The organism is Pseudomonas folii, assembly GCF_014357575.1.
Lineage (GTDB): Bacteria > Pseudomonadota > Gammaproteobacteria > Pseudomonadales > Pseudomonadaceae > Aquipseudomonas > Aquipseudomonas folii.
The window spans coordinates 1-50,837 of sequence record NZ_JACONW010000025.1; the positions used below are offsets into that span (position 1 = coordinate 1).

The following is a 50,837-nucleotide window of genomic DNA, read 5'->3' on the forward strand; positions in this document are numbered from 1 at the left end:
GTGTGCCCAGACGGTAATTTCTCAACAGGTCTACCGTTATCGCGAGCAAGCTCACTCCTACAGCGTCTGTGTTTGACCCGAGGCAACGTGTTTTATCAAACTCTTAACTTTTAGGCGCATGCCGGTACCATAAGGAGACTTTCCCCGAGGACCGGTTAAATGAAACGCCTTGAAGATCTGATCGAACACGATGAACCTGCCCTGCCCTTGTTAAAGGAGTTGCTGAGCACTGCGCAACGCAGCTGCCAGTTGCTTCCTCCTTCACAGGACAACGCCAGAGTATTGATGGGGCTCCAGATCACTACGCGATCAACTTTAGGCGCGGTTGCGTACGAAACCGGAGGCATCCTCATTGATGGAGGCTGGCTACGCTTTCTGGGATCCGGACACGAGCAACTGTCCAGAAACATCCTTGACTGGACCCATCTGCACGACGGTGGCGGTCACCTGTTGGTGGCGGACGACGCAGCAGGCGGTTTCTTTTCAATCAATGGCGGACGTTTCGGAGAAGACGTTGGCTCAATGTATTACTGGGCACCGGACACTCTGGAATGGGAGCCATTGGAAATTGGCTATACAGACTTTCTGGAGTGGGCACTCAGCGACCAAATGCTCATGTTCTATAAAGACCTCAAATGGCCGACATGGCAAGAGGATCTGGAGAAGATGAACGCAGATCAATGCATGACGTTTTATCCGTTCTTGTGGACGCAAGAGGGATCGCTGGAGACAAGCAGCCGCAGAATTGTGGACGTCGCAGAACACTATGAGTTGAACATCGGTTTTGCCAGCAAGTTGGAGAATCCACCGGGCTAGCATACCTCAACCATGGATTTGACACGCAGCCCCTGGCGGGGCGCACGCAGGTTATGACCGCCGCTTAAGTGGGTTGTAATAATGATCGTCCCAGTTTTCAAGGGAAGGCTTGCGGGTCGTGCACGGTTCATATCGGGTGTAGTATGAAAAACCTTCCTCAATAACACGGGGAGCCGCCGTAATGGTCTCTCCATCCTTGACTAGCCAGGTGGACAGCTCGCGCCTGAAATACCGGCGCATGGCGTTGGGGGCAGTGTTGTCGCATGACTCCGCCACCTCGATATACAGCTTGCCCCCATACTCAAGGGTGAAGTCGAGTGATCCGCTGGCGGGAAATTCACCTTTGTAAATAGGGACTCTGATCTGGCCTCCCCCGCAACCCCCTCCTCCATAGCCGGCTACCCCTATGCTGCCCATGCAGAAAAATCTGTCGGCGCCGAGTACGATCTGGTGAATTTTTACTGACGTGTTGGCAAGCGGTTCTCCGTTGTCACCGACCACGCGCAAGGTGAGGTGCATAGGCTCGGGCATTCGAACCCCGTTCGCGACCGGGCTACATCCGGTCAAAGACAGTGTCAACAGGGCCATCGTGGCCAAGAGGGGCAGTGCTTTCATGTGTGGTGTGGTCTTCTATGAAGGATTCCATCCCGGACGTCCGTGCTGTTTCCTTAAACGCACCCGGGTTTAGCCGTGCGGCATTGTTACATGCTTCGCGTGAGTCGACGTTGCAATTGAGGACACTTCAAACCTGTGCGCCGCTTAAGCTGAGAACCACCATTTCCGACCCCATCTGCCTGGCGTATTGTTCCAGGGTATGGCGGGCGATGCTAACCACTTGCTCAGTCAGTTCCATACCAACCCCGGCGCGCCAACAGGCGATGATGTCCAGCGCTTGAGGCCGCGTCACGTTTTCAAGGATGAACAACTTGCCCTCGGCCAACTCTTTGCTGACCAATGCCGTCGGCAACGCACCAATACCAAAGCCGTCACCCACCAAAAGAGTCATGGCGGCGACCGAGTTCACGCAGCTGATTCGCGGGCTGTCGACGCCGCCTGCGTGCAGCAGGTTGAGAATGTCCTGATGCGGACGGGAGTTACGGGAGAAGGTGATGATGCGTTCGGCAGCCAGTTCGTCGATAGACGTGTAGCTGCGCTGGTAGATGGACCCGGCCTGCACGATCCACTCGACCGGCAGTAAGGCCAGATGCTGGTTGCGGACCGCATCACTGCGAACCATGTCGGTCTGCACGATCAGATCCAGATAGCCTTTCTGCAGCTGGTCGCACAAGTTAAGTGATGTATCGACGGTGAGCTCGATTTCAACCGCCGGGTAACACTCCATCAACGTCGATATGAACGGGCTCAACCACGTGTGGATGACCGTATCCATGACGCCGAGCCGCATACAACCCTTGAGATCGCTGGTGGCACTGATCGATTGCTGAAGCGCATGCATCGTGTCGATCATCTGTTCTGCATAGTCGAGCACCCGCTCCCCTTCAGGCGTCAGCGATACGCGTTTGGAGTCACGCAAGAACAGCTTTGCACCGAGCTCCGCTTCCAGAGCAGCAATGCGGTTGGAGATGGAGGCCTGGGTGGTGAACATCTTTTCTGCGGTCAGGCGGAAGCTTTTCAGCCTCGCCACCCAAACGAAGGTTTCGAGAAACTTCAGGTTCATGCGTAACAGCCCGTACCAATAATGGATCTACCCGCACAAAGGGCGTCAGTCAGCAGGATCCACACGCAAGTTGTACGCCAGAATATTCAAAGGCAAAGGTTGCCGAGCGCTCTTAAAGAGTACGCATGATGGCTCGACGGAAGTCATCGATGTGGTGATGGATAGCCTTGATGGCGGCCGCGCTGTCGCGGTTTTCCATGGCAGTGAGTAGCTGCAAATGCTCGTCGTAGATGCGTTCACTGTGGTGCATTTCGGACAATGTAAGGAACCAGAAACGCGCCTGTTTTTCATGCAGCGTGCGGAGTAACTCAGCCAATACCCGGTTGCGTGCAGCGGCGGAAATCGCCAGGTGGAATTGCAGGTCAACTTCCATGAGACCCTTCACGTCCCGACGCTCCAGCAGCGGTTGGGTGCGTCCGATGATTTCGCGCATGTGGATGAAGTCGTCTTCCTGCGCGCGCTCGACGGCCAGCTTCACGCACAGCTCTTCGTTGGTTCTACGCACTTCGATCATGTCGAGAATGTCGTTCAACGATATGGGCGTCACCATCACGCCCTTGCGCGGCAGGATCGTCACCATGCCTTCCATTTCCAGACGGTGCAGCGCCTGATGCACCGGCGTACGGCCCAAGCCAAGCATCTGAGTCAGTTGCGCCTCATTGATCGCTTCGCCTGGACGCAGTTGGCAGGAAATGATGCGTTGCTTGATCTGTACGTACGCCAGTTCGCGCAGGCTTGCACCACTCTTGGCGGCGGGTTTGCCAACAAGATCGGCGGTGGGCAGGTCAGTTGAATCGAGCAATCCGGAAATCCTCATGGGGCGCTGCTGATATATCACTGTATTTCATATCGTCTGGATTGTCGCTTTTCACGCCACCCCAAACCGGTAACAAAAACGCGCCATTAGTACGCACGGCACGCCCAAAAGCGGTGCGATTTGGTAACACAGTGCTTTTTCGATCTTCATAAACTACTTGTTATGTATCTATTAAACACCTGATTAGTATCAATTTAATGCTTAGACAATACTGACTGGCATATCAATTGCCTATTGATAATCATGTGATATATCAGTGTAACTTCACTAACGACTAACACTCTTCCTATCTGAAACGAGGGCCACACATTGACTCAGCTAACTCTCCAGGTCGCCAACCATGGCGCCGTTGTTGTAGAAATCGATCACTTGATCATCGCTGGCTGGGCTGGCCGTAACAGTGCAGCCGTTGAGCATCACATTGCTGAACTGGAAGCTCTCGGCGTTCGTCGTCCAACTCAGATTCCGTGTTTCTATCGAGTGGCCGCCAGCCTGCTGAACCCCGCCGAATCCATTCAGGTGCCGGGCAAGGATTCTTCCGGGGAAACCGAGTTTGTGTTGATTCCGAGCAGTGTTGGCTTGCTGGTCGGCCTGGGTTCTGATCACACGGACCGCAAGGTTGAAGCCTTCGACGTCACCGTTTCCAAGCAAATGTGCGACAAACCGATCGCCGCCACAGCCTGGCGTTTCGATGAAGTCAAGAGCCACTGGGATCAGTTGATCATGCGCACCTGGCGCACCCGCGACGGTGTTCGCAGCCTTTATCAGGAAGGTCCGGTCACCAGCCTGCTGGCACCCGACACGCTCCTGGCCAAGCTCAACGACAATGCCAGCCTCGCGCAAGGCACCGCGATGTTCTGCGGCACCCAGCCGGTGATCGGTGAACTGGGCTACGGCGAAGCCTTCGAGATGGAGTTGTTTGACCCGGTGCTCGATCGCAGCCTGCGCCACGCCTACAGCGTGGAACCGTTGCCAGTCGCGGAGTAATGCAGATGAAGCCAATCAAAGAGCTTGCCGAGGATCTCGCCAGCGGCGCTACCACCAGCGAGGCCTTGGTAACCGAAGCGCTGGAGCGCATCAATGCGCACCGCGCCCAAGGGGGCAAAGCCTACATATCGGTAGATGCAGAAAGTGCTTTGCAAGCTGCACGTGCCAGCGATCTGGCCCGTGCCGCAGGCTATGTGCCCTCCCCGCTGGCGGGACTGCCGGTTTCCATCAAGGACTTGTTCGACGTAACCGGACAGGTCACGGCTGCAGGCTCCAAAGTGTTGGCCGGTAATGCACCCGCCGAGACTGATGCGCTCGTCGTTGCGCGCCTGAAAGCCGCGGGCGCGATTCTGCTGGGCCGTACCAACATGAGTGAATTTGCGTTCTCCGGCCTTGGCTTGAACCCACACTTTGGTTCTCCGACCAGTCCTGCTGCGACCGGACGCATCGCGGGCGGGTCCAGTTCTGGCGCAGCGGTCAGCGTTGCCGAAGGCATGGCGGTTGCCGGTTTGGGTACGGACACCGGTGGTTCGCTGCGCATTCCGGCAGCGTTCTGCGCGTTGGTTGGCTTCAAACCCACAGCCAACCGAGTGTCGGCTCAGGGCGCATTCCCTCTGGCCACAAGCCTGGACTCCATCGGAGCGCTGACCGCCACGGTCGACGACAGCATCGTGCTGGACAGTATTCTGTCAGGCGAGACCCTGGATACCCGGCCTGCTTCGCTCAAAGGCCTGCGTCTGGCAGTTACCCGTGACTTCGTCATGGACGGTGTCGATGCCACTGTCGCCGCCGCCTTCGAACGCAGCTTGCAACGCCTGACTGATGCGGGAGCATCCATTCGCTGGTTCGACTTCCCCGAGTTGCACGACCTGCCAAAGATCAATGCTGCGGGAGGCCTGACGGCTGCCGAAGCCTGGTATTTGCATCAGGGCTGGCTCAGTGGTGAGCAAGCGGCTGACTACGATCCACGCGTGGCGCAGCGTATACGCCGGGGTGAAGCGTTGAGTGCGGCTGATTACCTGCATCTGCTCGCCCAGCGTCAGACCATGATTGACCTCGCCACCCAACGAATGGGCGATGCCGATGCCTGGTTGATGCCAAGCGTTGCCGTGGTACCGCCAGAGCTGGCACCGCTGGAGCAGGACGACGCGCATTTCTTCGCCACCAACGGCCTGGTGTTGCGTAACACCAGCGTGATCAATTTCCTCGACGGCTGCGCAATCAGCCTGCCTTGCCACCTGCCAGGGGAACTGCCGGTGGGCTTGTCCATTGCCGGTCTGAAGGGTCAGGACGCCCGGGTGCTGCAAATCGCCCGCAGTGTCGAACCCCTGCTGCGCACCCCGTAAACCTGAGCGTGATTGTCGTTGCGCTCGCGGCCGTTGCCGCGCGCGCACCGGTATTGCAGCCATCGATAGGCTGCCATCTCTTGATCGATGGAGATGCAACATGAACCACAATCCCGCCCTGAATGGCAGCGCTGCTGACGTCGCGTCCGATCACGCCGCAACCTATCGCAAGATTGCCTGGCGCCTGCTGCCGTTTCTGGTGTTCCTGTTTGTGCTAGCCTGGATCGATCGGGTCAACGTCGGCTTTGCCAAACTGGCGATGCTCGACGATCTGGGCTTCAGCGAAGCGGTCTACGGACTCGGCGCCGGTATATTTTTCATCGGTTACTTCCTGTTCGAAGTACCCAGTAACCTCTTGCTGGAGAAGATCGGCGCACGCCGCACGCTGGCCCGGATCACGATCCTTTGGGGGCTGACATCGATGGCGATGGCCTACGTCTCCAGCCCGATGTCGTTCTACATTTTGCGGTTTCTGCTCGGGGTGTTCGAAGCCGGGTTCTTTCCTGGCGTCGTGCTGTACCTCACCTACTGGTTTCCGGCCGCCCAGCGCGCACGCATCAACGGCATGTTCATGACCTCGTTTGCCATTGCCGGTGTAGTCGGCGGCCCGATTGCCGGCTTCATCATGAGCCGCATGGTAGGTGTCGGGAGTCTGGCGAACTGGCAATGGCTGTTCATTCTCGAGGGCATTCCTTCAGTGCTGGCAGGTTTTGCTGTGCTTCGCTATCTGCCGGAGAAACCCGTCAATGCCAAATGGCTGAGCTCTGCAGAACAGCAGATGGTCAGCGCGGTGATTGCTCGCGAAGACGCGGAGCCGGAAAAACACAGCGACCTCAAGGCGCTGGTCCGTAACCCCAAGGTCTGGCTGTGTACGCTGGTGTATTTCTGCATTGTCTCGGGGAACGCCACCATCGCGTTCTGGACGCCTTCGGTGATCAAGTCGCTGGGTGTCAACGACACCATGAGCATCGGTTTGCTGGCAGCAATCCCTTTTATCGTGGGTACCCTGGCCATGCTGTGGAATGGTCACCATTCGGATAAAACCGCCGAACGTCGCATCCACTGCGCCACGGCAGCCTTGCTCGCAGGATTGGGCCTCATCGCAACCGGCCTGTGCCTGGGTAACGCAACCATGGCCTTGATCGCGCTGACCATTGCAGCAGCCGGGATTCTCGCGGCGTTTCCGGTTTTCTGGTCAATCCCCGGCGCGTTCCTCGCGGGGACTGCGGCAGCGGGCGGCATTGCACTGATCAACTGCATCGGCAACCTGGCTGGCTTCATCGCGCCTTACATGATTGGCTGGCTGCGCACCTTGACTGGCAGCCTTGCGGCGGGCCTGTACTTCGTTGCTGCGTTGGAGATTCTGGCTGCAGTGCTGGTGTTCTGCCTGTTCAAGGATGTGAAAGTCAGCCGTACGAAGTGAGCTGTGGGAGAGTCTCTGTTTGCATGCAATCTCGCAGGACCGGCTCCCACAGGGTTGAGTTGATCTGTTCCGCGCCACTGCCCACAAAAAAGCCCCCGGACCATTTGGCCGGGGGCTTTCTTTATACCTTGTCTCGCTACAACCTATTTCTCCAACGGCTTACCTGCCGTCTCCCTGGCGCAGATCAGCGCGATCAGCGTGATGCTCAACGCTGCGCACACGTAAAGCGAAACTGCCAACGTCGAGCCATAGGATTTATACAAAGAGGCGATAATCAGCGGAGCGAAGCCACCACCGATAATTCCCGCCAGCGTATAAGCCAGCGACGAACCGGCATACCGGACGCGAGTCGGAAACTGCTCGGTAACGAAGGCAGCTTGCGGTCCGTACATCGCCGCGTGAATGACCAGGCCCACGATCACTGCGACACAGATTGACAGTGGCTGAGCCGTATCCATCAGTTTGAAGAACACAAACGCCCAGACCATCGCGCACAGCGCGCCGCCGATGTACACCGGTCTGCGGCCGATCTTGTCCGAGAGGATGCCGAACAGCGGTACACAGATCGCATTCAACCCCGCGCCAATCATCGTTGCAGTCAGCGCCAAAGGACGCGGCAAGTGCAGGACCGTGGTCACATACGTCAGCGTAAATACCACGACCAGCGCATACAGCACATCCGAACCCACCCGTGCGCCGCCCGCCAGCAGCAGCCGACGCCAGTGATTGCTGAAGACTTCCTTGATGGGGGTCTTTGCCGTTGCATTGTGTGCTTCGATTTCCTTGAAAACCGGCGTTTCTTCCACTCCGCGACGCAGCCAGAGACCAAAGATCACCAGCGCGACGCTGGACAGGAACGGGATGCGCCAGCCCCATGACTGAAAGTCTTCGGGGCTCAGTCCCCATGAAACCAGCGCGATGAAGCCAGTGCCCAGCAACGTACCGCAGGAAGGGCCGACCTGAGTGAACGATGCATTACGACCGCGTTGATGCTGCGCGCCGTGCTCCATGGAAAGTAAAACCGCGCCCGCCCATTCGCCGCCAATTGCCGCGCCCTGCACGAAGCGCAACGCCACCAGCAGAATCGGACTCCAGATACCCCACGCGGCGTAAGTCGGCAATAGCCCCATAAGCCCCGTAGCGACACCCATCAGAACCAGCGTAGTAACCAGCACGAAACGGCGGCCGAGCTTGTCGCCCAAGTGACCAAAAACAATGCCCCCCAAAGGCCGGGAGATGTAGCCGACAGCATAGGTAGAGAACGCGAGAATAGTGCCGGTGAGAGGATCAAACGACGGGAAGAAAATCGCATTGAAGACCAGCGCCGCCATCAGGTTGTAGACCGTGAAGTCGTACCACTCCAGCGTCGTGCCAATGGTACTGGCGGCTGCGAGGCGACTCATCTTCTTGCCCGAAGCCACGGGCGCTGAAGAGGCAACCGGTGGGGAGTCGGACAGCGCCTGCGAGGTTTGCGTTGTACTCATCATGTTCTCCATTAATCAACAATGAAGAAATGATCTGTCGACACATCGAGGCCTGACAAACGGGTTTTTTACACGGCAACGATCAGTTTTTCTTGTGCAAAATGGCCTGCGCACCAATCAAGTGCCACGAATGAACCACGCTGGCGCAATCTCCGCCAATGTTGAGGAAAATGAGGCTTATTGTGAATGGATCTTGATGCGCACAAGGTCCAGAAAATAATCCAGAACTGCCGACGAATTGCTATCGGACCACGCCATTGCGATCCCGCTTGATAGCTCGCTCGCTTCATCCCTGAGCTGACGATAAACAACCCCGTGCCGCGTTACGTTTTTGAGTGATGCGGAGACAAACGCCATACCCCGCCCCTCAGCAATCAAGCCCAGTAATATGTGATGGTCGTCGGGTTCAGGGATCGTACGAGGCCTGAAGTTATGGCGCTCAAAGATTGCCTGGCAATGGTCATAAAACCCTGGGTTCAGCCGACGCTCGAATCGGAATATCGCCTCGTTGTTCAGGTCAGCAAAACCTAGCTTGCGCTTACGCGCGAGGGAATGACTGGCTGGCAGAGCGATCAGTACTGGCTCCTCCAGGAGCGTTTCGACATGCAGTCCTTTGGCCTCGGTATGCAGACCGATAAAAGCCACATCCATCGTGCCGCTCTTGATGTCCCGCACAAGGCTGATCGAGTGTTTGCCCGTAGTCTTGACCATCAAACCCGGATGGCGCAGCCGTAAGAGCTCCGACACATCGGGAATAATGCTGCGATCAAATACAGTTGTATAACCCACGCAGAATCGGCCGCATTCAATCTCGCGCGTTGCCTGTGCAATAGCCACAGCCTTCGCCGCTTGTGCCAGTGTTCGTTTGACCTCAGGCAGAAATGCCAGGCCTGCCGCAGTAAGCGTTACCCCGGTTTGAGTCCGCAGAAACAGTTCGACGCCAAGTTGATTTTCCAACTGACGGATTTGCCTGCTGAGTGGCGGCTGGGAAATGTGCAAGCGCGTTGCTGCACGCCCAAAGTTGAGTTCTTCGCTGAGTGCAAGGAAGTAACGGAACTGTCGCAGATCAATGGCTTCGTTCATACCGAAAAGGTATCACCCAAAAGGTATTGGATCAAAGCTCCGCGGCAGTCCTATGGTGGGTTATACACTTCAGTGGAGCAGGGAATTATGGAAAACGAACGGTATGCCAGAGGCTTGGCAAAGCTCAGAGAGATCGATGGTCAAGCGGGCGAAAACGTTATTGAAAGCCTGAAAGACATTGCACCTGATTTCGCACGGTTACTCATAGAGTTTCCGTTTGGCGATATCTATTCAAGACCGGGTCTAGACCTCAGAAGCAGAGAGCTGGCAGTCGTCGCAGCGCTCACCGCCATGGGCAACGCCGCACCGCAACTCAAGGTGCATATCCACGGCGCTCGCAACGTCGGCTGCACTGAACAAGAGATTATCGAAATCATCATGCAGATGGCCGTGTATGCAGGATTCCCCGCTGCGTTGAACGGTTTGTTTGCTGCCAAGGAAGTGTTTGCACAGCACGACAGCCCATAGCTGTCTGTGTGGTGTTCTATGTGGGAGCGGTGCTTGCCCGCGATAAAGGCGACACGGTCTGAAGGATATACCGCGGTGTTCGTATCACGGGCAAGCACCGTTCCCACATAAATCGCATCTATTCAGTGATTTATGTTTGTTTTATAAAAGCTCTCAATCAGTGTCATATCGACTTTCTAACCGAGCGTTTAAAACACATCGACAACGTCTAGGATAACTAGCGTGTGGTGCGTCCCAGTTGCCAGACCCGAGCGACATCCCTTGCCCGTTCCTGCAATAAACGCGGTGCGTCCTGACAGGCTTCTACCAGGGTCATCGGACCGGAAACTACCGAAAAGGCAGCGGTAATACCGTGCTGATACAGCGCTTCATAGCCTTCTCCCAATGTTCCGGCAAGTATCACCACCGGCACGCCATGCTTCTGGGCGACGCGGGCCACGCCCATGGGGGTTTTGCCTCTCAGGGTCTGGAAGTCGCAACTGCCCTCCCCGCTGATCACCAGGTCTGCGTCCCGGACTTTTTCTGCAAGGCCAACCAGTTCAGCCACCACTTCAACACCCGGTCGAAACCCTGCCCTCAGGAATGCTTTCGCGGCAAAGCCCATGCCTCCGGCGGCACCCGCGCCGGGTTCGTCTCGCACATCGCGTTCGAGGACGGCCGCGCAACAATCGGCGTAGCGCGCCAGTGCGTGATCCAGCGATTGTATTTGCTCAGGGCTTGCACCTTTTTGCCGGCCAAAGGTAAAGGAGGCCCCTTGTGGTCCGCACAGCGGGTTATCGACATCAGCGGCGATCTCAAAGCTGACCGACTGCAAACGGGGGTCCATACCACTCAGGTCGATGCGCGCAAGATCGGCGAGCGCGAGACCGCCGGGAGCCAACGGTTTTTCTTGCACATCATAAAACCGCACACCCAATGCAGTGAGCATGCCCGCACCGCCGTCGTTGGTTGCGCTGCCGCCGATGGTCAATACGACTTTCTCGGCACCTGCATTCAGAGCTTCGACAATCAATTGGCCAGTACCGACAGTCGACGTGATGCAGGCGTTGCGCTGTGCCACCGCCACCAGTTGCAGACCGCTGGCTTCAGCCATTTCGATGATTGCAGTACGCGACTCGGGCAACCAACCCCATTGAGCGGTAACGTCTGTGCCCAGTGGGCCGGTGACAATGTGCTGACGTCGTTCACCGTCGAGTACTGCCAGGATTGCATCCACGGTGCCCTCACCGCCGTCGGCCATGGGGCATTGAACCAGTTCTGCGGAAGGGAAAACTTCAGCCAGGCCCAGCGCGATAGCTTGAGCAACATCGGCCGCACTCAGGCTGTCTTTAAACGAATCAGGTGCTATGACGATCTTCATTGATGCTCTCCGGCGATCTATTTGTTGTGCCTTCAGGCTGACACCTTACCCATCGTGCAAGCTTTAGTCTGCGGTCATGTGTAATAGCTGCGCGTAAGTACCCGGCGCTTGCGGACCACCGGTCAGGCTCAGCACGCCGATGAAGCGCCCATCAAGGTCCGGTCACCGTTTTTACAAGTCAGCTGCGCGACACCAAACAAGCGGACCGAGAAATACAAATTGGTCGGTCCAATTCAGGATAAATAAATATTGGTCTTGCCAATAAAATTCCCGGCGTGTAGTTTTCAGGCGTGATCATCCGAGCGGGCACCTGCCCGACTACAACAAAAAGAGATCAACAAAAAGAGATCCTCCTGATGTGTAGATATCCCGCCTGCAGCGCGCTCGGTGCCCTTTCCCCGACCAAGGAGCATCAGCATGCTGACCGTCATCTGTAACGAACCCGGCTCGTTAACCGCTATCGAACGCGATAAGCCGCTCAGAAAAGCCGGAGAAGTCCTCATCCGCGTCAAGCGCGTGGGTGTCTGCGGCACCGACCTGCATATTTTCACCGGCAACCAGCCTTACCTCGAATACCCACGAGTCATGGGCCATGAGTTCTCCGGGGTCGTCGAAGACGCCGACAGCACCAGCGAGCTTGCTGCTGGCGACGTGGTTTACGTGATGCCCTACCTTTCATGCGGGACATGCATTGCCTGCAAACAGGGCAAAACCAACTGCTGCACCCGAATCCAGGTGCTGGGGGTTCACTGCGACGGGGCGTTCACCGAATACCTGAGCATCCCCCAGGCATTCGTTCATAAAGCGGCGGGTGTTTCTCTTGATCAGGCCGCGATGATCGAATTTCTCTCGATCGGAGCCCATGCGGTGCGTCGCTCAAATGTGCAGGCGGACAAGCGCGTGCTGGTGGTCGGCACCGGTCCGATTGGCATGGCCGCGGCGATCTTCGCTAGTCTTCGCGGCGCGAAGGTCACGGTACTGGATACCCGCGAAGACCGTCTGGCCTTCTGTAGCCAACACTTGAACATTCAAGAAGCGGTGCAAATCGGCGAAGGCGACAAGCAGGCTTTGGCCGACCTCACAGAAGGTGATTTTTTCGACGTGGTATTCGACGCCACTGGCAATGCCCGGGCCATGGAACGCGGCTTCGAGTTCATCGCGCACGGCGGCACCTACGTCATGATTTCAGTGGTTCGGGACTCAATCACCTTCTCCGACCCTGAGTTTCACAAGCGTGAAGCCACCCTGATGGGCAGCCGTAACGCCACCAAGGAGGACTTCCACTATGTGGAGGAATGCTTGCGCAACGGCCTGATCCCGGATGCAGCGCTGAACACCCATCGGCTGACGCTCAAAGATGTTGCCGAATCGTTCACCACACTGCTCGACCCGAAACAGGGCGTCGTCAAAGCCATCATCGAGTGCTGAAAAAACGCATTTAGAGGACGCACCATGAACCAGCCCTCCTTGCTTGTTTTGTCACCCGGGGATGACGTCGCTGTCGCCCGAGGTGACATCGCCGAAGGCCAGCAGCTCAGCGCCGACGGCATTGAGCTGATCGCCCGGCAGTCGATTCCGTCCGGCCACAAGATTGCCCTGCGCGGCGTATCGACCGGGCAACACGTGCTCAAGTATGGCCAGCCCATCGGCCAGGCAACGCAGAACATCGAGCCCGGCGACTATGTCCATGTGCATAACCTGGCCATGCCGACCGTTAATTCCGAACACAGCGTGCAGAACGTCTATTCGCCCACTGCATTGAGCCACGAGCCAGCCACGTTCGAAGGTTACCTGCGCGACGATGGACGGGTCGGCACCCGCAATTACATTGGCATCATTTCCAGCGTCAACTGCTCCGCAACTGTCTGCAAGCACATTGCCCAAGCGTTCACTGCCGAGCGCCTGAAGGACTTTCCCAATGTTGATGGCGTGGTTGCCATCACCCATGGCAGCGGTTGCGGCATGGGCGCCAAAGGTGAAGGCATCGACATCCTCAAGCGGACGTTAAGCGGCTACGCGAATCACGCCAACTTTGCCGGTGTGCTGTTGATTGGCCTGGGGTGTGAGGTCAACCAACTGACCCCATTGCTGGATGAGCTTGACGACCGCGCAGCCCTGTTGAAGGCCAGTCTGATCATCCAGGATGCGGGCGGCACACGTGAAACCGTACAACGCGGCATCGCCCATATAGAGGCAATGTTGCCAATCATCAATAAATTCCAGCGTACAACCGTAGCGGCCAGCAACCTGTGCGTCGGTCTGCAATGCGGCGGTTCAGACGGTTATTCGGGCATCACCGCCAATCCGGCACTGGGCGCAGCGGTCGATCTGTTGGTGCAACAAGGCGGCACCGCGATACTTTCGGAAACCCCTGAAATCTACGGCGCTGAACACTTGCTCACGGCCCGCGCCGCCGCCCCGGAAATCGCAGCGCAATTGATGGAGCGGATTCGCTGGTGGGAAGCCTACGTCCGCCACAACGACGGTGACATGAACAACAACCCCTCGCCCGGCAACAAGGCCGGGGGCATCACCACCATTCTGGAAAAATCCCTGGGTGCGGTGGCCAAAGCAGGTGCTACCGGCTTGATGGGGGTTTACCAGTACGCTGAAACCATTAAAGCCCGGGGGCTGGTGTTCATGGACACGCCGGGCTATGACCCGGTGTCTGCGACAGGTCAGGTGGCAGGCGGTGCGAACCTCATTTGCTTTACCACCGGCCGGGGTTCGACGTACGGTTGCAAGCCCACACCCTCGCTGAAGATTGCTACCAATACGGGGCTGTTCCAACGCATGGAGCTGGATATGGATTTCAATGCCGGGGGGATTGTCGACGGGGTTGAGTCCGTGGCCGAGTCAGGTCAACGGTTGTTCCAGTTGATGCTCGATACCGCCTCCGGACGGCAAACCTGCAGTGAAGAAAATGGCTTGGGGGATAACGAGTTTTTGCCATGGCAGATCGGCGCGGTGATGTGATAGCGGCTTGAATCCAGACAGCATGGACGGTTTCATTAGCGGCGAAACAATCGGTCGCTATGGTAGCCTTCGCCAACTTTCCGAGGGACGCCGTCGCCATGGTTTCACCGATCAACGCCGCTGAGCGAAAGCCGTATCAGAAAATCGCCGATCAATTGCGCAATTACATTGCGCAGGCGGACTTCAAAACCGGTGCCAGGCTTCCCCCTGAACGTGACCTGACGCGGTTGCTGGGGGTATCGCGACCTTCGCTGCGCGAGGCTTTGATTGCACTGGAGATCGAAGGCGCCGTCGAAATCAAGATGGGCTCAGGCGTTTATGTGCGCGCCAACCAAAAGGAAGGCAGCAGCAAACCTGTGACGTTGGGCGAGAGCCCCTCGGAGTTGATGCAGGCCCGAGCGTTGATCGAAGGCGAAAGCGTGATTCTGGCCTGTTTGCATGGCAAGAAAAGTGACTACCGCTATTTGCAGGACTGCATCGACGCCATGCGCGCAAGCATTGCCAACGGCCTGCCACCGCTGGAGGACGACCGCAAATTTCATCACCGTCTGGCTAAAATGAGCGGCAACTCGGCACTGGTGCGAATTATCACTGCACTGTTTGATGAGCGACACAATCCAATTTCTGCTCACCTCAGCAAGCATTCAGAGAACGCGTCAACCTGGGAAGCGGCAGTCATTGAGCATGAGGCGATTCTGCGTGCGGTTGCCAATAAGGACGTGCTCGGCGCCCAGACCTCGATGCGCCAGCATTTGAGTCGCTCGGAAGGACGCTGGCTGCAGGCGCTGGAGCCTGAGGATGTCAGGAGTTAGTGTTGACTTTATATCTGTGGCGCCTGCATCGCGGGCAAGCACCGCTCCCACATGAGATCGCAGCTTCCTGCTGGAGCCGCGCTTGCCCGCGAACCAGTCGACGCGGTATGGCAGAAAAACTGCTTTATCGTTCTTCGCGGGCAAGCACCGCTCCCACAGGAGATCGTAGCTCCCTGTTGGAGCCGGGCTTACCCGCGAACCAGTCGACGCGGTATGGCAGAAAACCGCTTTATCGTTCTTCGCGGCAAGCCTCGCTCCAACAGGGGAACACGGTCTCATGTGGGAACCGGGCTTGGTCTGGGCTGCACTCGAGCGATATATGTGTGGCGTCCGCATCGCAGGCAAGCCCGGCTCCCACATGAGATCGCATTCCCCCTGTGGGAGCGGTGCTTGCCCGCGATATAGGCGCTAAGGTCTATCAGACGGACAACATCAACTCAACTGCTGCCGCACAGCCAGTTCCACCCCGCGAATCTCTGCCAGGCCTTTGAGCCGACCAATCAGCGAGTAACCAGGATTGCTCTTGCGATGTTGATCGTCCAGCAATTGATGCCCATGGTCCGGGCGCAATGGCAGGCGTGGGCCGCCTTCGCGTTCACGTCTACGCTCCTCGGTGACCAGCTCACGGATAACCCCGACCATATCAACGTCGCCGCCCAGGTGATGGGCTTCGTGGAAGCTGCGCGGGTCCGCCTCGCGGCGGGTTGAGCGCAGGTGCGTGAAGTAGATGTACGGCGCAAAGTGCTTGGCCATGGCCACAAGATCGTTGTCTTCGCGTACACCGTAAGAGCCGGTGCAGAACGTCAGGCCATTGGCCTGGCTAGGCGCGGCGTCCAGCAACCATTGCGCATCGGCGGCGGTGGACAGAATGCGCGGCAGCCCCAGCAGTGCACGGGGTGGGTCGTCCGGGTGGATCGCCATCCGCACGCCAACTTCCTCCGCCACCGGAATCACTGCACGCAGAAAGTACCCCAGATGCTCACGCAAACGGGCTTCGTCGATATCAGCGTAAGTACGCAGCAAGGCTCGAAAATCTTCCAGGGTGTAATGCTCCTCGGCGCCCGGTAAACCTGCAATCAGGGTATTGACCAACGCCTGGCTCTGGCTTTCGGTCAGCCCTTCAAAATAGGTTTTGGCCTGCTGAATATCCTCGGCACTGTACTCGGCTTCTGCCCCCGGACGCTTGAGGATGAACAGGTCGAAGGCGGCAAACGCGGTCTGGTCGAAACGCAGTGCCCAACCACCGTCTGCCAGTTCCCAGGCCAGGTCGGTACGTGTCCAGTCCAGGACCGGCATGAAGTTGTAGCAGACGATATCAATGCCGCAACTGGCCAGGTTACGCACGCTCTGCTGGTAGTTGGCGATGTACTCATCACGTCGGCCGCAGCCGCGCTTGATGTCTTCATGTACCGGGATGCTTTCCACCACTGACCAGGTCAGGCCAGCATCTTCGATCATTGCTTTGCGCGCCGCGATGGCCTCTACTGGCCACACTTCGCCGTTGGGGATTTCATGCAGCGCAGTGACGATGCCGGTCGCTCCGGTTTGCCGGACATCCGCCAGGGAGATCGGGTCTTTGGGGCCAAACCAGCGCCATGTCTGTTCCATGTGCTTCTCCTTTCTTGTTAGTGGTGTGCAGCGAAGCGTTGCAGCACGCTGCTGATACCTTCGCCAACCAGCGAGCTGTAAGCCTGTTGCACGGCGTCACGAAACGCCGGGCGATTGGCCAATGCCGCCGGGAAAACCTCATCCAGTTCGAGAAATGCGTCTACCAGAGCCGCATCTTCGAAACGCCCCGCCAGATCGGCAAAAGTGGCGTTCAATGGATCGTCGATAACCTGCTCCGTCGGCTGCGTGCAGTAACGAATCCAGGCCGCGACGCCCAAAGCGGTACAAGCGATATCGCGACCGTCGTCAAGCAACTGCTGTGCGCCGAGCAGCCAGCGTTGCGGCAGCTTTTGCGAACCGTCCATGGCAATCTGGCGCAGGCGATGTTGCAGGCTGTCATTGGCAAAGCGCGCTTTCAAATCACGGGCATAGAGGGAAAGATCGATGCCCGCAGGCATGTCCAGCGTGGGTGCGGCTTCATGGGCCATGTAATGCTCAATGAGACCTGCCATCCGGGCGTCGTTGACCGCCTCGAACACCAACTCATGTCCCGCCAGCACACCCACGTAAGCCAATAACGAATGGCTGCCGTTGAGCATGCGCAGCTTCATCGTTTCGAAGGGCTGCACGTCGTCGACCATCTGTACGCCTTCCACTTCCCAGTCAGGGCGACCCAGCGGAAAGTTGTCCTCGATGACCCACTGGCTGAAGCTTTCACAGACCACGGCCGCTGGGTCATGGCAGTCCAGTTGTTGCTCCAGACGACCGAAAGACTCTGCGGTCATGGCCGGGACAATACGGTCGACCATGCAACTGGGAAACGCCACGTGCTGGTCGACCCACTGCGCCAGGTCTTGATCCTGCTCTACCGCCAGGCCGCGCACCGCTTGCCGGGTACGCTGGCCGTTGTCAGGCATGTTGTCGCAACACAGGACAGTGAAAGCCGGGATGTCAGCTGCCCGACGACGGCGCAAGGCTTCGAGGACGATACCGGGCGCCGAACGCGGCGTGTGCGGATGAGCAATGTCATGGGCAATCGTCGGATCTTCAAGGCGCAGTTGCCCGGTTGACGGGCTCAGGCAGTAGCCTTTTTCGGTGACGGTGAGCGTGACAATCCGCGTTTGCGGCTCGGCCATGCGCTGCAACAGTTTTTCCAGCTCGTCACCGCCCTCGCCCGCATACAGCGCCTGGCGCACGACAGCAATTTCCCGCAGCGTCACGTGCTCACGGTCGCGGTACTCGGCGACGTGGTAGCGGCCATCCTGCTCGCGCAATAGATCAACCACGGCGCGATTGGAACGCAGGTTGGCGCTGCATAAGCCCCAACTGCTCTGGCCATGACGGTTGAGGTTGCGTTGAAGGTAGACCGCCTGATGGGCTCGATGAAACGCCCCCAGGCCCAAATGCACGATACCGATCTCCGAGGCAGGGTCGGCAGCAGGCACACGGTTCACAATTGGCATCGAAACGCTCCTTATGTTCTGGGATGGCTCAAGGCCGAATCATGCTGCGGGATCTGCACAGCCGCCTCACCCGTGTCTGCAGCGCTCAGCGGTTTTACGTAACGCGCCACGCACACGGCGCCGATTACGGTCAACAGCCCCGCCAACAGGAAGGCACTGGTGAACGAGCCGGTAAACTGCACCAGAAAACCGGTCAGGGTCGGGCCAATGATGCCTGAGGTGTTCGCCAGGAAATGCATGAAGCCACTGACCCCACCCACGCGTGCGGCAGGCACGGTGTCCTGAATGATCGCCCAGTAAATGGCACCGGTCAGGTAGAGGAAGAACACGGCCAGCGCAACAAGAATGACCGCCGGATAAAGTGTTTTGACGATCCCGGCCACCGCAATACAGGCAGCGCAGGCCAGCAGGCACGTGACCAGCACCACTTTGCGGGAGAACATCATCCGCCCGGTCTTCTTGAACACGAAATCGGAAATGAAACCGCCGAGGGCCAGACCGAGGAAACCCAGCAGCCACGGAATAACGGTCGCTATGCTCATGTCCTTGACGTTCAGGCCATGGGCCATGGTCAGGTAGCTGGGGAACCAGGTCAGGAAGAAAAACAACGTGTAGTTATAGGAAAAGAACGCCAGAGAGGTGAACAGGACCGTAGGTTGCTTGAGGTAATAACGCAGCGGATGCACCGGCAACGAAGCCACTTCGCTCGTGCCTTCGGCGCGCTGGATCTCTTCAGCCACCTTGCCTTCGGGTTTGTCCTTGACGAACTTGAACCACACTGCAGCCCAGATCAGGCCTACCACCATGATGATAATGAATGACACTTTCCAGCCGTAGCTGATGGCAATGAAGCCTACCACCGGCCCGGAAATCGCCCCGCCCAGCGGCGTGCCGGACATGGACGAACCCAGTGCCCGCGCACGTTGCTTGGGCGTGTACCAGTTGTTGACCATCTTGCTCGTGGTGACGCTCAACGGCCCTTCACCCATGCCGAACAGGATGCGGATCAGCACCAACGAAGCGAAACCTACGGTCAGCACAGTCAGGCCGCTGAACAACGACCACAACACCATCGCCAGCAGCAGCGTGGTTTTTGCGCCGTAGCGATCAGCCGCCCAGCCACCGATGAAGTTGAACGCCGCGTAGCCGACGAAAAAACTGCTGAAGATCATGCCCATTTCACCTGTCGTCAGACCGTAGTCCTTCTGGATGAAAGGGGCTGCCACGGACAATGCAGAGCGATCCAGGTAGTTAATGACGCCTGCCAGGAACAGCATGATGATAATTAATGTACGACCTTGACCAAACATTGGAACCTCCCGCTTTTTATGTTTATTCGGTGAGGGTGCCCAAAGGGCACTCGTTTCTACAGGGGACTAGTGACGCGCTTCACCCAACTGCACCAGCACCTTGCGGGTCTGTTCAGGATAGTGTTCGATCAGGTCGATGGCCGCAGGCATCTCGTCGAAAGACACCTGATGGCTGACCAGTTCCTGAACCTGCAATTTGCCGCTGGCAATCAGCTCGATCACCTTGGGGAACTTGCGGTTGTTCAGGCGCGAACCCACCAGGGTCAGCTCCTTCTTGATCATTTCCAGTTGCACCAGATCACTCGGTGTCGCGTTGAAGCCCAACAGGCCAATACGCCCGGCTGGCGAGGCCAGGCGAACCATTTGCGGCATCAGGGACGGAATGCACGCCGCGTCGACAATCAGCGGGACGCCTTCGCCATGAGTCAATTCGCGCATCGTGGCCTCAACGTCGACCGCCTGACCATTGAGGGTGTGACTGGCGCCGAGGGCTTTGGCGGTTTCCAGCCGCGCGTCGATCACGTCGGTGACGGTGATATCGGTCAAACCCAGGGCCCGGGCCATCTGCACCAGGGTCAGGCCAATCACCCCAGCCCCGTAAATCAGCAGACTGTCACCCGGATGCACCTGCATGCGATCCAGCACATTGAGCGCGATGGAGTAAGGTTCTACCAATGCCGCGTGGCTCAAAGACATCGAGTCCGGCAGGCGATGGGCGTTACCGGCCGGGACGCAGACTTGCTCGCTGAAACCACCGTCGCGGTGCACCCCAATCACTTGCAGTTTTGTGCAGACGTTAGGGCGGTTGATCCTGCACGGGTAACACGTGCCGCAACTGATCACCGGGTCGATGCACACGCGGTCGCCGGCCTTGAGGTGTTCAACGCCCTCGCCCACTTCGCGAACCACGCCAGAGAACTCATGACCGGTGACCCGTGGGAAGCGCACGAAAGCGTTCTGCCCGTGAATGATGTGCATGTCCGAGCCGCAGATACCGGCGTAGGCGACGTCAACCTTGACTTCGCCGGGTGCGACTTGCGGCACCTCGACCTGGGCCAGGCCGAACTCAAAAGGTGCTCTTACTTGAAAAGCTTTCATCGGATAACTCCTGTCAGGGCGGCCGCCGCCTGATGTTCTTGTTGTGGTAAATCGTTTTTTACTGGTATCGAAGCTGGGCTTACCAGTGCCAGAGCGTGCCGTCTTCAAGGCGATTGACCGGCAGGCTGGCGCGTTTGTAGGGGTATTTCGCCGCGAGGTTCTCGTCAATGTCGACGCCATGTCCCGGAGTTTCGCCCGGAGTGAAATGGCCGTCTTCAAAGCGATAGGCGTGAGGAAAGACTTCGTCTATTCGCTCGTCGTGGGGCATGTGTTCCTGAATGCCGAAGTTAGGCACCCAGGTATCGAAATGCAGGGCAGCGCCCATGCACACCGGCGACAGGTCTGTAGCCCCGTGAAAGCCGGTACGAACCTGGAACAACGCAGCAAAGTCCGCAATGCGTCGCACATGGGTAATGCCCCCTGCGTGTACCAGGGTGGCGCGGATGTAGTCGATCAACTGCTCCTGGATCAGCTCGCGGCAGTCATGAATCGAGTTGAAGACTTCACCCACCGCCAATGGCGTAGTGGTGTGCTGACGGATCAGGCGAAACGCAGCCTGATTTTCAGCCGGGGTGCAGTCCTCCAGCCAGAACAGGTTGAACGGCTCTACAGCTTTACCCAGCCGACCCGCTTCGATAGGCGTGAGGCGGTGGTGGACGTCATGAAGAATGTGCAAGTCGTCACCGAAACGCTCGCGAACGGCTGCAAACAGTTTGGGTACATAGTTGAGGTATTTGGCGGTGTCCCACATATGTTCGGCAGGCAGGTCACTGTCGGCTGGCTCATAGCGCTCGCCGCTGCGCTTGGCCACGCCATAAGTGGTCGCAATCCCTGGAATCCCACACTGCACGCGCACCGCTTTGTAACCCAGCTCCACATGGCGGGCGACTTCGTCCAGGCAACCCTCGATGTCCTTGCCGGTGGCATGCCCGTACACCATCACCCGCTCGCGGCTCTTGCCACCCAGCAACTGATACAACGGCATGTTGGCGGCCTTGGCCTTGATGTCCCATAGCGCAATGTCTACTGCGGCAATCGCGGTCATGGTCACCGGACCACGGCGCCAATAGGCCCCGCGATACAGGTACTGCCAGATGTCCTCGATACGGTGGGCATCGCGACCGATCAGCGCGGGCAGCACGTGTTCTTCAAGGTAGGCGACCACCGCCAGTTCGCGGCCATTGAGGGTCGCATCACCAATGCCATAAATACCGGCATCCGTGACGATTTTAAGAGTGATCAGGTTGCGACCCGGACAGGTCACGATCACGCGGGCTTCAATGATTTTCATCAGTTGCGGGCCTCTGCGGCAAAAGAAAAAGAAGGCATATCCAGACTGGGCATCGCGGCTACGGGGATCAATGCACCGCGATGCTGAACGACTTGAGCGGCCAGTCGATGTCCCCACTGAGCCGCGAGATCCGGGGCACCGCCTTGCAGGCGACAGGAGAGATATCCGGCGCTGAACGAATCGCCTGCCGCCGTGGTGTCGACGATGTTGCGCACGGCTTCGGCAGGCACTTCGAAGCGCTGGCCGGCGCAGTTGATCAGGCATGACGCCGCGCCGCGCTTGAGCACGACCTCGTCCACGCCAAAGTTCGCATAGGCACTGAACAAGGCCTCCACGTCTGGGTAAGCGAACAGGGCTTCGTCATCCTCCCAGGTGATCAGGGCCAGATCGGTCAGGCGCAGGATGTCGCTATAGGCCTGGCGAGCTGCGTTGGCGTCAGGCCAAAGGTGAGGACGGAAGTTGTTATCGAAAACGATCCGGGTGCCGGATTCACGGGCTTGAGCCACCGCCTGCAGCAGGCGCTCGCGACCATCGGGCGTGAGAATCGCCAGGCTGATGCCGCTCAGGTAGAGGTAGTCGTAGTCGGCCAGCGCCTGCAGCATTGCATCTGCTTCAGGCCCGTCGAACATGCGCCGCGCTGCAGCCTGGCCGCGCCAGTACACAAAGCGACGCTCGCCACGAGTATCGGTCTGGATGACGTAAAGCCCCGGCAATGCGTCCTTGATCACCCTGACGTGCCGGTTGCCGACGCCCTCGTCACACCACAACTGGCGCATGGCGTCGCTGAAGCTGTCCGCGCCGATGGCGGTCACGTACTCCACGGCGATGCGTGCAGCTGGATTCAATCGGGCGAGATAGACGGCCGTGTTCAGCGTGTCACCGCCAAACGTCTGGCTGAAGTCCGAGGCTGACTCGGCACGCATCTCGATCATGCACTCACCCACCATCGCTACCGTGACGGGTTTGTGTGAAACGGATTGCGGCTGTTGTCTTGAAATCGCATTCATCGTTACGCGCCTTTATTATTTTTAAAACGGCGTTTCATTTGCAGCTTGGGGCGGAGTTTTGATCAGATTTTGAAGCTCGTCAAGAAAAATGAAACAGCGTTTTGATTCGCTAGCGTATATTCTTGGGTTTTCCGTTCCCGTTGGAGCCTTCATGGACAACAGCACTCTCCAGAACAATGAACTGGTCTCCGCAGTAGGCCGGACCATGGCGGTACTAGAGGCATTGGCAGAACATCCCGAGGAAAGCGGCGTATCGGAAATCGCGCAGAAACTGGACATGTCCAAAAGCACGGTTTATCGCTTTTTGCAGTCACTCAAAGCCCGCGGTTATGTGGTGCAGGACGCCGAAGATCGTTACCGGCTCAGCGTTCGACTGTTTGAATTGGGCGCGCAAGCCCTGCCTCATCTGGACATCGTCCGCGAGGCTGAGCCGGGCATGCGCCGTATCAATGAGCTGACCGGCGAGACCGTGCATTTGGGGATTCTTGACGAAGGCAGCATCGTCTACGTGCACAAGATCGACTCCAAGTACAACCTGCGCATGTATTCGCGCATCGGTCGGCGCGCGCCGCTTTACTGCACCGGGATCGGCAAGGTCTTGATGGCATGGCTGGATCAGCCGGAATTGCTGGCGCACTTGCAGGAAGAAAGCTTTGAGCGCCGAACAGCCAACACGCTGACAACCGTCGATGCTTATTTGCAGGAACTGCAGGTGGTCCGCGAGCAGGGCTATGCCGAAGATCATGAAGAATTCGAAGACAACATGCGCTGTCTGGCGGCGCCGATCCGCGACCGTTTTGGTCATGTGATCGGCGGCATGAGCGTCTCCTTTCCCTGCTTCCGCTTTCGCGAAGAACTCAAGCAGGATTACGTCAAGCAACTGGTTGAAGCCACGCAGCGCATTTCCAGCCAGTTAGGTTGGCACGCAAAATAACCTGCTGATCAAAGCGCCCCTTCAATGACCTGCCGAAACGACTCGATAAAAACCGTTTCGGCGCGGTTCATCCGTTGATCACGGTTCCACATCAAAAACATATCGACATCCACGACGCCGTCAGCCGGGGGTAAACGCCAGATCAACCCGTTGTGCAAATCATTGTCCACCAGGTGTTCAGGCAAACAACCGATGCCGTAACCGGCAATGATCAACCGGCGAATCTCTTCAAAGCTGGGCGAGGATGCGACGATTTTGCCGGTAAAGCCCTGCTGATCACGGAACACTGTCAACGGCGACAGATTGCCGCCAAGTTGGTCGCTGGTGAAACTGACAAAGTTTTCGCCCTGTAACGCATCCAGTGCCAACCCTCGTTTGCCGAAGAGTCGATGACGTTTGCCGCAAAAGAATGCGTAGCGCTGGCGCATCAACAGAACCCGCTCCAGTTTCGCCTGGGGGAAGCGGCACAGTCCGATGCCCAGACTGGCAGTTTTCTGGTTCAGCGAACTCTGAATGTCCGAACTGCGCATGACTTCAAGTTCCAGTTCGACACGCGGATGCATCAGATGGAAGTCCGCAAGAAAGTCGTCATAGAGCGGTGACTGAACATGACTGATGGACAGCACACGCACCTTGCCAACGACTTCTTCCTCGGCGCCCTCAACTGCCGTACCCAGGCGCGAGACATTGCCATACATTTCCTGAGCAATGCCAAACACCTCCTCCCCCGCTTGAGTCAGGTCGAAGCGCGGCCCCTTGCGCACAATCAACGCGCAATCGAGCTGTTCTTCAAGACGTTTCAGCGACTGACTGACCGCTGATTGCGTGACGAAAAGCCTGGCTGCCGCGCGACTGATACTGCGTTCCTGCCCGATAGCCAGGTAAGTGCGCAGCAGGTTCCAGTCCAGTCGATCATTGAGAAAGCGCCGACCTTGCCACTTGCCTTGTGCTTCGACCGATTCGTCGTTGTTCATCACCGCACCATTAGTAGCCTGACTAATACACAAAATAAGTATTAGCAAATTGATTAATTATAGGCAGCGAGCGATAAAGCAGGGAAGCGCCCCCAGAGCGCTACGTGACCAGCCTCAATCCCTGCCATAACGCCAAAATCAAAAGGGCCTTGCATGCGAACCTCATCCAACCAGCCGCGTCGCGCGGCTGCCGCGGCATTCATCGGGACCACCATCGAGTTCTACGACTTCTACATCTACGCTACAGCCGCCGCGCTGATCCTGGGCCAGGTGTTTTTCCCCAGCGATACGCCCGGCCTGAGCACCCTTGCCGCCTTTGGCACTTTCGCGGTGGGGTTCATCGCACGGCCCATGGCCGGGATGGTGTTCGGCCATCTGGGGGATCGTCTTGGCCGGAAAAAGATGTTGCTGTTCACGATGCTGTTGATGGGGCTCGCGACTACCGGGATCGGCTTGTTGCCAAGCTACGCCAGCGCCGGTATCTGGGCACCCATTGGTCTGGTCGCGCTGCGCATCGTGCAAGGCATTTCGGTCGGTGGCGAATGGGGCGGCGCGGTGCTGATGGCCAGCGAACATGCGCCCAAGGGTCGCAAGACGTTCTACGCCTCGTTTGCGCAATTGGGCAGCCCCGCCGGTTTGCTGCTGGCGTTAATTGCCTTCCGATTGGTGACATCTCTGGAGCCCGCTGAATTTGCCGACTGGGGCTGGCGTTTACCGTTCCTCGCCAGTGGCGTACTGATGCTGATTGGCCTGGCGATCCGCTTTGGCGTTGAAGAGTCACCGGAATTCAAAGAAGTCGCCGAGAAAGGCGAAACTGCCAAATACCCGGTCCTGGATGTGCTGCGCACCTGCTGGCGGCAGATTTTCTTCGCCGCCTGTGCGGTGACCATCGGCTCGGCGGGGTTTTTCTTCACCAACACCTTCATGATCACTTACGTGACCCAGTATCAGGGCATCTCCCGGGCGACCATTCTGGATTGCCTGTTTATCGTGACCGTCCTGCAATTCATTTCCCAGCCCATCAGCGCATTGCTGGCTGAGCGTATCGGCGAAGGCCGGTTCCTGATGTTGACCGCCCTGCTCTCGATGTTCATGCCCTACCCGATGTTTCTGTTGGTCGGCACTCAGAATCTCGCGTTGATGACCCTGGGTATCGCGATGGCCGTGATCACCCTGTCAGCACTCTACGCGGTGATTGCCGGTTACATGGCGCAGGCATTCCCGGCGCACCTGCGTTACAGCGGGATTTCCATCGCCTACCAGCTGATCTGTGCGATTGCCGGTGGCAGCACGCCCATCATCGGTACGTTGCTGGCGACTCACTACGCCGGGCAGTGGCTGCCTTTGGCGATTTTCTTCAGTGTGCTGGCAGGCATTTCGCTGTTTGGCGTCTGTGGTCTGGCGCGTCTGCGCGGTGACGACAACACCACGCAGCAGCCAGCGTTCAACAAGGAGCTTTCATGAATACCCCGGATTCTATCGATGCTGTGGAATGGCAGGCCCGCTGCGAACTGGCTGCGTTGTATCGGCTGGTGGCGCACTTCCGCATGACTGATTTGATCGACACGCACATCAGCCTGCGTATCCCCGGTCCCGCACATCACTTCCTGATCAACCGCTACGGGGTGATCTTCGACCGGATGAGAGCCAGCGATCTGGTGCGCATCGATCAGCATGGTCAGGTGGTCAATGGTGACCTGGAAAACAGTCGGGTCAATGCCGCAGGCTTCGTTGTCCACTCCGCGATCCATATGGCCCGAGAAGACCTGAACTGCGTGATTCATACCCACACCGCAGCCGGTATGGCAGTTGCCGCGCAGGAACATGGCCTGTTGCCAATCACCCAACATGCGCTGAAGTTCTACGGCAAGCTGGGTTATCACACCTACGAAGGCATCGCCCTGTCGCTGGAGGAACGGGAGCGCCTGGTGGCGGATCTCGGCCCTCATAAAGCGATGATTCTGCGCAACCACGGCCTGTTGGCGGGAGGTGGCAGCGTGGCTCAGGCGTTCCACGAGATACATTTTCTTGAGCGAGCGTGTCAGGCACAGGTTCAAGCCCTGTCCGGTAACAGTAAACTCGTGCAACCCAGCGAGGAAGTGTGCCGTTTGACAGCCCAGCAGTTTGATCGCGATGAAGCCGCAGAGATCATTCAGTTGAGCTGGAAAGCAGCACTCACCTTGATCGAAGACCAACGCGAGTCCTACTGCTCATGACCACCGTCGTCCTGTTGACCAATGACACCGTTCTAGACAGCGAACTGCAAGCCGCATTCGCCCGTATTGCGCCTGAACTCAAGGTGGTACTGCCCGATGACCCGGCCGCCGCCGAGGCGCAAATCGCCGCCTGCTGGTATCCGCCCGCAGGCAGCATGGCGAGCCTGTCCAACCTGCGACTGGTGCACTCGGTGGCTGCCGGGGTCGATCATTTGCGCACTGACCCGAGTCGAGCGGATCTTCCCGCCTGCCGCGTGGTGGACCCTGACCATAGGCGCGGGATGACCGAATACGTGCGCTGGGCAGTACTGCATTTTCATCGTGATTTTGATCGCGTGGCTGCGCAGCAACGCCACAGTGCGTGGCAGCGTTATCCACAGCGGCCCGCAGGTCAATTCAAGGTGGGCGTCATGGGCCTGGGTTCGCTGGGCGCAGCGATTGCCAGTGATCTGGCCGGTGCTGGCTACGCCGTGAGTGGCTGGGCACGCAGCCCGCGAGAAATCCCGGGCGTGGTCTGTCATCACGGTGACGGACAGTTCAATGGATTCCTCGACGGACTGGACATGCTGGTCAACCTGCTGCCTTTGACTGACGCTACCCGAGGCATCCTGTGCAGCAAGACCTTTGCCGCTCTGGCTCCTGGCGCGGTGGTCGTCAATGCCGGACGCGGGCAGCACCTGATCGTTGATGACTTGCAACAGGCGCTGGCCAGCGGGCATCTGCGCGGCGCGGTGCTGGACGTGTTCGATCAGGAGCCGTTGCCGGTCGATGATCCTTTGTGGCAGATGCCGGGCGTGATCATCACCCCGCACATGGCCTCCGCAGCCTCCGACGATTGCATTGCGCAGCAGGTCGCGGAAAACGCCCGCCGCCTGATCAATGGCGAACCCCTGAATAACCCGGTGGACCCGACACTGGGCTACTGAAGCGACATACAAAAGGTTGAGTGATGAACGTACTTGAATCCAACGGCGAGCGCCTCTGGGCCAGCCTGATGGACATGGCCAGAATCGGTGCCACAGCCAAAGGCGGCAACTGCCGCCTGGCCCTGTCTACGGAGGACAAAGCGGGTCGGGAGCTGTTCATGAGCTGGTGTCGGGAGGCAGGCATGACCCTGAGCTTCGATGCGATCGGTAACCTGTTCGCCCGCCGCGCCGGACTGGACGACACGCTTGATCCGATCGTGATGGGCAGCCATCTGGACACCCAGCCCAAAGGTGGTCGCTTCGATGGCATCTACGGTGTCTTGAGCGGGCTGGAAGTGGTTCGCTGTCTGAACGAGCAAGGCATCCAGAGCCAGCGCCCGATCGAGATTGCGGTCTGGACCAACGAAGAAGGTGCGCGCTTCACGCCTGCGATGTTTGGTTCTGCGGTATTCACCGGCAGCCTGGAATTACAGACCGCGCTGGACGCCTGCGATGCGGACGGTATCAGCGTCGCTCAAGCGCTGGACGCCACCGGGCATGTGGGTGAGCAACCCTTCAAACGTCCTTTCGATGCGTATTTTGAAGCGCACATCGAACAGGGCCCGATCCTTGAAGATAACGGCATCCCGGTGGGCGTGGTGACGGGTGGCCAGGCGATTTGCTGGCTGGACGTGCAGGTCAAAGGCCAGAGCGCCCATGCCGGGACCACACCGATGAAACTGCGCAAGGACGCCCTGTTTGGCGTGGCGCAAATGGCTGCGCAACTTGAAGCCCTGGCCGATGAGTTCGCGCCCAAAGGGCTGGTGACCATCGGCCAGTTGAGCATCGCCAAATCGTCGCGCAATACCATCGCAGGCAGCGTGAACTTCACGGTCGATTTACGTCACCACGAAGACGAACAGATTGCGCTCATGGAACAGCAGGTCCAACAGCGTTTCCAGCAAGTGGCTGACGCTCGCGGGTTGACCCTGAACATACAGCGCCACTGGCTCAGTCCGGCCACTCCGTTCGACAAGGACTGCGTCGCCGCAGTGCGCCGTGCCGTCGAAGCGCTGGGGTATCCGCATCAGGACATCGTCAGCGGCGCAGGCCACGACGCTATCCTGCTGGCTCGACACTGCCCAACCACCATGGTGTTCATCCCATGTGTTGGCGGGTTGAGTCATAACGAGGCCGAGGATATCTTCCCGGAAGATGCACGGATGGGGTGCGATGTGCTGCTGAATGCCATTGTCGAACGGATTCAGCGATAACAAACTGAGCGGGCAAGCCCAGAACGCGGGCCGATCATGATCTCACGCTCATGGACGGCCCGTGGAACCGAATCTATTCGGAAGGCGGTATTCCAGGCCGTATATAAACTGCGGAAGTACCGGCCCTTTCGCGAATGAATTCTCTCCTGCGGGGATTGGGTTTGCAGACGAATATTGAACCGCCACCTAATCCCCGCTCACGGCGCGTAGCCAGTCTGCACGGATCCTACCGAATCTCATTGACGTACATGAAGTGCTCAGTGCTCGCGCGCTGGTGGGTCATCATGACCGGCGTGGCGGCCTGATCGAATGACACCGCATCAATGATCATCACTGCATGGGGCGCGATCAGTTCCAGCAGTGCGCAATCCTCGTCATTGGCCAGACCAGCCGTCAGTTGCTCCCGCACAGCAGCAACACGCAGACCGTACTGCTCAAGCAGATAACGATAGAGCAACTCCGGCAGTTCGTCCGGGCCAGGAAAGTCCGGGACTTTACTGGCCACAATCGTGAACTGCTCATGCATCGCAGGCACGCCGTCGATGCTGCGCAGGCGGTGCAAGCGATAGACCGGACTGCCCTCTTCGATCAGCAGCTTTTCCGCATCGTTCGCACTGGCCTCACCCAATTGGTAATCAAGCAATACCGTGCGCGATTTCAGCAGCGCGCCTTCCTTGTTGTGCAAGCGGAAGTACTGGAAGAAATAGCGCAGGTTGTGCAACGGAGCCCAGCCGGTTACCACGGTGCCCGTTTTGCGTCTGCGCATCAGCATCCCCTCGGACACCAGCTCGGCCAATGCGCGCCGGATGGTGCCGACTGACACGCCGAAATCGGCCGCCAAAGCATTCTCACTGGGTATCACCGTGCCGCTTGCCCACTCGCCGAGGAGGATTGCCTCGGAAATATGCCGTTTGACTACCTCATAAAGGGGCGCGCTGTCGTTTTCGCTCAGGCGCGAGAAATTCACAGGTGCAAGCGGCGGGTTGCTGTCTGTCATCTTTTTTCCTTGACGGGCCGTGCGTGGATACTTAACTATAAACTATATAGAAATACATCGAGAGCGAAAAATGACGATGAATGCGGCGCTGAAACAGGCACTCGAGTCAATCGAGGCGGATCATGATTCGCTCCTCCATGATCTGCAACGCATGATCGCCGTAGACACCTGTTTTCCTCCCGGTGCGGGCTACGGCGCGTTCGCCGACCTCATGGATGAGTTGGTCGCGCCGTTAGGCATGGACACCCGACGCGTCACAGTGCCCGAAACGTTATGGCAGACCCGCAGCGGCGAAGCCTATGGCGAACGCATCAATCTTGTGGCTCGTCAGCCTGGCGATCAGGAAGTCTGCAGCCTGTATTTCCATGTCGATACCGTACCGCCGGGCGACGGCTGGACTCAGCCGCCGCTGCAACTGACCGAGGTCGAAGGCAAACTCATTGGCCGCGGCACCGCTGATATGAAAGGCAGCATCGCCTCCACCCTCGCTGCCTTGCGCGCTGCCCAGCGTTTCAATTTGCCGCTGCGCTACTGCCCATCGTTGTTACTGTGTACTGACGAGGAAGGCGGTTTGTACCCAGGTATCCGTTATCTGGCCGAACAACAGCTGGTGGAAGGCCATATCCTCAGCTTCAACGGCGGCGCCGCCCCCCGCATCTGGGCGGGCTGCTTTGGCAGCATCGATCTGAAGATCACGGTCAAAGGCCGCTCCTCGCATTCAGGTGAACCGGTCAATGCAATCAATGCCATTGAACAGAGCCTGCCGCTGCTCAATGCATTGCACAGCCTGAAGCTCGACGTGCAAAAACGGGCCTGGCCGATGCCCGCGCCGCCGCACTACAACGGCGCGCCGCTGATTTCACGCATGACGCTGGCCGCCGCCCACGGTGGTAGCAAAGGATCAACCGTCCCGGCGCAATTCGACATCCTGATCAATCGCCGCTACGCGCCGCAGGAGCCTTACGAACAGGTCATGGCTGAGTTGAAAAACTGCATTGAGAGCGCCATGGCGGATAGCGAAGCGTTGTCCTTCGAACATGAAGTGATTGGTCATCTGGCCCCGGTTGCGGACCCTACCGGTCCGCACTGGCCGCGCTGGCAGGCGGCGCTGGGTGTCGGCTTCGGTTTCACCCCGGAACAGTTTCAGCGCTACGGCTCGTCGAGCAGTTCGGACATGGGCTGGGTGCAACAAGCGGGCATCCAGGAAATTCTGCTGGGTGGACTGATCCGCCCGGAAAGCCGTATTCATGCTGCGGACGAGTACACCACCCGCAGCGATCTGGTGGCGCTGGCGCAATCGATCCTGACCTATCTGGCCGCTGACTTCGTTTCGCCAGCGCTCACTGAGTCACCTGCTGACTGAACACTGGAAACACCGAAGACCGGCATCAAGACTGGTTATCGGCTTCTTACCTGGCTGCCCTACGCCCACTCATTGCAAAGTGAAGTATCGCCATGACTACCGTTTTCAGGCTCAACCGCCGTCGTTTCCTGACCACTTCCGCCATCGTCACCGGCGCGGCCATGCTGCCGTTTTCCGGCACACTCTGGGCCGCCGCTGCGGCTCGCAAAGGTGGCACGCTGCGTATCAGCGTCGATCAGGCAGTCGGTATGCTCAACCCGCTGCTGGCACGGGTTAATCCCGAGTATCTGCTCAGCGAACTGCTCTATAACGGCCTGACCCGTCTGAGTCAGGACATGCAGGCAGAACCGGATCTGGCGCAATCCTGGAGCCACAACGACACGCTGACCGAGTGGACCTTCACGTTGCGCGGCAACCTGCGCTTCCACGATGGCAGCGCCTGCACCGCCAAGGACGTCGCCGCCAGCCTGCAAGCGATCCTTGATCCAAAAACCGCGTCGCCCGGCCTGCGCAACATCGGCCCGATTCAAACCGTCGAAGCCCTTGATGACGTGCGCATCAAAATCACCACCAGCGCCCCGTATGCCGACTTGCCTGTGAGCCTGGCCTACCCGGACGCCAAGATCGTCCCGGCCGCCATCGTGCAAGGCGATCTGGCGCGGCTGTCCCGCGAAGCGGTGGGTACGGGGCCGTTCAAACTGGTGTCGTTCGAGCCGGAACGCATGGTCGTGGTTGCCCGCAACGAACACTTTCATGACCCGGAACGCCCGCATCTGGATCGTATCGAAATCCGCGTTTACCCCGATCCGTCGGCGGAAAGCTCGGCGCTGATGTCGGGCGACATTGACCTGATGCTGTCGGCTCAAGCCACAGAGTTCAGCCGACTCAGTGACGCCAGTGGCGTTAAAGGTCTGCGCGTGCCTTCCGGACAGTTCCTGAATATCAACATGGCGTGCGACCAGCCACCGTTCAACGATGTGCGAGTTCGTCAGGCGCTGTCTCTTTGTGTTGACCGCGCCGCCCTCGTGGATTTTGTGGCGGAAGGTTTTGGTACTCCCGGCAATGACACCCCGCTCAATGCTGCCTATCGCTACCACAGCGATATTGCCTTGCGAGAGGCCAATATCGAGCAGGCGAAAAAACTGCTGGCCGACGCCGGTTATCCCAACGGCCTGGACATCACGCTGGTTGCTTCGGACAAACCGTCCACCCGTACCCAGCTGGGTATTGCTGTCCGCGAAATGGCCAAGCCAGCAGGTTTCAACATCAATGTTGCGACCATGGCCAACAGCACTTATCTGGATCAGGTCTGGAAGAAAGGCAACTTCTATGTCGGCTTCTATAACATGCAGCCCTCCGCCGACGCGGTGTTCTCGCTGTTGTACACGTCGAATGCCGCCTGGAATGAAACCCGCTGGAACAACGCCGAGTTTGACGCGGCAGTAACTGCAGCCCGTGGCACCGATGATCCGGTCAAGCGCGCCGCTCTGTACGCCACTGCGCAGAAACTGATGCATGAGCAGGTGCCATCGCTGATTCCGATGTTCTTCGATGTACTGGCCGCGCAACGCAATTACGTCCAGGGCTATCAATTGCACCCTCGCGGCGCGGTATTCCGTCTCGATCAGGCGTGGCTGGACGACAGCGCGCCCAAGCGTGGATGAAACGAGGATAAACCTGTGACTGCTGCTTATCTGACCAAGCGTTTGCTATTGGTCGTGTACACCCTGCTGATCGTTTCACTGCTGGTCTTTGCCATCACGCAACTGCTCCCGGCAGATGCGGCGGTGACCTTGCTGGGCCAGAACGCTACGCCTGAAGCCTTGGCAGCGCTGCGCGCCAGGCTCGGGCTGGATCAGCCAGCCTGGCTGCAATTCAGTCACTGGTTGATGGGGGTTCTGCAAGGCGACCTGGGTGTCTCGATGCGCAATGGCCAGCCAGTGCTCGGTTCGCTGCTTGATGCGCTGGGCCGCTCGTTATTGCTGGCAAGCTGCTCGTTGCTGCTGATGCTGGCGGTGGCGATTCCCTTGGGGATCATTGCCGCTGTGCGCCGAGGGCGTCCAGTGGACCTGATTATTGGCGTGCTGTCGTACATCGGCGTGTCGTTGCCCGAGTTCGTCACCGCCACGCTGCTGGTTCTGCTGTTCGCTGATTTCTGGCAACTGCTACCGGCGACCGGCTATGTGCCGCTGGGCGATAACGTCGTCGAAGGCATTCGCCACCTGATTCTGCCGACGCTGACAGTGTCGATGATCATGGTTGCCCATGTCTCGCGCATGGTGCGCTCGGAAATGATCGACGTTCTGGAAACCGACTACATACGCGCCGCACGCCTCAAGGGCCTCACACGGCGGCGGGTATTGCTGCGTCATGCGCTGCGCAACGGCTTGCTGCCGACCATCACCATTGTCGCGCTGGACGTTGGCTACCTGCTGGGAGGCATCGTCGTGGTCGAGGAGATTTTCAACATCCCCGGCATCGGCCGCGAATTGCTGGTCGCTGTGGCCGCCCGGGACTTGCCGGCGATTCAGGGCGGTGTGCTGATCCTTGCCGCTACTTATTGCGTGGTCAACTTTGTGGCTGACCTGACCTATGCCTATCTCGACCGGCGAATTCAATATGCGTAATGTTTTCTACCGGCTGCTGGCGACGCCTCAAGGCTTGCTGGGCAGTCTTATCTTGCTGCTGGCGGTCATTCTGGTGGTCGCAGGCCCTGCGCTGGCCCCGTTCGATCCGGAAGCCATTTCGATTCTCACCCGTTACAAAGCGCCCAGCCTGACGCACTGGCTGGGTACTGACCAAATGGGTCGCGACATCCTCAGTCGTGTGCTGGTTGGCGCCCAGGCGACGATCTCGCTCTCCGTGTTTGCGACCGCCATGGCGATGCTGATCGGCGCATTATTGGGCACTGTCAGCGGCTACCTCGGCGGCCGCGTCGACGAAGCATTGATGCGGACGCTGGACGCGGTGATGGCGATTCCTACGCTGTTATTTGCAATGTTGATTGTCAGCACGCTGGGCAAAAGCGATTTCAATGCGGTACTGGCAATCACTATTGCCTTTGTCCCGGGCATGGCGCGTATTGCCCGCAGCGTGGCCCTGGCTGCCCGCCGTCAGGACTACGTCAATGCCGCAATCGCCCGGGGCGAATCCACCGCCTACATCGTGGTGCGGGAAATGCTGCCCAATATCGTGGCGCCGATCATCGTCGAGGCAACCATTCGCGTGGCCTTCGCCATCATGCTGTTCGCCACCTTGAGTTTCCTCGGCCTTGGCGCACAACCGCCACAGCCTGAATGGGGGCTGATGGTTGCCGAAGCGCGGCGCTACTTCTTCCAGGCTCCGTGGATGATGCTGATGCCGGGCCTGGCAATCGCCATCATTGCGATCGGCTTCAATCTGCTGGGCGATGGCTTGCGCGATGCCCTTAATCCCAAGGGGCAGCGCTCATGAGTACGATTCTGGAAGTCGCTGATTACAGCCTCGACTATCAATTGCCCACCGGCGCCCTGCATGTCCTGCAGAACATTGACTTCAGCGTTGCAGCAGGCGAAGTCGTCGGGTTGGTCGGTGAGTCCGGCTCGGGCAAGACCACCCTCGGCTGGGCGATCATGCGCTACCTGGCCAGCAATGCCCGGGAGATGGGCGGCAGCATCAGTCTGCAAGGCGAGAACCTGCTGCAAATGCCTCAACGTGAAGTGGAGAAGCTGCGCGGTGGGCGTTTGGGCATGATCTTTCAGGACCCTAGCGCGTCGCTTAATCCGACACTCAGCCTCGGCGAGCAAGTGGTTGAAGTCCTGACCCGCCACCGGGATCTGGGCTATCGCGAGGCCTGGGCCCTGGGCGAACAGTTGCTGGCCGACGTTGACCTGAAAGACCCTGCCGCGATGATGAAGCGCTTCCCCCATGAAGCGTCCGGTGGCGAGAAACAGCGTGTGCTGATCGCAACCGCCTTCGCCTGTCGCCCGCAGTGCCTGATTTTCGATGAGCCGACCACGGCCCTCGACGTGATCAGCTCCGCGCAGATCCTGCAGTTGTTTCGCCGTCTGCGTGAAGAGACCGGCGTTGCTTCTTTATATATCTCCCATGACCTGGCGCTGGTGTCGCGCGTCGCGGATCGGGTGTGCGTGCTCAATCAGGGTCGCATCGTCGAGCAGGCTCGTGGCGGACGCATTTTCAGCGCCCCAAGTGATCCTTACACGCAACGTCTGGTGGCGGCTGTTCCGGCTGCGGACAAACGTCTGCTGGATGAGAAGAAATCCGTCGGCCCGGCGCTACTGCAAGTCAGCGACCTCAACGTCCGTTATGGTCGCCCTAGCCTGCTCGACAGTCTGTTGCGGCGTAAATCAGTGCCCTCCATGGGGGCCCGCGACATGAACCTGAGCATGGCGCGGGGTGAAATCCTTGGCATCATCGGCGAGTCCGGTTCGGGTAAATCAACCCTGGCCAAGGCCTTGACCGGTTTGACACCGTTTACCGGCGCTGTGTATTTCGACGGCAAACCGATCTGCGGCCCCGCGCAGATGGACCGCGATTATCGGCGCAAGGTGCAAATCATCTTTCAGCACCCGGATGCCTCGCTTAATCCACGGCAGACGATTGGGCAGATCCTGTCTCGACCCTTGCGCCTGTATGGCCTGACGCAAGGCGAAGCCGAAGCTGAGGCGATCGGCCGTCTGCTGCGCGAAGTGCGCCTGCCTGAAGACTTTGCCAGTCGCTACCCCCATGAGTTGTCAGGTGGACAGAAGCAGCGTGTCGCCATCGCCCGCGCGTTCGCCGCCCGCCCGGAACTGGTGATCTGCGATGAAATCACCGCTGCGCTGGACGTTTCGGTGCAGGCCACGGTGATCGAACTGCTACTGGAACTACGCCGCCAGCACGGTACCGCTTACCTGTTCATTACCCATGACCTCAATCTGGTCCGGCAGATAGCCCACCGGATTGCCGTGATGTACCGCGGCGATCTGCTGGAAATTCTGCCTGCCGTGGACATGGCCGCGCAGGCCACTCACCCCTATACCCGTGCCCTGCTCGACGCAGTGCCGCAGCCTTTGAATGAATTGGAGCCTTTTGATGACGCCTGAAGCGCTACTCGACCGCATTGACGAGGCGTACTGCCTGGATTTCCTGGCGCGCATGGTGCAGCACAAAAGCTACAGCGCCACCCCCGAAGAACGGCAACTGGCCGAATACATGGCGGGGCAAATGGCGGAGCTGGGGCTGGACGCCAAACTGATGCCGGTGCCGGGCGAACGCCTGAACGCCATTGGCACGCTCAAGGGCCAGGGGGGCGGTCACAGCCTGCTGTTCAATGGGCATCTCGACACCAACCCGGTGACTGAAGGCTGGACGGTGGACCCGTGGGCCGGGAAGATTGATGACGAGTTCATCTATGGCATCGGCGTTTCCAACATGAAGGCTGGCGATGCGGCCTATTTTTGTGCGCTGAAAACCTTGATCGATGCGGGTATCAAGCTCAAGGGCGATGTCATCCTCACTTATGTGGTGGGTGAATTGCAGGGTGGCATCGGGACCATTGCGGCCATCGAGCAAGGCGTGAAAGCGGACTATTTCATCAATTCCGAACCCACCGACCTGCAGGCCGTTACGCTGCACGTGGGCTCTTTGATGTTCGTCATCGAGCTGACCGGCGACACCCGTCACCTGTCCAAGCGTGAAGAAGCCGTGGACGTGATCACCGCTGCGGTGCAGTTGATCCCGCAGATCAACGGCATCACCTTCAGCGGCGCACGCTCGCCGGAGCATGAGAAGGTCAACCGCGGTCATATCGGCGTGGTGCGCGGCGCGCTGGGCCGCGACCTCGAAGAATGGCGTCCGCCACAAGTCGCGGACTTTCTGCGCCTGCGCGGTTCGGCACGCTATACGCCAGGGCAAACCGTGGAGTCGGTACTGGCCGACCTGCAGCGCTTGCTCGATCAGCTCTGCGAGCAATTCCCCGGGCTGCAGGCAAAGTTGATCAATGACAGTGACAATCAACCGCTGATGCCACCGTTCGAGGTGTCCCACGACTCGCTGATCGTCAAGGCGGTCAACGCTGCTTATCAGCAGGTTCGTGGCGAGCCGCAACCCACCGGCATCATCACCCCGCCCGCTTATTTCGGCACTGACGCTGCGCACTTTTACCAGCGTCTGGGCATGCAAGGCGTCGTCTGCGGTCCGGGCGGCAAGTTCAACACCATGCCGGACGAACGCGTACACATCAGCGATTACCTGGACATGGTGCGCGTCTACATCCTGGCTATCCTCAGGATTTGTGAGGTCGCCGAATAGCTCTGCTTCGAATTGCCCTGTTTTGAATAACGCTGCATCTCATAACAGTGAATTCACGCACAAGAATTCATAACCAGACGGCAAGGACGCCAACATTGTCTGTAGCAAGCTGCCGAAGGCTGCGAAGCATTTAGCCTGACATACCGCGATCGCAGCCTTCGGCAGCTCCTACAGGTCTGATTCCGCAGGCAGTAGTATCAAGACCTGCGAATAATCTTGATCGAGTGCGTCAGTGTCGGTTTGCGAGTTACGCTGATAGCACGGCGCGTTACGGTGTCGAGGGTGATGTTCCAGTAGCCACTGCTTGGCACAGTGATTTTGGCTGGAAAAGTATCAAACGCCCCGCCGTGATAGGTGTGCCGTCCACCGTTCTTGAAGCTGCGGAAGTTTGCATCGCTCATCAGGCGAATGTTGCAGGTCTGCGAAGCCTGAATGACCACGATGTCGTCTTCATTGAGGTGTTCACGCTGGTGTATGAATTTCATTTACTGCTCCGGCCAGGTGGGTCAGGCCTTTCTGTCATTGAAAGCTTCAAGCCTTTTGGGCAAGGATCGCGGCCATCAGTCCGGGAAATCGACTGTCCAGGTCATCGGTTCGCAGCGAGTTCATGTGCGTGGTGCCTACGTTCTGGGTCATGACCAGGCCTGCATCACGCAGCACCCGGAAATGATGGGACATGCTCGACTTGGGTCTTCCACCGTCAAGCTCGCCACACGTGGCCTGAGGCACGCGGCCTAAATATCGGACTATCTCCAGACGAACCGGATCGCTCAGAGCGTAAAACACTCGCTCGAGCTCGAAGTCGCTGGCGGGGGGATGCTTGAATGGGCGCATGGGGCGAATCATACACGGGGGTTTACCGGACAGCCATTGTTCGAATAGTATCGAACAAACGAAACATCATTCCGAGGTCTGCTTAATGTCTGCGTTATTCCAACCCTACACCCTGAAAGATATCACGTTGCGCAACCGGATTGCAGTTCCGCCGATGTGCCAATACTCCGCGGTCGACGGCCTGATCAACGAATGGCATCAGGTACACCTGGCCGCCATGGCACGCGGCGGTGCTGGTCTGGTGATCGTCGAAGCTACAGCTGTTTCGCCTGAAGGCCGGATCACTCCGGGCTGCACCGGGATCTGGAACGACGAGCAGGCCCAAGCGTTTGTACCGGTAGTGCAGGCCATCAAGGCAGCGGGTTCGGTGCCCGGCATCCAGATTGCACACGCAGGCCGCAAGGCCAGCGCAAACCGTCCATGGGAAGGCGATGACCATATCGCGGCTGATGATGCCCGCGGCTGGCAGACCATCGCGCCCTCCTCCATTGCCTTTGGCGCTCACTTGTCAAAACAGCCAACGGCCATGACGCTGGACGACATTGCCCGTGTCCGCGAAGACTTCGTCGCCGCAGCCCGCCGTGCCCGAGATGCAGGTTTTGAGTGGCTGGAACTGCACTTCGCTCATGGTTATCTGGCCCAGTCGTTCTTCTCCGAGCACTCCAACCAACGTGAAGATGCCTATGGCGGCAGTTTCGAAAACCGCAGCCGTTTCCTGCTGGAAACCCTGGCTGCCGTGCGTGAGGTCTGGCCAGAGCATCTGCCCCTGACGGCACGTTTCGGTGTGCTGGAATTCGATGGCCGTGACGAGCAGACGCTGCTGGAATCCATCGAATTGACCCGCCAGTTCAAAGCGGCCGGTCTGGACATGCTGAGTGTCAGCATTGGCTTCTCCATTCCCGATGCCAACATTCCTTGGGCTCCAGCCTTCATGGGACCTATCGCCGAGCGTGTACGCCGCGAAGCCGACATTCCGGTTTCGTCCGCATGGGGTTTTGGTTTCCCGGGTATCGCCGAGCAGGCGGTCAAAGAGGGTCAGCTGGATCTGGTGATGGTCGGCAAGGCTCACCTGGCCAACCCGCATTGGGCTTATTTCGCGGCTAAGGAACTGGGTATCGACCGGGCGTCCTGGACACTGCCTACGGCTTATGCGCACTGGCTTGAGCGCTACTAATCGGCGGTAATACTGGCGACAGACTAAGCGACAGACTAAATGCAGAAAGGCGACCCGGTGTCGCCTTTCTGCATTTCAGCGGTTGAGTGTCTGCAGCACGTTGTTTATCTGGAGTCGTTATCCCAGAGCCAACCCCACACCCCTGGCAAGTGGACAGCAACAGCACTGGTTGGCACCGTTCGGGACAGCGCAGCGCGTTGCAACTCGGCGCGGTCATCATAAAAAGGCTTGGGAGCTACTTGCAGACCGGTTGCCTGAGCGCTGTCCAATAAAATCTGCAGGTATTCCCGGGTGTGCCGTGCGGTGTAGCGATTCAGGTCATGAAAGGTCACCACAATCGGAATGGCACCATCTACCGCATGAAACTCACCGGTGGCAACGCGTTCGCGCACTTCGGACATTTCCCGAAGCATGTGGGCACGTCTGCGTGGGCTGGCGTTGAAGCCCCAGATTTTGCCGTCATTGGCGCTGATATCGGTCAGCAGCACCCGCATGCCATGCCGCTGGTAGGCCGCAAACGTACGCTGGTCGTAGTTCCAGAACGGTGGACGGAGCAGCGTCGGCGGGCTACCCATGGTTGATGCGATGATCGCGCTGCCCTGTTGCAGGGATTGCTCCAGCACTTCGTCACTCAATGAGCGATGGTTAGTATGGCCGGGCGTACCCGAATGAAACCCCAGGATATGCCCCGCAACGGCTTCACGGCGCATGATTCTGCGACCACGGTCACTGTTACCCGCTCGTGTAGCTCCCGTCTGGACGAAGAAAACGGCCTTGATATCGTTTTGCACCGGGTTCTCTGCAAGACTGTGCAGCACTTCCACCGTAGGGTTGGCCAGGCTGGATGCACTCGGACCATCGTCAAAGGTCACGACGAAACGGATCGGCGCTTGCTGACTCAAGCGTTCGCGGGTTTGTTGAGTCAGGGGAATGGGCGTCGCAATGCATCCTGCAAGAACCGCCGACAGGGCCAGCCCGGATAAAACAGTACAGAAGCTTCGCATTGACGGGGTATTCCGGGTGACGGATGCGCGGAATGATGACAAAAAACGTGGGGTGCGTGCAGGTTATTTAGCGGTGTAGTGCCGATGTTTGCAATCTGCAGGAGATCCCCGTTGTTCAGACGCCGCGTTGTCGCGCAGCAAACACGGACGCTGTAGGAGTGAGCTTGCTCGCGATAACGGTAGACCTGTTGAGAAATTACCGTCTGACCTTGCGCTATCGCGAGCAAGCTCACGCCTACAAGGATATTCATTCAACCCGGATAATCGCGCCCGGTTCCGACCCAGTTCACAGGTCTGCCCAGTTCGGCTTTATTTACTACCTCCGGTCCATTCCAATCGTGATAACTTTCCTGCAAATCTGCCTCAAGCTGATGTTTTTCGCTTTTCGGGCAAGTTTAAATGGACCGATTGTCTGCAACTCGTCGATTTTTATAAAAAAATGAATTTTTTCGGGTTTGTTTTGTTCAGATATCGGGGAGCAACAAAATGGATCCACGTTGCTGTGCTTCCCGATTTTTAATGTATGAGGCTGAGGAAGGGAAAAATGACTCAATCACCGCAGTATGGGGAGTCCTCGCAAAACCAGGATCTGATCTTGATCGTCGAAGACGAACCGATGATCCGGGACTTTGTGCAGGAGATTCTGGAGTTCGAGGGCGGCTTCAGGACTGAGTCTGTGGAAAATGCCGATCAGGCGGTTGAGTATCTCGAGAAGCATGCGGCGGATGTCTCGCTACTGCTGACCGACGTACGCATGCCCGGCAGCATGGATGGCATTGCGTTGGCGAATATGGTTGCCACCAAATGGGGCATTCCCATTGTTGTCATGTCAGGGCACGGAACACCGGGTAGCGAGCAGCTCCCTGCGGATGTTCTGTTTATCGCCAAACCCTGGACCATTTCCCAACTGCTTGACGGTGTCCACGACACGCTTAATGCCAGTAAAGCTCCACTGAGCGTACCTGCCAGCGAGACTCGCTGAGAAACGCAGCCTGAAACTCCCGAATTGCCTTTTCGATTCAAACCTTAAAGGCCGTCGCCAGACGTTAAACCATCTGCCAGCCAGTCGGCACCTTGCCCTTCAATCTACACGCCGAACGGCTGGCAGATCGTTTATTTGAAGTCTCGACTGCGTACATCCAGCCCGGTCAGTAACGGCGTCAGATTGTAAAGACGTTGAGCGATCAGATGGCGCACGCCGCCCTGTGACTCCAGACGACCAAACACCTGAAGCAATTGCGAATCCACCAGCACCTTGCGCTGCCGCTCGGCAAGATCGCGCCAGACCACTACGTTAACCATTCCGAACTCGTCCTCAAGCGTCACGAAGGTTACGCCGCTGGCCGTTCCCGGACGCTGCCGACCGACCACCAGCCCGGCGACGCTTAACGTCCGGCCATGCTCAAGGTCCAGCAAATCTTTTGAGCTGCGAAACCGTTTCGCAGTCAACTGACGGCGCAACATCGCCAACGGATGGGGCCCCAGCGTGGTGCCGGTCATGGCGTAATCAGCCATCAAGTCCTGGGCAACTGTCGGCAATGGCAAAGCAACCTGGGTTTCCGCGGGAGTATGCTCAGGGCCGAACAAGGGACGTTGAGCTTCTACACCCGCGACTTCCCAGCGTGCCCGATGGCGATGCCCGATCAGGCCACGCAAGGCTCCGGCATCGGCCAGTTGTTCCAGCGCCCGAGCGTCCAGCCCCGCGCGCTGACTCAAGTCAGTGGCGTCCACTAGCGCACTCCTCGCTCTGGCCGCTTCAATCCGCAGGCCATCCTCTTCGCGAAACCCCCGAACCATGCGAAGTCCCATGCGTAATGCCAGTGAGCGATTCCGGTCAGGGTGATCGACAGGCTCAAGAGAGCAATCCCAGTTGCTGTAGCGCACGTCCACCGGACGAATTTCGATGTGGTGACGACGAGCGTCCTGCAGGATTTGGTCCGGGCTGTAGAAGCCCATCGGCCAGCTGTTGATCAGCGCACAGGCAAATGCCGCAGGCTCATGGCACTTCAGCCAACAGCTGGCGTAAGTCAACAAGGCAAAACTGGCTGCATGAGACTCCGGAAATCCATAGCTGCCAAAACCTTTGATCTGCTCGAAAATTCGCTGAATGAAGGCAGGCTCGTAACCATTGGCGGTCATCCGTTCAGCCAGACGCACCCGATGTGGCTCCAACCCGCCGTGACGCTTCCAGGCGGCCATGGAGCGGCGCAACTCATCCGCCTCGCCGGGCGTGTAATCGGCAGCAATGATCGCCACCTCCATGACCTGCTCCTGAAACAACGGTACGCCCAGGGTACGTTGGAATACTTTCTCCAGCCGGGGCGGATAGGTTACTTCCTCTTCGCCATTACGCCTGCGCAGATAAGGATGAACCATGTCCCCCTGAATAGGGCCCGGACGAACAATGGCTACCTCGATCACCAGATCGTAGAACTTCCTGGGCTGCATACGGGGCAGCATCGCCATCTGCGCGCGGGATTCAATCTGAAAAACGCCGACGGTGTCCGCACGACTGATCATTTCATAGGTGGCCGGATCGTCTACGGGAAGTGTTGCGAGGGTCCATTCGTCTCCCCGATAGCGGCGCACAAGATCAAAGGTTCGACGCAACGCACTGAGCATGCCCAACGCCAGAATATCGACCTTGAGCAAGCCGACGGCATCCAGATCATCCTTGTCCCACTGGATGATGGTCCTGTCAGCCATGGCAGCGTTTTCAACCGGTACCAGGGTGTTGAGCGGGTGTTCGGAGATCACGAAACCACCGGGGTGCTGCGACAGGTGCCGGGGGAAGCCAATCAGCTCGCCGGTGAGTGTCAGTACCCGATGCAGTATCGGCGTCTCTGGATCGAAACCGCTTTCCCGCAGGCGCTCCACCGATGGCAACTCATCGCTCCAACTGCTGAAACAATCGGCCAGCGCATTGATCTGGTCAGACGGCAACCCCAGCACTCTGGCGACATCACGCACTGCGCCCGTGCCGTGGTAAGTGCTGGCCACTGCCGTCAGCGCTGCCCTGCCCCGCCCATAGCGTTGAAATACGTACTGCAAGACCTCCTCACGACGCTCGTGCTCGAAGTCCACGTCGATATCCGGCGGTTCATTACGCTCTTTTGAAATGAAGCGCTCGAACAGCAGGTTGCTTTTTTCCGGATTCAGTTCAGTGATGCCCAGCGCAAAGCACACCACCGAATTGGCCGCCGAGCCACGGCCCTGACAAAGGATATGGCGGCTGCGAGCGAACTGGACGATGTCATGAACCGTCAGAAAATAGCTGTCGAATTTCATCTCGCTGATAAGGCCCAGTTCCTTTTCGATCTGTGTCCTTGTTTCGGCAGCAGGCCCAAGTGGCCAGCGTCTGTTTACACCTTCCTCGGTCTTTTCCCGCAACCACGAGGTGGATGTGTGCCCGGCGGGCACCAGTTCGTGGGGATACTCGTAACGCAACTGCTTCAGATCAAAGCAGCAGCGCCGGGCAATGTGAGCGCTTTCAACCAGCAGCACTTCGGGATAGAGCGCCTCCAGTACCCTGGGCGAACGCAAATGACGCTCGCCGTTGGCAAACAGATGATGGCCCGCTTCGGCCACGGTTGTGTGATGACGGATAGCGGTCATGGTGTCTTGTAAGGCCCGCCGCCCCCGCGCGTGCATGTGCACGTCACCGCTGGCGACGGGCGGAATCTCCAGGCTTTGCGCCAGAGCCAGCAGTTTCTCCAGACGATGCTGGTCATCGGGCCCACAATGCAACTCGACGGCCAGCCACAATACATCAGCAAAATGGCTGTTCAGCCAAAGGCCTTGCTCATGCAAGGTGCTGTCTGTCAGCTCGGTATCCGGAACCCACAAGGCCAGCAGCCCTGACATTGGCAGGCTGAAGTCTTCACGAAAAAGTTGATACTGACCTTTTTTGGCTCTGCGTCGACCTACAGTTATCAACTGGCAGAGGGCCTGATAGCCCTGCAAATTCTCAACTAACAGAACAACCTTGGGACCGTCGGCAATCTGTATTTCGCTACCGACGATCAAGGGTAATTCGGTTTTTTTCGCGGCCTGCCAGGCACGGACGATTCCGGCGAGGGTGCACTCGTCAGTGATTGCCAGCGCCGAGTAGCCGTGGGCTTTGGCGCGTTCGAACAGCTCGATGGCACTGGATGCGCCGCGCTGGAAACTGAAGTTCGACAGGCAGTGCAGCTCGGCATATTGATCGCTCATGCAAACCAGCCATGCAGCAACAGATCACCCTGTTCGCCAACAGTGCGATAAGCCCAGCCACGCTGTCCGTTGCGAGTTTCAACCAGAAAGTAGTCCCGACGCACATCGCCACCGTCCCACCAACCCGATTCGATTCGCTCGGGGCCGGCAAGAATGCGTGTTCCTACGCCCTGTAATGGCTGTGGCTCAGGGAGTAACCAACCCGGCCTGGGGACTTTGGGCGCAGTGGGCCGGGCTTTGCCAGGTGCGTTACGTTGCCATGCGCATTCAGGGCGATGGTCGGCGTGCATCTGCAATGCGTTGACGGAGTCATCACCCAACCGAGCCCGCAATCGCTCGCGCAGTTGCTCCCAGGGCAAGGCCTGTTGCGGGCGCTCATCGAACAGTTCCCGATGCGCAGGCACAAAAGCTGGCAGATCCCGGGCCAGCAAGCGTACGGCCTTCACAGGTGATGTCACCTGAATTTGCTCAAGCCTGCCTCTGGCCAGCTCAAACAGCATGCCAGCCTCGCGCTCGGCACTGAGCAACCCGACAGGCACAACACTGTCTGGCCCTTCGTTATGCTCCAGATACAGGCCAAAACGCTGCACGCCACTGTCACGCCCGGCGAGGAAAGCGGCCAGATCTGCAATCAGGCGCTTGAGTGGGAAAAGCAACGCCTGATGAGACTCAACATCGAAATTCAGCTCGATGCGTACGTCGAAATAATCCGGAGGCACATAGCACTCCAGTGCAACCGGGCGCTCCCCCAACAGGGAATCCAGATGCTGCAAGACCTGCGCCGGGAAGCGTCGCGCCAACGTATCGCGTGGCAAAGCCAGTACCTGACGCAGGTTGCGCAACCCCATACGGGACAACGCTACGGCAACTTCACGGCCCAGACCAAGCCGATCCAGGGGCATCTGCTCAAGCTTCTGGCGTAGATCGCGGGGGCATGTAACGGCCAGTCCGTCATGGGCATTGGCCAACATCCGCGCCGCTACCGGGTTGGGCGCGACGACGATGCGATGGCTGAAGCCCAGTGCGCTCAGTTCCTGACGCAGTCGCGCCTCGAACACCGGCCATGGACCGAACAGGCCGAGACTGGACTCGATCTCCATCAACAAAACCCGCGGATACTTGAGGCTGACCTGCGAACTGAAACGATAGGCCCAGGCGGCCAGCAAGCGGTGCAGGCGTTCAGTCTCGGCAGGATCGTATTCCACCGTGGCAAAATCCCTGACCAGCACCTGCGCACTGGTCAACGACTGACCGGAGCGCAGCCCGAGTGCCCGAGCCGCCGGGTTGATCGCTTGCAGGATACGCCGCTGCGCAGTGCCGCTCAGCAGCGCCAGAGGTTCGTCGGGGTCGGAACGACGGCGCATGACGCCGTCCAGTGCCATTTGTGGCAGCAGGGCACAGGCCCACAACATAGGGGAACCTCAGGCGTCAGTAGAGAACGGAATGGGAGAGACCGGTGCAAGACCGCCCCGGCATTTGAGTACACGTAATTGCTCAGGCCGCGTATCGATGGCGATCCGTAACGCAGCGGGCGACGGATTGTGCATCGCCGTCATGGGCCGACAGGCGAAAGCCAGGGTCTGCCCCGTCTCGGCGGCCACTTGCAAGCGGCGCAGGGCGCGATCATCCGCCTGACGAGGCCAACACAGCACAGCCCCACAACTGCCAGAGCGCAGACATTGTTCGGCTGCCCACAGCGCATCGCGCTCACTGGCCTGGACCAGACTGACCTGACGCATGTCTATGCCGGCCGCAAGCCAGGCCTGAGGGTAAGGAATGTAAGGCGGCGCCACCAGCACGATACGCTCGCCGCTGTCGGCCAGCCGGGCCAGCGTCGGCCAAAGCAGACGCAATTCGCCACTGCCATCGGCCGCGACCAGAATTTCACTGAGTGCCGATGCTGGCCAGCCGCCCGCAGGCAACACGTTGTCCAGCGCTGAATGGCCAGTGGGCTGCAAGCCGACGGGCGCTGCGGGCTGCCGGCCTTTCCAGACCCGGCGCTCGTCTAGCAGCGCATCGAGACTGACCACGGCGCCCATCATGCACGCCTCACCAGGCCACAGAACACACCCTCAATGGCGAAGTCCTGGTCCGCCTCTACCACGATGGGTGCATAGGCTGGATTACGCGGCAGCAGGACAAAGGCATCGTGCCCCTTTTGCAGGCGCTTGATCGTTACCTCGCCGTCGAGCCGTGCCACCACGATCTGACCGTCATGAGCATCGCTGCTGCGGTGTACGCCCACCAGGTCGCCGTCAAGGATGCCATCCTCGATCATCGAGTCCCCCTGAACACGCAGCAGGTAATCGGGAACGCGAGAAAAAGTACTGCGGTCCAGCAGCAAGGTGTCGTGATAGTCCACGTCCGGTCCGATCGGCATACCTGCTGCCACGCGGCCCATGACAGGAATTTCCAGCAACTCGGGACGTGGCGCGGACTGAACCAGGCGGATACCCCGGGCCTGATTGGGCATAACCTCGATCAAACCCGCTTCGGTCAGGGCAATAATGTGTTTGCGGGCCACACTGCGCGAAGCAAAGCCAAAGGCTTCGGAGATTTCGGCCAGGCTCGGGGATTGACCTTGCTGCGCGATACGATCGCGGATGAAGGTCAGGATGGCGCTGCGTTTGGGAGATAATGTGCTCATGGAGTACATTTGTACTCCATTGCGTTATTTCTGGCTAGAGCATTTGGTCGCCGGGTCTTGCGGCACTCAAAAAATCAGCTCGGACAACCCTCAGCGCCGTCGTTCAGCCCTTGCTTGTAGTTCTCGTACTCCAGCGAAGCTTTACCGTTAACCCACCTGAGGGTCAGGACCAGCACTGAATCGAAGTCATCACCGGTCCAGTCATCCAGAAGTTTGATTTTCTTCCCGGAAGCCTCTTCGGCCACTTTGTTGATCAACTCAGGCAAGTAGCCGTGGGACCAGGCCGTATAGATGGTTGCATCGTGATACTTGTCGCGCATCAACTCATCCGCCAGCGCGCCGGTGTCATTCGCGCCGAAGTCGATATTGACCGGCAAACCCAGCTTGATGGCGCTCGGGCCAACGGTCATCAATGGCCGCAGGTAGCTATAGGATTGATCACCTTCGCCCTCTTCCACATGACGACTGGGGTTGGCGGCAAAAATGAAATTGGCTTTACCGAATTGCCGCGGCAGCAACTCGGACAGATCAATGGCGCGGTTCAGGCCTTGGCAATTGAGCTGCCCAAGACCCATGGAGGGTTTCTCCGCATGGCGCATGAACACCAGTGTCTGAGTACCATTCTTGGGTTCGGCATGTACACCTTTGCCCAGGCTCAACAGTGCTATAGAGGATGCGACCAATGCCACGGGAACAAAAAGCCAGGCACAGCGGCGCTGAAACCGGCTGAGGATGGGGAATTTTGAAATTTTCATGGGTCTCTGATTCTGATGTGCAGTAGTGAGGTGCGTAGCGTGAAATGCCTCCCTTACCGGGTCAGCTACCCCGTACAACTCCCTTTTTCGAGCACTCCGAAGCGTGTCCCTGATACGCCCCACAGCCTAACGCGCACATGTTTCGATCTTGTTGACGTGCCAATAAGAGTCAAAATCGCCCCTAAGGTTTCACCGGACACTCCTTAAAGCCGGACAAATCAAAGACTAAGGTTTATTTGGATGTGTGTTTTCTCAAGGATAAAACACTGCGTCTGCCTGGGTCTTCTACTTGCGAAGCCCGCAAAATACGGCACTGAGCGCTACCGCCAGACCTGCGAGAGCATACACCCATACGGCTGAAGTAACAGGTAACAATAATCCGGCCAACAAAGGTCCGATGCCCGCGCCGATATCCCGCCAGACAGCATTGGCCGCCAATGCCTGAACGCGATCAGGACCGGGGTTGCGCTGGGCAACAAGCGTCGTCACCAGCGGCAGTTGCACGGCACGTAGAACCAGCACCCCGCCCGCGCCCAGTATCAACCAGTGAGAGCCAAACGCGATGAGTGCAAGACACGTCAACAAGGAGCAGACCACCAGCATGCGCACCGCGCCAAAGTGGTCCGCAGCACGCCCGCCGACAGGACTCAGCACCATCTCTGACACATAACGCAGAGCCAGTAGAACGCCTGCCACGATAACGCCGTTGCCGCCCATCACGGTCTGCGCCTGTAATGCGAGACTGAAGATAAACAGACCATCCAGCGCAACGCCTTCTATGAATGACCAGATGGCAACACTGTCCGGGGCTTTGAAGCGTCGACCTGTGGGGGCTGGCATCACATGCGGGCTGTCAGGCAGACCTCGTGCAAGCCACCAGCCGATAAGTGCCGCAACGGTCAGCACCATGAAAATCACACGCGGACCAAACTCGATGCTGATCAGAGCCCCCAGCGGTAACGCAATCATGGGGCCGATAGCGATAAATGCCCTTGAACGACCTGAGCGGTGCGCGGCCCCCGTCAGTTCCGAAGTAGCCAGCACCTGGGTCGAAAGATTCATGGCCGCGTAGGCCAACCCCCATCCCAGACGCAGAATCAGTAACCACCAGAAACCTGAAATGAAAGCATTGCCCAAGGCACAAACCGCCGCCGTCGCTGCAGCCAGCATCACCGTAGGCCGGTCACCATGACGTGCGTAATAGCGCACCACATAGCTGTAACCAAATATCCGCACCAGCCGATTGGCCGCCAGCAGCACACCCGCTTGCGCGAGGCTGATGCCAAAAGCCTGCACATGCATGGGCAGCAACAGATACAGCAAGACATCGCTGGGTAGACACAGCGCCAGAACGATTGCAGAACGACGGGAAACCACATCAATGGTGCGCGGAGCCGAAGCCATATCCAGAAAGATCCGGTTACAAAGCGGAGCCGCAGGATGCCGTCTCAATGCTACTCATGACAACCCTGTGACGGCGCAAATAGCCTTTTCAATGCAACGGCATAACCGAAAGAGCCTTTAGGAATAACGAGCATGCTTCACATCAATAAAACGAAATATTTTTCATTTACTGCAAAAAAATCCCTCCTGGTGTTCCGCAGGAGTGCTACTTTTGATCTTCGTAAGGACTGTTCGGAAATGTTGCAGGAAGGCACATCGGCCGAGGTAGGAATTCTCTGATCCATACCGGGGCCACCCAGCTTTTGCTGCCGTTTAGACAGCTCCCTTGCCTCCCCATTTGAGCCATGAACATGCTCGTTTGAAAGAGGTGGGCCTCATGAACAAAGTCACGTTCCCCAATGCTTGTCAGCTGATGCGCTGGCATTTCCACCCGGTGGGCTTTGAAGCCACTATGGACGCCCCAAGCAGCATGGTAGCCCGCCTGTTCGATCGGGCCAGTGGCGAGACGGTCATCGCAGTTGCAGGTTTGCGTTGCTCAACCGTCATGAACGCGAGTGAGGTGGAGTTGATCATCGAGGCCATCGAGGCAGAACTGGAGTCGTTCGTGCCATTGCGGGCTGTAGGGGCCTGAACAGCACTGGCATGGCTCTACCTCTCTCCGCCGGCGATTCCATGTTTGCCGCCAACTGACGTGGGACCGGCTTTAGCCGGGAAGGCGATATCTATGACGACACAATTTTAGTGCCTGAGGTGGCCTCTTCCCGGCTGAAGCCGGTCCCACGTCATCGCGCGCCCTACAATGCTCTACACGTTGGTCAGGCGACCA

Annotated in this window: 45 protein-coding genes; 22 read left to right on the forward strand and 23 right to left on the reverse strand. The window is 58.5% G+C overall.

The window, feature by feature from the left end:
* The first annotated feature begins 159 nt into the window (after window positions 1-159).
* Window positions 160-816 carry a DUF2625 domain-containing protein gene (locus H8S59_RS07795; protein ID WP_187521041.1) on the forward strand — a complete coding sequence of 219 codons (657 nt, stop codon included), beginning with the start codon at window positions 160-162 and terminating at the stop codon, window positions 814-816.
* Window positions 817-867: 51 nt separating this feature from the next.
* Here H8S59_RS07795 and H8S59_RS07800 read toward each other — a convergent pair whose 3' ends face one another.
* The 3 genes from H8S59_RS07800 to H8S59_RS07810 all read right to left on the reverse strand — a co-directional run bounded on the left by H8S59_RS07800 (window position 868) and on the right by H8S59_RS07810 (window position 3,296).
* The gene (locus tag H8S59_RS07800; RefSeq protein ID WP_187521042.1) at window positions 868-1,347 is read right to left on the reverse strand and encodes a hypothetical protein; all 480 of its coding nucleotides are present in this window, start codon (window positions 1,345-1,347) and stop codon (window positions 868-870) included.
* Window positions 1,348-1,558: 211 nt separating this feature from the next.
* Window positions 1,559-2,494: a LysR family transcriptional regulator gene (locus tag H8S59_RS07805; RefSeq protein WP_095101514.1), complete on the reverse strand. Its 936-nt coding sequence runs from the start codon at window positions 2,492-2,494 to the stop codon at window positions 1,559-1,561.
* Between the two features lie 112 nt (window positions 2,495-2,606).
* Window positions 2,607-3,296 carry a GntR family transcriptional regulator gene (locus H8S59_RS07810; RefSeq protein ID WP_231675548.1) on the reverse strand — a complete coding sequence of 230 codons (690 nt, stop codon included), beginning with the start codon at window positions 3,294-3,296 and terminating at the stop codon, window positions 2,607-2,609.
* A gap of 324 nt (window positions 3,297-3,620) precedes the next feature.
* On the opposite strand from H8S59_RS07810, the gene H8S59_RS07815 reads away from it, so the two are divergent.
* The 3 genes from H8S59_RS07815 (at window position 3,621) to H8S59_RS07825 (ending at window position 7,067) form a co-directional block, all read left to right on the forward strand.
* Window positions 3,621-4,298 (forward strand): DUF2848 domain-containing protein, encoded by a 678-nt coding sequence (locus tag H8S59_RS07815; RefSeq protein WP_187521043.1) that lies wholly within the window; start codon window positions 3,621-3,623, stop codon window positions 4,296-4,298.
* A 5-nt stretch (window positions 4,299-4,303) separates the two neighbouring features.
* Window positions 4,304-5,644 (forward strand): amidase, encoded by a 1,341-nt coding sequence (locus H8S59_RS07820; protein WP_187521044.1) that lies wholly within the window; start codon window positions 4,304-4,306, stop codon window positions 5,642-5,644.
* Window positions 5,645-5,744: 100 nt separating this feature from the next.
* Window positions 5,745-7,067: an MFS transporter gene (locus H8S59_RS07825; protein WP_187521045.1), complete on the forward strand. Its 1,323-nt coding sequence runs from the start codon at window positions 5,745-5,747 to the stop codon at window positions 7,065-7,067.
* A 143-nt stretch (window positions 7,068-7,210) separates the two neighbouring features.
* Here the strand turns inward: H8S59_RS07825 and H8S59_RS07830 are convergent, their stop codons facing one another.
* Together H8S59_RS07830 and H8S59_RS07835 are read right to left on the reverse strand one after the other, a co-directional pair.
* Window positions 7,211-8,551: an MFS transporter gene (locus tag H8S59_RS07830; RefSeq protein WP_187521046.1), complete on the reverse strand. Its 1,341-nt coding sequence runs from the start codon at window positions 8,549-8,551 to the stop codon at window positions 7,211-7,213.
* Window positions 8,552-8,728: 177 nt separating this feature from the next.
* Window positions 8,729-9,634, reverse strand: a complete 906-nt coding sequence (locus H8S59_RS07835; RefSeq protein ID WP_187521047.1) for a LysR family transcriptional regulator — start codon at window positions 9,632-9,634, stop codon at window positions 8,729-8,731.
* Between the two features lie 84 nt (window positions 9,635-9,718).
* On the opposite strand from H8S59_RS07835, the gene H8S59_RS07840 reads away from it, so the two are divergent.
* Window positions 9,719-10,102, forward strand: a complete 384-nt coding sequence (locus tag H8S59_RS07840) for a carboxymuconolactone decarboxylase family protein (protein WP_343073046.1) — start codon at window positions 9,719-9,721, stop codon at window positions 10,100-10,102.
* Between the two features lie 217 nt (window positions 10,103-10,319).
* Here H8S59_RS07840 and H8S59_RS07845 read toward each other — a convergent pair whose 3' ends face one another.
* The gene (locus H8S59_RS07845) at window positions 10,320-11,462 is read right to left on the reverse strand and encodes a glycerate kinase (protein WP_187521049.1); all 1,143 of its coding nucleotides are present in this window, start codon (window positions 11,460-11,462) and stop codon (window positions 10,320-10,322) included.
* 417 nt (window positions 11,463-11,879) lie between these two features.
* On the opposite strand from H8S59_RS07845, the gene H8S59_RS07850 reads away from it, so the two are divergent.
* The 3 genes from H8S59_RS07850 (at window position 11,880) to H8S59_RS07860 (ending at window position 15,250) form a co-directional block, all read left to right on the forward strand.
* Window positions 11,880-12,890, forward strand: a complete 1,011-nt coding sequence (locus tag H8S59_RS07850; RefSeq protein ID WP_187521050.1) for a zinc-binding alcohol dehydrogenase family protein — start codon at window positions 11,880-11,882, stop codon at window positions 12,888-12,890.
* A gap of 24 nt (window positions 12,891-12,914) precedes the next feature.
* Entirely contained in the window at window positions 12,915-14,438 is a 1,524-nt protein-coding gene (locus tag H8S59_RS07855; RefSeq protein ID WP_187521051.1) for a UxaA family hydrolase, read from the forward strand.
* A 98-nt stretch (window positions 14,439-14,536) separates the two neighbouring features.
* The gene (locus H8S59_RS07860; RefSeq protein ID WP_187521052.1) at window positions 14,537-15,250 is read left to right on the forward strand and encodes a FadR/GntR family transcriptional regulator; all 714 of its coding nucleotides are present in this window, start codon (window positions 14,537-14,539) and stop codon (window positions 15,248-15,250) included.
* A 432-nt stretch (window positions 15,251-15,682) separates the two neighbouring features.
* On the opposite strand, the gene uxuA is transcribed toward H8S59_RS07860, so the two are convergent.
* The 6 genes from uxuA to kdgK all read right to left on the reverse strand — a co-directional run bounded on the left by uxuA (window position 15,683) and on the right by kdgK (window position 23,027).
* Complete coding sequence (gene uxuA, locus H8S59_RS07865) at window positions 15,683-16,858, reverse strand: mannonate dehydratase (RefSeq protein ID WP_187521053.1); 1,176 nt, start codon at window positions 16,856-16,858, stop codon at window positions 15,683-15,685.
* 17 nt (window positions 16,859-16,875) lie between these two features.
* On the reverse strand, window positions 16,876-18,321 hold the full coding sequence (locus H8S59_RS07870) for a mannitol dehydrogenase family protein (RefSeq protein ID WP_187521054.1): 1,446 nt from the start codon (window positions 18,319-18,321) through the stop codon (window positions 16,876-16,878).
* An 11-nt stretch (window positions 18,322-18,332) separates the two neighbouring features.
* Window positions 18,333-19,631, reverse strand: coding sequence for an MFS transporter (locus tag H8S59_RS07875; protein WP_095101484.1), 1,299 nt, complete (start codon window positions 19,629-19,631; stop codon window positions 18,333-18,335).
* A 66-nt stretch (window positions 19,632-19,697) separates the two neighbouring features.
* On the reverse strand, window positions 19,698-20,729 hold the full coding sequence (locus H8S59_RS07880; RefSeq protein ID WP_187521055.1) for a Zn-dependent oxidoreductase: 1,032 nt from the start codon (window positions 20,727-20,729) through the stop codon (window positions 19,698-19,700).
* 79 nt (window positions 20,730-20,808) lie between these two features.
* Complete coding sequence (manD, locus tag H8S59_RS07885; RefSeq protein WP_095101480.1) at window positions 20,809-22,020, reverse strand: D-mannonate dehydratase ManD; 1,212 nt, start codon at window positions 22,018-22,020, stop codon at window positions 20,809-20,811.
* Complete coding sequence (gene kdgK, locus H8S59_RS07890) at window positions 22,020-23,027, reverse strand: 2-dehydro-3-deoxygluconokinase (protein ID WP_187521056.1); 1,008 nt, start codon at window positions 23,025-23,027, stop codon at window positions 22,020-22,022. Before kdgK ends, manD begins: the two co-directional genes overlap by 1 nt.
* 151 nt (window positions 23,028-23,178) lie before the next feature.
* On the opposite strand from kdgK, the gene kdgR reads away from it, so the two are divergent.
* Window positions 23,179-23,961: a DNA-binding transcriptional regulator KdgR gene (gene kdgR, locus H8S59_RS07895; protein ID WP_187521057.1), complete on the forward strand. Its 783-nt coding sequence runs from the start codon at window positions 23,179-23,181 to the stop codon at window positions 23,959-23,961.
* An 8-nt stretch (window positions 23,962-23,969) separates the two neighbouring features.
* Here the strand turns inward: kdgR and H8S59_RS07900 are convergent, their stop codons facing one another.
* Complete coding sequence (locus H8S59_RS07900) at window positions 23,970-24,935, reverse strand: LysR family transcriptional regulator (protein WP_187521058.1); 966 nt, start codon at window positions 24,933-24,935, stop codon at window positions 23,970-23,972.
* Between the two features lie 153 nt (window positions 24,936-25,088).
* Between H8S59_RS07900 and H8S59_RS07905 the strand changes: the two genes are divergently transcribed.
* From H8S59_RS07905 to H8S59_RS07920, 4 genes are read left to right on the forward strand one after another with little or no spacing between them, the layout of a single operon-like run.
* Window positions 25,089-26,399 (forward strand): MFS transporter, encoded by a 1,311-nt coding sequence (locus tag H8S59_RS07905; RefSeq protein ID WP_187521059.1) that lies wholly within the window; start codon window positions 25,089-25,091, stop codon window positions 26,397-26,399.
* Window positions 26,396-27,151 (forward strand): class II aldolase/adducin family protein, encoded by a 756-nt coding sequence (locus tag H8S59_RS07910; RefSeq protein ID WP_187521060.1) that lies wholly within the window; start codon window positions 26,396-26,398, stop codon window positions 27,149-27,151. The genes H8S59_RS07905 and H8S59_RS07910 overlap by 4 nt, the downstream gene beginning before the upstream one ends.
* A complete protein-coding gene (locus H8S59_RS07915; protein WP_187521061.1) occupies window positions 27,148-28,077 on the forward strand; it encodes a 2-hydroxyacid dehydrogenase in 930 nt (309 codons plus the stop codon). The genes H8S59_RS07910 and H8S59_RS07915 overlap by 4 nt, the downstream gene beginning before the upstream one ends.
* Before the next feature lie 23 nt (window positions 28,078-28,100).
* Entirely contained in the window at window positions 28,101-29,330 is a 1,230-nt protein-coding gene (locus tag H8S59_RS07920) for a Zn-dependent hydrolase (RefSeq protein ID WP_187521062.1), read from the forward strand.
* A 226-nt stretch (window positions 29,331-29,556) separates the two neighbouring features.
* Here H8S59_RS07920 and H8S59_RS07925 read toward each other — a convergent pair whose 3' ends face one another.
* Complete coding sequence (locus H8S59_RS07925; RefSeq protein ID WP_187521063.1) at window positions 29,557-30,327, reverse strand: GntR family transcriptional regulator; 771 nt, start codon at window positions 30,325-30,327, stop codon at window positions 29,557-29,559.
* Between the two features lie 70 nt (window positions 30,328-30,397).
* On the opposite strand from H8S59_RS07925, the gene H8S59_RS07930 reads away from it, so the two are divergent.
* The 6 genes from H8S59_RS07930 to H8S59_RS07955 all read left to right on the forward strand — a co-directional run bounded on the left by H8S59_RS07930 (window position 30,398) and on the right by H8S59_RS07955 (window position 37,981).
* A complete protein-coding gene (locus H8S59_RS07930; RefSeq protein WP_095101462.1) occupies window positions 30,398-31,690 on the forward strand; it encodes a M20 family metallopeptidase in 1,293 nt (430 codons plus the stop codon).
* A gap of 92 nt (window positions 31,691-31,782) precedes the next feature.
* The gene (locus tag H8S59_RS07935) at window positions 31,783-33,354 is read left to right on the forward strand and encodes an ABC transporter substrate-binding protein (protein ID WP_187521064.1); all 1,572 of its coding nucleotides are present in this window, start codon (window positions 31,783-31,785) and stop codon (window positions 33,352-33,354) included.
* A gap of 15 nt (window positions 33,355-33,369) precedes the next feature.
* The gene (locus H8S59_RS07940) at window positions 33,370-34,317 is read left to right on the forward strand and encodes an ABC transporter permease subunit (protein WP_027899619.1); all 948 of its coding nucleotides are present in this window, start codon (window positions 33,370-33,372) and stop codon (window positions 34,315-34,317) included.
* Window positions 34,310-35,143 (forward strand): ABC transporter permease, encoded by an 834-nt coding sequence (locus H8S59_RS07945; protein WP_095101456.1) that lies wholly within the window; start codon window positions 34,310-34,312, stop codon window positions 35,141-35,143. The genes H8S59_RS07940 and H8S59_RS07945 overlap by 8 nt, the downstream gene beginning before the upstream one ends.
* Window positions 35,140-36,774: a dipeptide ABC transporter ATP-binding protein gene (locus tag H8S59_RS07950; protein ID WP_187521065.1), complete on the forward strand. Its 1,635-nt coding sequence runs from the start codon at window positions 35,140-35,142 to the stop codon at window positions 36,772-36,774. Before H8S59_RS07945 ends, H8S59_RS07950 begins: the two co-directional genes overlap by 4 nt.
* A complete protein-coding gene (locus H8S59_RS07955) occupies window positions 36,746-37,981 on the forward strand; it encodes a M20 family metallopeptidase (RefSeq protein ID WP_246475132.1) in 1,236 nt (411 codons plus the stop codon). Before H8S59_RS07950 ends, H8S59_RS07955 begins: the two co-directional genes overlap by 29 nt.
* Before the next feature lie 197 nt (window positions 37,982-38,178).
* Here H8S59_RS07955 and H8S59_RS07960 read toward each other — a convergent pair whose 3' ends face one another.
* A complete protein-coding gene (locus tag H8S59_RS07960; protein WP_087264168.1) occupies window positions 38,179-38,466 on the reverse strand; it encodes a DUF1883 domain-containing protein in 288 nt (95 codons plus the stop codon).
* Between the two features lie 46 nt (window positions 38,467-38,512).
* Window positions 38,513-38,815 (reverse strand): ArsR/SmtB family transcription factor, encoded by a 303-nt coding sequence (locus H8S59_RS07965; RefSeq protein WP_095101450.1) that lies wholly within the window; start codon window positions 38,813-38,815, stop codon window positions 38,513-38,515.
* A gap of 85 nt (window positions 38,816-38,900) precedes the next feature.
* On the opposite strand from H8S59_RS07965, the gene H8S59_RS07970 reads away from it, so the two are divergent.
* Complete coding sequence (locus H8S59_RS07970) at window positions 38,901-39,989, forward strand: NADH:flavin oxidoreductase/NADH oxidase (RefSeq protein WP_095101448.1); 1,089 nt, start codon at window positions 38,901-38,903, stop codon at window positions 39,987-39,989.
* Window positions 39,990-40,093: 104 nt separating this feature from the next.
* Here H8S59_RS07970 and H8S59_RS07975 read toward each other — a convergent pair whose 3' ends face one another.
* Window positions 40,094-40,993: a polysaccharide deacetylase family protein gene (locus tag H8S59_RS07975; protein ID WP_095101446.1), complete on the reverse strand. Its 900-nt coding sequence runs from the start codon at window positions 40,991-40,993 to the stop codon at window positions 40,094-40,096.
* A gap of 544 nt (window positions 40,994-41,537) precedes the next feature.
* On the opposite strand from H8S59_RS07975, the gene H8S59_RS07980 reads away from it, so the two are divergent.
* Window positions 41,538-41,975: a response regulator gene (locus H8S59_RS07980; protein ID WP_095101441.1), complete on the forward strand. Its 438-nt coding sequence runs from the start codon at window positions 41,538-41,540 to the stop codon at window positions 41,973-41,975.
* Window positions 41,976-42,106: 131 nt separating this feature from the next.
* On the opposite strand, the gene H8S59_RS07985 is transcribed toward H8S59_RS07980, so the two are convergent.
* The 6 genes from H8S59_RS07985 to H8S59_RS08010 form a co-directional block, all read right to left on the reverse strand.
* Window positions 42,107-45,205: an error-prone DNA polymerase gene (locus H8S59_RS07985; RefSeq protein WP_187521066.1), complete on the reverse strand. Its 3,099-nt coding sequence runs from the start codon at window positions 45,203-45,205 to the stop codon at window positions 42,107-42,109.
* Window positions 45,202-46,617, reverse strand: a complete 1,416-nt coding sequence (locus tag H8S59_RS07990) for a Y-family DNA polymerase (protein WP_187521067.1) — start codon at window positions 46,615-46,617, stop codon at window positions 45,202-45,204. Before H8S59_RS07990 ends, H8S59_RS07985 begins: the two co-directional genes overlap by 4 nt.
* Window positions 46,618-46,626: 9 nt before the next feature.
* Complete coding sequence (gene imuA / locus H8S59_RS07995; protein ID WP_187521071.1) at window positions 46,627-47,244, reverse strand: translesion DNA synthesis-associated protein ImuA; 618 nt, start codon at window positions 47,242-47,244, stop codon at window positions 46,627-46,629.
* Window positions 47,244-47,861: a transcriptional repressor LexA gene (gene lexA / locus H8S59_RS08000; RefSeq protein ID WP_095101433.1), complete on the reverse strand. Its 618-nt coding sequence runs from the start codon at window positions 47,859-47,861 to the stop codon at window positions 47,244-47,246. Before lexA ends, imuA begins: the two co-directional genes overlap by 1 nt.
* 65 nt (window positions 47,862-47,926) lie before the next feature.
* Complete coding sequence (locus H8S59_RS08005) at window positions 47,927-48,607, reverse strand: hypothetical protein (RefSeq protein WP_187521068.1); 681 nt, start codon at window positions 48,605-48,607, stop codon at window positions 47,927-47,929.
* A 285-nt stretch (window positions 48,608-48,892) separates the two neighbouring features.
* Complete coding sequence (locus H8S59_RS08010; protein WP_187521069.1) at window positions 48,893-50,011, reverse strand: MFS transporter; 1,119 nt, start codon at window positions 50,009-50,011, stop codon at window positions 48,893-48,895.
* Between the two features lie 358 nt (window positions 50,012-50,369).
* On the opposite strand from H8S59_RS08010, the gene H8S59_RS08015 reads away from it, so the two are divergent.
* Window positions 50,370-50,642: a DUF1652 domain-containing protein gene (locus tag H8S59_RS08015; RefSeq protein WP_176469993.1), complete on the forward strand. Its 273-nt coding sequence runs from the start codon at window positions 50,370-50,372 to the stop codon at window positions 50,640-50,642.
* Window positions 50,643-50,837 lie beyond the last annotated feature (195 nt).

Excerpts from the sequence above, each read along its gene's own strand:
- lexA (WP_095101433.1), bottom strand. The coding sequence starts at position 47,861 with ATGTACTCCATGAGCACATTATCTCCCAAACGCAGCGCCATCCTGACC.
- H8S59_RS07905 (WP_187521059.1), top strand. The coding sequence starts at position 25,089 with ATGCGAACCTCATCCAACCAGCCGCGTCGCGCGGCTGCCGCGGCATTC.
- H8S59_RS07910 (WP_187521060.1), top strand. The coding sequence starts at position 26,396 with ATGAATACCCCGGATTCTATCGATGCTGTGGAATGGCAGGCCCGCTGC.
- H8S59_RS07925 (WP_187521063.1), bottom strand. The coding sequence starts at position 30,327 with ATGACAGACAGCAACCCGCCGCTTGCACCTGTGAATTTCTCGCGCCTG.
- H8S59_RS07850 (WP_187521050.1), top strand. The coding sequence starts at position 11,880 with ATGCTGACCGTCATCTGTAACGAACCCGGCTCGTTAACCGCTATCGAA.
- H8S59_RS07795 (WP_187521041.1), top strand. The coding sequence starts at position 160 with ATGAAACGCCTTGAAGATCTGATCGAACACGATGAACCTGCCCTGCCC.
- manD (WP_095101480.1), bottom strand. The coding sequence starts at position 22,020 with ATGAAAATCATTGAAGCCCGCGTGATCGTGACCTGTCCGGGTCGCAAC.
- H8S59_RS07835 (WP_187521047.1), bottom strand. The coding sequence starts at position 9,634 with ATGAACGAAGCCATTGATCTGCGACAGTTCCGTTACTTCCTTGCACTC.
- H8S59_RS07930 (WP_095101462.1), top strand. The coding sequence starts at position 30,398 with ATGACGATGAATGCGGCGCTGAAACAGGCACTCGAGTCAATCGAGGCG.
- kdgK (WP_187521056.1), bottom strand. The coding sequence starts at position 23,027 with ATGAATGCGATTTCAAGACAACAGCCGCAATCCGTTTCACACAAACCC.
- H8S59_RS07880 (WP_187521055.1), bottom strand. The coding sequence starts at position 20,729 with ATGAAAGCTTTTCAAGTAAGAGCACCTTTTGAGTTCGGCCTGGCCCAG.
- H8S59_RS07870 (WP_187521054.1), bottom strand. The coding sequence starts at position 18,321 with ATGCCAATTGTGAACCGTGTGCCTGCTGCCGACCCTGCCTCGGAGATC.
- H8S59_RS07875 (WP_095101484.1), bottom strand. The coding sequence starts at position 19,631 with ATGTTTGGTCAAGGTCGTACATTAATTATCATCATGCTGTTCCTGGCA.
- H8S59_RS07820 (WP_187521044.1), top strand. The coding sequence starts at position 4,304 with ATGAAGCCAATCAAAGAGCTTGCCGAGGATCTCGCCAGCGGCGCTACC.
- H8S59_RS07945 (WP_095101456.1), top strand. The coding sequence starts at position 34,310 with ATGCGTAATGTTTTCTACCGGCTGCTGGCGACGCCTCAAGGCTTGCTG.
- H8S59_RS07825 (WP_187521045.1), top strand. The coding sequence starts at position 5,745 with ATGAACCACAATCCCGCCCTGAATGGCAGCGCTGCTGACGTCGCGTCC.
- H8S59_RS07830 (WP_187521046.1), bottom strand. The coding sequence starts at position 8,551 with ATGAGTACAACGCAAACCTCGCAGGCGCTGTCCGACTCCCCACCGGTT.
- H8S59_RS08005 (WP_187521068.1), bottom strand. The coding sequence starts at position 48,607 with ATGAAAATTTCAAAATTCCCCATCCTCAGCCGGTTTCAGCGCCGCTGT.
- H8S59_RS07980 (WP_095101441.1), top strand. The coding sequence starts at position 41,538 with ATGACTCAATCACCGCAGTATGGGGAGTCCTCGCAAAACCAGGATCTG.
- H8S59_RS07970 (WP_095101448.1), top strand. The coding sequence starts at position 38,901 with ATGTCTGCGTTATTCCAACCCTACACCCTGAAAGATATCACGTTGCGC.
- H8S59_RS07965 (WP_095101450.1), bottom strand. The coding sequence starts at position 38,815 with ATGCGCCCATTCAAGCATCCCCCCGCCAGCGACTTCGAGCTCGAGCGA.
- H8S59_RS07950 (WP_187521065.1), top strand. The coding sequence starts at position 35,140 with ATGAGTACGATTCTGGAAGTCGCTGATTACAGCCTCGACTATCAATTG.
- H8S59_RS07845 (WP_187521049.1), bottom strand. The coding sequence starts at position 11,462 with ATGAAGATCGTCATAGCACCTGATTCGTTTAAAGACAGCCTGAGTGCG.
- uxuA (WP_187521053.1), bottom strand. The coding sequence starts at position 16,858 with ATGGAACAGACATGGCGCTGGTTTGGCCCCAAAGACCCGATCTCCCTG.
- H8S59_RS07975 (WP_095101446.1), bottom strand. The coding sequence starts at position 40,993 with ATGCGAAGCTTCTGTACTGTTTTATCCGGGCTGGCCCTGTCGGCGGTT.
- H8S59_RS07955 (WP_246475132.1), top strand. The coding sequence starts at position 36,746 with ATGAATTGGAGCCTTTTGATGACGCCTGAAGCGCTACTCGACCGCATT.
- H8S59_RS07960 (WP_087264168.1), bottom strand. The coding sequence starts at position 38,466 with ATGAAATTCATACACCAGCGTGAACACCTCAATGAAGACGACATCGTG.
- H8S59_RS08010 (WP_187521069.1), bottom strand. The coding sequence starts at position 50,011 with ATGGCTTCGGCTCCGCGCACCATTGATGTGGTTTCCCGTCGTTCTGCA.
- H8S59_RS07920 (WP_187521062.1), top strand. The coding sequence starts at position 28,101 with ATGAACGTACTTGAATCCAACGGCGAGCGCCTCTGGGCCAGCCTGATG.
- H8S59_RS07900 (WP_187521058.1), bottom strand. The coding sequence starts at position 24,935 with ATGAACAACGACGAATCGGTCGAAGCACAAGGCAAGTGGCAAGGTCGG.
- H8S59_RS07935 (WP_187521064.1), top strand. The coding sequence starts at position 31,783 with ATGACTACCGTTTTCAGGCTCAACCGCCGTCGTTTCCTGACCACTTCC.
- H8S59_RS07990 (WP_187521067.1), bottom strand. The coding sequence starts at position 46,617 with ATGTTGTGGGCCTGTGCCCTGCTGCCACAAATGGCACTGGACGGCGTC.
- H8S59_RS07985 (WP_187521066.1), bottom strand. The coding sequence starts at position 45,205 with ATGAGCGATCAATATGCCGAGCTGCACTGCCTGTCGAACTTCAGTTTC.
- H8S59_RS07855 (WP_187521051.1), top strand. The coding sequence starts at position 12,915 with ATGAACCAGCCCTCCTTGCTTGTTTTGTCACCCGGGGATGACGTCGCT.
- H8S59_RS07860 (WP_187521052.1), top strand. The coding sequence starts at position 14,537 with ATGGTTTCACCGATCAACGCCGCTGAGCGAAAGCCGTATCAGAAAATC.
- imuA (WP_187521071.1), bottom strand. The coding sequence starts at position 47,244 with ATGGGCGCCGTGGTCAGTCTCGATGCGCTGCTAGACGAGCGCCGGGTC.
- H8S59_RS07805 (WP_095101514.1), bottom strand. The coding sequence starts at position 2,494 with ATGAACCTGAAGTTTCTCGAAACCTTCGTTTGGGTGGCGAGGCTGAAA.
- H8S59_RS07800 (WP_187521042.1), bottom strand. The coding sequence starts at position 1,347 with ATGCCCGAGCCTATGCACCTCACCTTGCGCGTGGTCGGTGACAACGGA.
- kdgR (WP_187521057.1), top strand. The coding sequence starts at position 23,179 with ATGGACAACAGCACTCTCCAGAACAATGAACTGGTCTCCGCAGTAGGC.
- H8S59_RS07915 (WP_187521061.1), top strand. The coding sequence starts at position 27,148 with ATGACCACCGTCGTCCTGTTGACCAATGACACCGTTCTAGACAGCGAA.